At 67.0% G+C, this 56,352-nt stretch carries 54 protein-coding genes and 1 tRNA gene (2 of these 55 only partly in view); 22 read left to right on the top strand and 33 right to left on the bottom strand.

From position 1 onward, the window contains the following. Positions 1-636: the 3' end of a dihydrolipoyl dehydrogenase gene (gene lpdA / locus IPU70_RS13895; protein WP_207468011.1), read on the top strand. The gene continues 762 nt to the left of window position 1, outside the view; 636 of the gene's 1,398 nt are visible here — the last part of the coding sequence; the start codon falls outside the window, past its left edge; its stop codon occupies positions 634-636. Between the two features lie 62 nt (positions 637-698). On the opposite strand, the gene IPU70_RS13890 is transcribed toward lpdA, so the two are convergent. The 7 genes from IPU70_RS13890 to IPU70_RS13860 all read right to left on the bottom strand — a co-directional run bounded on the left by IPU70_RS13890 (position 699) and on the right by IPU70_RS13860 (position 6,203). Beyond that, the gene (locus IPU70_RS13890) at positions 699-1,580 is read right to left on the bottom strand and encodes a LysR family transcriptional regulator (RefSeq protein ID WP_207468009.1); all 882 of its coding nucleotides are present in this window, start codon (positions 1,578-1,580) and stop codon (positions 699-701) included. A 363-nt stretch (positions 1,581-1,943) separates the two neighbouring features. After that, complete coding sequence (locus IPU70_RS13885; protein ID WP_013391361.1) at positions 1,944-2,684, bottom strand: 1-acyl-sn-glycerol-3-phosphate acyltransferase; 741 nt, start codon at positions 2,682-2,684, stop codon at positions 1,944-1,946. Then, positions 2,681-3,970: a dihydroorotase gene (locus IPU70_RS13880; RefSeq protein WP_207468007.1), complete on the bottom strand. Its 1,290-nt coding sequence runs from the start codon at positions 3,968-3,970 to the stop codon at positions 2,681-2,683. The genes IPU70_RS13885 and IPU70_RS13880 overlap by 4 nt, the downstream gene beginning before the upstream one ends. Then, positions 3,967-4,884, bottom strand: coding sequence for an aspartate carbamoyltransferase (locus IPU70_RS13875; protein WP_207468005.1), 918 nt, complete (start codon positions 4,882-4,884; stop codon positions 3,967-3,969). The genes IPU70_RS13880 and IPU70_RS13875 overlap by 4 nt, the downstream gene beginning before the upstream one ends. 21 nt (positions 4,885-4,905) lie before the next feature. Continuing rightward, on the bottom strand, positions 4,906-5,307 hold the full coding sequence (gene ruvX / locus IPU70_RS13870; protein ID WP_013391358.1) for a Holliday junction resolvase RuvX: 402 nt from the start codon (positions 5,305-5,307) through the stop codon (positions 4,906-4,908). Beyond that, on the bottom strand, positions 5,300-5,887 hold the full coding sequence (locus tag IPU70_RS13865) for a YqgE/AlgH family protein (RefSeq protein WP_013391357.1): 588 nt from the start codon (positions 5,885-5,887) through the stop codon (positions 5,300-5,302). Before IPU70_RS13865 ends, ruvX begins: the two co-directional genes overlap by 8 nt. Positions 5,888-6,038: 151 nt before the next feature. After that, on the bottom strand, positions 6,039-6,203 hold the full coding sequence (locus IPU70_RS13860; RefSeq protein WP_003814980.1) for a rubredoxin: 165 nt from the start codon (positions 6,201-6,203) through the stop codon (positions 6,039-6,041). A gap of 155 nt (positions 6,204-6,358) precedes the next feature. Between IPU70_RS13860 and IPU70_RS13855 the strand changes: the two genes are divergently transcribed. From IPU70_RS13855 to hemL, 3 genes are read left to right on the top strand one after another with little or no spacing between them, the layout of a single operon-like run. Further along, on the top strand, positions 6,359-7,168 hold the full coding sequence (locus IPU70_RS13855) for a bifunctional hydroxymethylpyrimidine kinase/phosphomethylpyrimidine kinase (protein WP_371818941.1): 810 nt from the start codon (positions 6,359-6,361) through the stop codon (positions 7,166-7,168). Next, positions 7,165-7,830 carry a thiamine phosphate synthase gene (gene thiE / locus IPU70_RS13850; RefSeq protein ID WP_207468002.1) on the top strand — a complete coding sequence of 222 codons (666 nt, stop codon included), beginning with the start codon at positions 7,165-7,167 and terminating at the stop codon, positions 7,828-7,830. The genes IPU70_RS13855 and thiE overlap by 4 nt, the downstream gene beginning before the upstream one ends. Before the next feature lie 5 nt (positions 7,831-7,835). Beyond that, complete coding sequence (gene hemL / locus IPU70_RS13845; RefSeq protein WP_207468001.1) at positions 7,836-9,113, top strand: glutamate-1-semialdehyde 2,1-aminomutase; 1,278 nt, start codon at positions 7,836-7,838, stop codon at positions 9,111-9,113. A gap of 33 nt (positions 9,114-9,146) precedes the next feature. On the opposite strand, the gene IPU70_RS13840 is transcribed toward hemL, so the two are convergent. Continuing rightward, positions 9,147-9,899 (bottom strand): lytic transglycosylase domain-containing protein, encoded by a 753-nt coding sequence (locus IPU70_RS13840; protein ID WP_207468000.1) that lies wholly within the window; start codon positions 9,897-9,899, stop codon positions 9,147-9,149. 260 nt (positions 9,900-10,159) lie between these two features. On the opposite strand from IPU70_RS13840, the gene IPU70_RS13835 reads away from it, so the two are divergent. Beyond that, positions 10,160-11,917, top strand: a complete 1,758-nt coding sequence (locus IPU70_RS13835; protein WP_207467999.1) for a DUF342 domain-containing protein — start codon at positions 10,160-10,162, stop codon at positions 11,915-11,917. An 18-nt stretch (positions 11,918-11,935) separates the two neighbouring features. Here the strand turns inward: IPU70_RS13835 and IPU70_RS13830 are convergent, their stop codons facing one another. From IPU70_RS13830 to IPU70_RS13805, 6 genes are read right to left on the bottom strand one after another with little or no spacing between them, the layout of a single operon-like run. Next, complete coding sequence (locus IPU70_RS13830; protein ID WP_207467998.1) at positions 11,936-12,742, bottom strand: SDR family oxidoreductase; 807 nt, start codon at positions 12,740-12,742, stop codon at positions 11,936-11,938. A 13-nt stretch (positions 12,743-12,755) separates the two neighbouring features. Continuing rightward, positions 12,756-13,367, bottom strand: coding sequence for a cysteine hydrolase (locus tag IPU70_RS13825; RefSeq protein WP_207467997.1), 612 nt, complete (start codon positions 13,365-13,367; stop codon positions 12,756-12,758). After that, positions 13,364-13,897: an aromatic-ring-hydroxylating dioxygenase subunit beta gene (locus IPU70_RS13820; protein ID WP_207467996.1), complete on the bottom strand. Its 534-nt coding sequence runs from the start codon at positions 13,895-13,897 to the stop codon at positions 13,364-13,366. The genes IPU70_RS13825 and IPU70_RS13820 overlap by 4 nt, the downstream gene beginning before the upstream one ends. Continuing rightward, positions 13,888-15,237: an aromatic ring-hydroxylating dioxygenase subunit alpha gene (locus IPU70_RS13815; RefSeq protein WP_207467995.1), complete on the bottom strand. Its 1,350-nt coding sequence runs from the start codon at positions 15,235-15,237 to the stop codon at positions 13,888-13,890. Before IPU70_RS13815 ends, IPU70_RS13820 begins: the two co-directional genes overlap by 10 nt. A gap of 9 nt (positions 15,238-15,246) precedes the next feature. Beyond that, complete coding sequence (locus IPU70_RS13810; RefSeq protein ID WP_207467993.1) at positions 15,247-16,491, bottom strand: dienelactone hydrolase family protein; 1,245 nt, start codon at positions 16,489-16,491, stop codon at positions 15,247-15,249. Between the two features lie 28 nt (positions 16,492-16,519). Continuing rightward, positions 16,520-17,698 (bottom strand): ABC transporter substrate-binding protein, encoded by a 1,179-nt coding sequence (locus IPU70_RS13805; RefSeq protein ID WP_207467991.1) that lies wholly within the window; start codon positions 17,696-17,698, stop codon positions 16,520-16,522. 280 nt (positions 17,699-17,978) lie between these two features. On the opposite strand from IPU70_RS13805, the gene IPU70_RS13800 reads away from it, so the two are divergent. Continuing rightward, complete coding sequence (locus IPU70_RS13800) at positions 17,979-18,965, top strand: AraC family transcriptional regulator (protein WP_207467989.1); 987 nt, start codon at positions 17,979-17,981, stop codon at positions 18,963-18,965. Between the two features lie 401 nt (positions 18,966-19,366). On the opposite strand, the gene IPU70_RS13795 is transcribed toward IPU70_RS13800, so the two are convergent. The 10 genes from IPU70_RS13795 to IPU70_RS13750 form a co-directional block, all read right to left on the bottom strand. Further along, complete coding sequence (locus IPU70_RS13795) at positions 19,367-19,774, bottom strand: RidA family protein (RefSeq protein ID WP_207467988.1); 408 nt, start codon at positions 19,772-19,774, stop codon at positions 19,367-19,369. Positions 19,775-19,816: 42 nt separating this feature from the next. Continuing rightward, positions 19,817-20,242, bottom strand: coding sequence for a thioesterase family protein (locus tag IPU70_RS13790; protein WP_013391343.1), 426 nt, complete (start codon positions 20,240-20,242; stop codon positions 19,817-19,819). 20 nt (positions 20,243-20,262) lie between these two features. After that, a complete protein-coding gene (locus tag IPU70_RS13785; RefSeq protein WP_207467986.1) occupies positions 20,263-21,903 on the bottom strand; it encodes an AMP-binding protein in 1,641 nt (546 codons plus the stop codon). 62 nt (positions 21,904-21,965) lie between these two features. Next, positions 21,966-23,135, bottom strand: a complete 1,170-nt coding sequence (locus IPU70_RS13780) for an acyl-CoA dehydrogenase family protein (protein WP_013391341.1) — start codon at positions 23,133-23,135, stop codon at positions 21,966-21,968. A gap of 2 nt (positions 23,136-23,137) precedes the next feature. Next, the gene (locus IPU70_RS13775) at positions 23,138-23,995 is read right to left on the bottom strand and encodes an enoyl-CoA hydratase family protein (RefSeq protein ID WP_088157824.1); all 858 of its coding nucleotides are present in this window, start codon (positions 23,993-23,995) and stop codon (positions 23,138-23,140) included. 41 nt (positions 23,996-24,036) lie between these two features. After that, positions 24,037-24,828, bottom strand: coding sequence for an SDR family NAD(P)-dependent oxidoreductase (locus IPU70_RS13770; protein WP_207467985.1), 792 nt, complete (start codon positions 24,826-24,828; stop codon positions 24,037-24,039). Further along, positions 24,825-27,176, bottom strand: a complete 2,352-nt coding sequence (locus tag IPU70_RS13765) for a bifunctional salicylyl-CoA 5-hydroxylase/oxidoreductase (protein WP_207467984.1) — start codon at positions 27,174-27,176, stop codon at positions 24,825-24,827. Before IPU70_RS13765 ends, IPU70_RS13770 begins: the two co-directional genes overlap by 4 nt. 688 nt (positions 27,177-27,864) lie before the next feature. Then, positions 27,865-29,733: a dihydroxy-acid dehydratase gene (gene ilvD, locus IPU70_RS13760; RefSeq protein ID WP_088143200.1), complete on the bottom strand. Its 1,869-nt coding sequence runs from the start codon at positions 29,731-29,733 to the stop codon at positions 27,865-27,867. 108 nt (positions 29,734-29,841) lie between these two features. Beyond that, positions 29,842-30,669, bottom strand: coding sequence for a helix-turn-helix domain-containing protein (locus IPU70_RS13755; protein WP_207467983.1), 828 nt, complete (start codon positions 30,667-30,669; stop codon positions 29,842-29,844). 62 nt (positions 30,670-30,731) lie between these two features. Beyond that, positions 30,732-31,622, bottom strand: coding sequence for a LysR family transcriptional regulator (locus tag IPU70_RS13750; protein ID WP_207467982.1), 891 nt, complete (start codon positions 31,620-31,622; stop codon positions 30,732-30,734). A 114-nt stretch (positions 31,623-31,736) separates the two neighbouring features. Here IPU70_RS13750 and IPU70_RS13745 point away from each other — a divergent pair, with 114 nt between their 5' ends. Next, complete coding sequence (locus tag IPU70_RS13745) at positions 31,737-32,282, top strand: GNAT family N-acetyltransferase (protein WP_207467981.1); 546 nt, start codon at positions 31,737-31,739, stop codon at positions 32,280-32,282. Continuing rightward, complete coding sequence (locus tag IPU70_RS13740; protein ID WP_207467980.1) at positions 32,279-33,469, top strand: MFS transporter; 1,191 nt, start codon at positions 32,279-32,281, stop codon at positions 33,467-33,469. Before IPU70_RS13745 ends, IPU70_RS13740 begins: the two co-directional genes overlap by 4 nt. A gap of 70 nt (positions 33,470-33,539) precedes the next feature. Here IPU70_RS13740 and queC read toward each other — a convergent pair whose 3' ends face one another. After that, a complete protein-coding gene (gene queC, locus IPU70_RS13735) occupies positions 33,540-34,259 on the bottom strand; it encodes a 7-cyano-7-deazaguanine synthase QueC (RefSeq protein ID WP_207467979.1) in 720 nt (239 codons plus the stop codon). Positions 34,260-34,481: 222 nt separating this feature from the next. On the opposite strand from queC, the gene ppc reads away from it, so the two are divergent. The 7 genes from ppc to IPU70_RS13700 all read left to right on the top strand — a co-directional run bounded on the left by ppc (position 34,482) and on the right by IPU70_RS13700 (position 45,038). Beyond that, complete coding sequence (gene ppc / locus IPU70_RS13730) at positions 34,482-37,331, top strand: phosphoenolpyruvate carboxylase (protein ID WP_207467977.1); 2,850 nt, start codon at positions 34,482-34,484, stop codon at positions 37,329-37,331. 97 nt (positions 37,332-37,428) lie between these two features. Further along, the gene (locus IPU70_RS13725) at positions 37,429-37,950 is read left to right on the top strand and encodes a sigma-70 family RNA polymerase sigma factor (RefSeq protein WP_013396537.1); all 522 of its coding nucleotides are present in this window, start codon (positions 37,429-37,431) and stop codon (positions 37,948-37,950) included. A 6-nt stretch (positions 37,951-37,956) separates the two neighbouring features. Continuing rightward, positions 37,957-38,958, top strand: coding sequence for a FecR domain-containing protein (locus IPU70_RS13720; protein ID WP_207467976.1), 1,002 nt, complete (start codon positions 37,957-37,959; stop codon positions 38,956-38,958). Positions 38,959-39,156: 198 nt separating this feature from the next. Beyond that, positions 39,157-41,538: a TonB-dependent siderophore receptor gene (locus IPU70_RS13715; RefSeq protein ID WP_242702490.1), complete on the top strand. Its 2,382-nt coding sequence runs from the start codon at positions 39,157-39,159 to the stop codon at positions 41,536-41,538. A gap of 280 nt (positions 41,539-41,818) precedes the next feature. Beyond that, the gene (locus IPU70_RS13710) at positions 41,819-42,754 is read left to right on the top strand and encodes a 3-hydroxyacyl-CoA dehydrogenase family protein (RefSeq protein WP_207467974.1); all 936 of its coding nucleotides are present in this window, start codon (positions 41,819-41,821) and stop codon (positions 42,752-42,754) included. Between the two features lie 177 nt (positions 42,755-42,931). Next, positions 42,932-44,272, top strand: coding sequence for a short-chain fatty acid transporter (locus IPU70_RS13705; protein WP_013396541.1), 1,341 nt, complete (start codon positions 42,932-42,934; stop codon positions 44,270-44,272). A gap of 37 nt (positions 44,273-44,309) precedes the next feature. Next, the gene (locus IPU70_RS13700; RefSeq protein WP_207467972.1) at positions 44,310-45,038 is read left to right on the top strand and encodes an SDR family NAD(P)-dependent oxidoreductase; all 729 of its coding nucleotides are present in this window, start codon (positions 44,310-44,312) and stop codon (positions 45,036-45,038) included. A 47-nt stretch (positions 45,039-45,085) separates the two neighbouring features. Here the strand turns inward: IPU70_RS13700 and IPU70_RS13695 are convergent, their stop codons facing one another. Next, on the bottom strand, positions 45,086-45,868 hold the full coding sequence (locus IPU70_RS13695) for an IclR family transcriptional regulator (RefSeq protein ID WP_207467970.1): 783 nt from the start codon (positions 45,866-45,868) through the stop codon (positions 45,086-45,088). Positions 45,869-46,013: 145 nt separating this feature from the next. Here IPU70_RS13695 and IPU70_RS13690 point away from each other — a divergent pair, with 145 nt between their 5' ends. The 6 genes from IPU70_RS13690 to IPU70_RS13665 are packed head-to-tail and all read left to right on the top strand — an operon-like array spanning position 46,014 to position 49,826. Beyond that, positions 46,014-46,703 carry a 3-oxoacid CoA-transferase subunit A gene (locus IPU70_RS13690; RefSeq protein ID WP_013396544.1) on the top strand — a complete coding sequence of 230 codons (690 nt, stop codon included), beginning with the start codon at positions 46,014-46,016 and terminating at the stop codon, positions 46,701-46,703. Next, positions 46,700-47,344 (top strand): 3-oxoacid CoA-transferase subunit B, encoded by a 645-nt coding sequence (locus IPU70_RS13685; protein ID WP_207467969.1) that lies wholly within the window; start codon positions 46,700-46,702, stop codon positions 47,342-47,344. The genes IPU70_RS13690 and IPU70_RS13685 overlap by 4 nt, the downstream gene beginning before the upstream one ends. Before the next feature lie 52 nt (positions 47,345-47,396). Further along, positions 47,397-47,672, top strand: a complete 276-nt coding sequence (gene catC / locus IPU70_RS13680) for a muconolactone Delta-isomerase (RefSeq protein ID WP_043546701.1) — start codon at positions 47,397-47,399, stop codon at positions 47,670-47,672. Between the two features lie 12 nt (positions 47,673-47,684). Continuing rightward, a complete protein-coding gene (locus IPU70_RS13675) occupies positions 47,685-47,981 on the top strand; it encodes a YciI family protein (RefSeq protein ID WP_207467968.1) in 297 nt (98 codons plus the stop codon). Between the two features lie 19 nt (positions 47,982-48,000). Then, a complete protein-coding gene (gene pcaD / locus IPU70_RS13670) occupies positions 48,001-48,780 on the top strand; it encodes a 3-oxoadipate enol-lactonase (RefSeq protein WP_207467967.1) in 780 nt (259 codons plus the stop codon). Between the two features lie 5 nt (positions 48,781-48,785). Then, a complete protein-coding gene (locus IPU70_RS13665) occupies positions 48,786-49,826 on the top strand; it encodes a cyclase family protein (RefSeq protein ID WP_207467966.1) in 1,041 nt (346 codons plus the stop codon). A 65-nt stretch (positions 49,827-49,891) separates the two neighbouring features. Here the strand turns inward: IPU70_RS13665 and IPU70_RS13660 are convergent, their stop codons facing one another. From IPU70_RS13660 to hemA, 5 genes are all read right to left on the bottom strand, one after another. Then, positions 49,892-50,455 (bottom strand): UbiX family flavin prenyltransferase, encoded by a 564-nt coding sequence (locus tag IPU70_RS13660; RefSeq protein WP_207467965.1) that lies wholly within the window; start codon positions 50,453-50,455, stop codon positions 49,892-49,894. 7 nt (positions 50,456-50,462) lie between these two features. After that, the gene (gene grxD, locus IPU70_RS13655) at positions 50,463-50,789 is read right to left on the bottom strand and encodes a Grx4 family monothiol glutaredoxin (protein ID WP_041654416.1); all 327 of its coding nucleotides are present in this window, start codon (positions 50,787-50,789) and stop codon (positions 50,463-50,465) included. 94 nt (positions 50,790-50,883) lie between these two features. After that, positions 50,884-51,708 carry a peptide chain release factor N(5)-glutamine methyltransferase gene (prmC, locus tag IPU70_RS13650; protein WP_207467964.1) on the bottom strand — a complete coding sequence of 275 codons (825 nt, stop codon included), beginning with the start codon at positions 51,706-51,708 and terminating at the stop codon, positions 50,884-50,886. Between the two features lie 8 nt (positions 51,709-51,716). Beyond that, positions 51,717-52,799, bottom strand: coding sequence for a peptide chain release factor 1 (gene prfA, locus IPU70_RS13645; RefSeq protein WP_013396553.1), 1,083 nt, complete (start codon positions 52,797-52,799; stop codon positions 51,717-51,719). 90 nt (positions 52,800-52,889) lie between these two features. After that, entirely contained in the window at positions 52,890-54,164 is a 1,275-nt protein-coding gene (gene hemA / locus IPU70_RS13640; protein ID WP_013396554.1) for a glutamyl-tRNA reductase, read from the bottom strand. A 303-nt stretch (positions 54,165-54,467) separates the two neighbouring features. Here hemA and IPU70_RS13635 point away from each other — a divergent pair. Next, positions 54,468-54,543: transfer RNA gene (locus IPU70_RS13635), tRNA-Phe, on the top strand. Positions 54,544-54,651: 108 nt separating this feature from the next. On the opposite strand, the gene IPU70_RS13630 is transcribed toward IPU70_RS13635, so the two are convergent. Continuing rightward, positions 54,652-55,284, bottom strand: a complete 633-nt coding sequence (locus IPU70_RS13630) for an isochorismatase family protein (protein ID WP_207467963.1) — start codon at positions 55,282-55,284, stop codon at positions 54,652-54,654. A gap of 33 nt (positions 55,285-55,317) precedes the next feature. After that, a protein-coding gene (locus IPU70_RS13625) for a tripartite tricarboxylate transporter substrate binding protein (RefSeq protein WP_242702489.1) crosses the window boundary here: on the bottom strand, positions 55,318-56,352 show its 3' portion. It continues 27 nt past the right edge of the window; only the last 1,035 of its 1,062 coding nucleotides appear in the window; its start codon lies off the right edge, out of view — the gene reads right to left on this strand; the stop codon is at positions 55,318-55,320.

The following is a 56,352-nucleotide window of genomic DNA, read 5'->3' as shown; positions in this document are numbered from 1 at the left end:
AGCGAACTGGAAGTGGACCGTGTCATCGTCGCCGCCGGCATCATCGGCAACGTCGAGAACCTGGGCCTGGAACAGACCCGCGTCAAAGTGGAGAAGACCCATATCGTCACCGACGGTATGTGCCGCACGGGCGAACCTGGCGTCTACGCCATTGGCGACGTGGCCGGCGCGCCGTGGCTTGCGCACAAGGCCAGCCACGAGGCCGTGCTGTGCGTGGAAGCCATCGCCGGCAAGCCCGCGCATCCCATCGATCCGCTGCGCATTCCGGCCTGCACCTATTCCTATCCGCAGGTCGCCAGCATCGGCATGAGCGAAGCCCGCGCCCGCGAATACGCCGCCAAGACCGGCGGTGACATCCGCGTGGGCAAATTCACCTTCGCCGGCAACGGCAAGGCGATCGCCATGGGCGAGGACCAGGGGCTGGTGAAGACGGTGTTCGACGCGAAAAGCGGCGAACTGCTGGGCGCGCACATCATCCACCCCGAAGCGTCCGAGCTGATCACCGGCTATGGCGTGGCGGCATCGCTGGAAGCGACCGAGGAAGACCTGATGCACACGGTGTTCGCGCACCCGACCCTGTCGGAAACGCTGCACGAATCGGTGCTGTCGGCCTTCGGCCGCGCCTTGCACGCCTAGGACCTGCCTGCCCGGGGCCAGCTTGCGCAGGTCCCAGGCGCAAACCGCAACGCAGCGCGGACTCAGATCCGCGCCGCCAGGAAGTCCAGGAAACAGGCGATGCGCCGCGACAGCTGCGTGTTGCGGTAATACACCGCGTGCATGGGCTGCAGGTAGTCCGTGTGCGCGGCTTCCATCAGTTTCACCAGCCGGCCAGCCTTGACGTCCTCGCGCACCACGAAGTCGGAAAGGCAGGCGATGCCCACGCCGCGCACCGCCAGCTGCCGCTGCGTTTCGCCGCTGGAAGTCGCCAGCGTCGGCATCGCCAGATAGCTGGATCCGCCGGCGTGGCGCAAGGGCCAGACGTTCAGGCTTTCGGGCTGGGTGAAGCCCAGCACCTCATGCGCGGCCAGATCCTCCACCGTCTCCGGCGCGCCGCGCCGGGCTACGTAGTCCGGACTGGCCATCACCCAGCGCGGCGACGGCCGCAGCGGACGCGCATGCAAGGTGGAGTCCGTCAGCGGCCCCATGCGCAGCGCCACATCGGTGCGGTGCTCCATGAGGTCGACGATGCGGTCGTTGCTGGTGAGCTCGAGCGTGATCGCCGGATACTCGCGCCGGAACTCCGCCACCAGCGGCACCACGCAATGCAACATGACTGGCACCGACGCATCCACCCGCAAGCGGCCCGCGGGGCGCTGATGCACCATGCGCATGCAGTCCTCGGCTTCGTCCAGCGACGCGACGATGTGCCTGGCCTTGGGAAGAAAATGCTTGCCCTCTTCGGTCAGCTCCATGCGCCGGGTGGTCCGGTTGAGCAGGGTGACGCCGAGCTCTTCTTCAAGCCGCGACAGGCCCCGGCTGACGCCCGACGCCGTATGCCCCAGCAGCTCGGCGGCGGCGCTGAGGGATCCGGCGTCCACGACGCCGAGGAAGAGGCGTAGCGCGTCAGAATTCAGGGACATGCTGGCTCCTTGATTTGTGAGTCGATTGTATAGACACACCCCGCGCCCCACACAACGTATGCTGCGCGTGGCCGCCCGCGCGGCCACGCGCGGCGGGCCACGCAAAACTCGCCCCCAACCACGGCTCCAGCAACGCAGCAAGCCAAGACGACAGCAGTCCGTCGTCGCGGGCGGCGTGGCGGCTCGCAACCTCGATGCGCCCGAGGGAATCTGAAGGAAAGGCCGCAGGCCTTGACGAAGATGACAACGGGGGAGTCCGGAGCGAACGCTCCGGACCGCAATCGTGGGCGCGAGCCGCCACGCCGCCCGCGACGACGGACGACCTACGAAGCGCTACAGCTACAACTGCAGCTATAGCTATAGCTACAGCACGCTCAAAATCGCATCCCGCGCCTGATGGGACAGCTCCAGCCGCGTAGGCAGGCTGCCATCCGGATGCCGCGCCGCCAGCGGCGGCAAGAACACCACTTCGACGGCCAACCCCGTCACCCCCAGCACCCGCCAGAGATTCGCCACCAAGGACTCTTCCCCCACGAACGCCGCATAGCCGCTGCGCTTGCCATGCTGCAAAAATCGCAAGGCCACGGGCTGGATCTCGATGGCAGCCGAACGCGCCGGTTCGAACAGGCTGGCATGGAACGGCAGCAACTCGAAACCCTCGGTCGTCGTGCCTTCCGGGAACAGCCCCACCGCATCGCCCTGCTTGAAACGGGCCTGCATGGATTCGCCCATCGCATGCACCGCGTGGCGCTGACCGCGTTCGATGAACAGCGTGCCGGCGCCGGCCACCAGCCAACCGATGACCGGCCAGCTGCGGATCTCGCTCTTGGCGACAAAGGACGTGGCGCGCGCCGAGTTCAGTACGAAGATGTCGATCCAGGACACGTGGTTGGCCACCAGCAACACCGGACCGGTCAGGCGCGGCTCGCCCTTGAGGACGACCCGCAGGCCACAGAACGCCATCAGGCAGCGCGACCAGCGGCGGTTCAGCCAGGCGCGCGACTTGGGGCCGATCAAGGGATACACCAGGCCCACGCACAAGAGGCCAAAGAGAATCCAGGGCACCACGAGGAACAGCCTAAGGACAAAGCGCAGCAGCTTCAAACCGGAGTCTCCCAGGCCAGGCTGCCACCTACCACGGTGGCGCGTACACGGCCGGGCAGCATCATACCCGCGAACGGGGTGTGGCCGCTGCGGCTTTGCAGGGCGCCTGGCATCACCAGCCATTCGGCCTCCAGGTCGGCCAGGCAGAGGTCTGCTGGCGCGCCCACGCCCAACTGGCCGGCCAATGCGGCCTGCGGCGCAATCTTGCCCAGCACCGCGGCGGGGCCGCAAGTGACACGCGCCAGCGCGTCGGCCAGCGGCCGGCGGCAATCGCGCGACCACTTCAAGGCCAGGGACAACAGCAGTTCCAGCCCCGTGGCGCCGGGTGTGGCCACCGGGAACGGCACGGCTTTGGCGGCGTCATCGACCAGGGTGTGATCGGAGCACAGCGCATCGACCGTGCCGTCCGCCAGCGCCGCCTGGATCGCGTCGCGGTCGCGCTGGCCGCGCAGCGGCGGGTTCAGGCGGAAGTCCGTATTGAAGAAGCCGATGTCCACGTCGGTCAGATGCAGGCTGTGGGCGGACACGTCGGCCGTGACCGGCAGGCCCTCGCGCCTGGCGGCGCGCAACAGTTCCAGCCCGGCAGCCGTGGACAGCCTCGTCAGGTGCACGCGCGCCCCGGTGGCGCGCTGCAGTTCGAAAATGGTGTGCAGCGCCACGGTTTCGGCCTGCGCCGGCAGCCCTTCCAGGCCGAGGCGTTCGGCATAGGCGCCGCTGGCGACAACCGCGCCGCGCGCCAACCAGGGATCTTGGGGCCGCAGCCACAGCGCGTGGCCCATGCCGCTGGCGTAGCGCATCGCGCCCCAGAGCACGCGCGTGTCGGCGATGCCCTGCTCGCCCGGCGCAAAAGCCAGACAGCCGGCCTCGGCCAGCAAGCCCATCTCCGCCAGCGTTTCGCCCGCCAGCCCCACCGTCATCGCGCCCAACGGATGGATCCGGCATTGCCCCGGCTCGGCATGGCGCATCAGCGCCTCGGCCTTGCCGGGTTCATCCAGCGGCGCGGCAGGATCCGGCGGCAGCACCAGCCGGGTGACGCCACCGGCCAGGGCCGCGCGCAGCTCGGAAGGCGCGAACGCCGCCGCGCCGGGCTGCGATACCCGCGCGGACAAGTCGATCAGGCCCGGCAGCAGCGCCAGCCCGCTTGCGTCCAGTGCACGGTCCGCGTGAAAGCCGTCGGGCTCGCGGCCCACGGCGACGACGTGGCCGTCAGCAACGTAGAGGTCGTGCTGCCCGTCCACCGCGTTGGCGGGATCGATCAGCCGGCCATTGGCGATATGCAGCCTCATGGCGCGTCTCCGGTCAGCAGGTCCAGGGCGGCCATGCGCAAATGCCGTTCGATATCCGCCAGTTGCGCCTCGATGGGCGTCAGGCTGGCCGACACGTCGCCGTCGGTTTCGATGCCCGGCGTCAGCGCGCCGGCGGGCAGCAGCAGCGCGTCGGAGCGGGCGGCGGCCAGCGCATCCGGCGTCAAACCGTAGGTATGCGCGTATTCGCGAGCGGACGGCAGCAGCGCGCCGCTGATCCCTTCCACGCGCAAGGGCAGCACGATGACGACATCCGCGTCCTGCAAGCCTTCCCGCAGCGAGGCGCAGGCGCGCACGCCGAGCTGCGGCAGGCCGTCGGGCAACAGGGTGCGCGGCGCCGCCGCGCGGACTTCTGGCACGCCCAGCGTGGTCATGGCATGGATGATGGAACGCGCCACGCGCGAATGGCGGATATCGCCCACCAGCGTCACGGCCAGGTTAGTCAGATCCTGGCGGGCGTCGAGCATGGCCTGCACCAGCGCCAACGCCGGCAAGGGGTCGGCGTGGCAGCCGTCGCCCGCGTTGAGGATGCGCAGACCCGGCGCCGCATGCGCGGCCGCGCAATGCGCCGCGCCGCTGGCGCCATGGCGCAGCACCAGCAAGCCCGGGGCCAGCCGGGCAACGGTTTCGGCCAGCGCGTCGCCGGCCTGCGGGTCCAGCGTCACCGCCGGCAGCGACAGGCGCTGCGCGGCGGCGGCAAAGGCGTCGCGGTCCTGCGCGGCCTCATCGGGCAGGCACAAGAACACCGGCATGGCGGACGACCGGCAGGCGGGCGCCTCGCCCGCCGCCAAGCCGCGCGCAGCGTCCAGCAGCCGCTCGACATGCCGGCGGGGCAGCCCTTCGGTGGTCAGCAGGTGTATCAGTTCGCCGCGGCGATCGAGTTGCGGATTGAGCATAGGCAGGCCGGACCGCGCGCCTCAGGACGCAGGCAGGGTGTCCAGGTATCGTTGCAGGATGACGGCCGCCGCCATCGCGTCGTCGGCGGCATGGGTGCCCAGCAGACGCTGCGCCTCCATGCTGGAGCCGCGTTCGTCGACCAGTTCGACGGCCAGGCCGAAGCGGCCGTGCAGTTGATTGGCGAAGCGGCGGCAGCGCGCCGTGGCCGGCTGTTCGCCGCCCTCGGCGTCCAGCGCCAGCCCCACCACGACGCGGTGGGGCTGCCACTCTTGCAACAGCGCCGCGATGCGGCCGAAGCGCGCCTCGCGGACTTCGCTGAAAATGATTTCCAGCGGACGCGCCTGGCGCGTCAGCGTATTGCCGATGGCGATGCCGATCTTCTTCTCGCCGAAATCGAAGGCCAGCAGGGTCTCTTCAGGCATGGCCGGCATCGCCCGCCAGCATCACCGGGTCGATGCCCAGCAGCTTCAGCGCGGCCGGATAGCGTTCCTCGGGGGGCACGTCGAAGATGATGCTGTCGTCGGCGCCGACGCTGAGCCAGGCATTCTGCGCCATCTCGCTTTCGAGCTGGCCCGCGCCCCAGCCGGCGTAACCCAGCGTGACCAGCATGCGGGCCGGGCCCTTGCCGTCGGCCACGGCCTGCAGCACGTCGCGCGAGGTGGTCAGCGCCATGTCGCCCAGCTTGATGCTGGAGCTGTAGTCGCCAGCCGGCGCGTGCAACACGAACCCGCGGTCGGTCTGCACCGGACCGCCAAAGAAGACCAGGGTGTCCTTCACCGGACCGATCTCGAGCGTCAGGTCGATGCGCTCGAACAGGGTGCCCAGCGTCAGGTCGGTGGGCCGGTTGATGACCAGGCCCAGCGCGCCACGTTCGGTGTGCTCGCAGACATAAATGACCGAGCCCGCCAAGCTGCCCTCGACCATGCCCGGCATGGCGATCAGGAACTGGTTGGCGAAGTTGGCCGCCTCTGTCGTGGCGTCTTCGTGGTGTTTTTCCGTCATGGCAACCCCTACATGGGTAATCTGAAAGAACCGTGGGGAGGCCACGCGTACCCGGCAAGCGTCATGCCTGGGGCAGTCCGTCCCACGGTTGCGAAGGATGGGGCGTAGCCCCATCTTACGAGCCTTGGCGGAATAAGTCGGCGCTACGGCCTCAGATTTCCATCAGTTCGAAGTCCTCTTTGCGGGCGCCGCATTCAGGACAGACCCAGTTCGGCGGCACGTCTTCCCAGCGGGTGCCGGGTGCAATGCCTTCGTCGGGCAGGCCGGCCTCTTCGTCGTAGACCCAGCCGCAAATCAAACACATCCAAGTACGCATAGTTCTCTCTTACATCAATTCCAGGCCCTTGCCCGGCGTCAGGGCAAAGGTGAGGGGCTTCCATTAGAATGGGGACAATCTTACCGAAACCCAATAGGGGTTCCCCTGATTCACCGCAAATGAGTCCGGGCGCCCCCTACTCTAGCGCTGTCCACGTGGCCCCCGTTACTCCCCCTCTCGTTTTGGTCTTCGGTCCGCTCGACCCCTCGGGTTCCGACGGTTTGCCGGCAGACGCCGTCACCTGCGCCAGCCTGGGCTGCCATGGCTTGGCGGCCGTGACCGCGCTGACCGTGCGGGACACCGCCGGCATCGAAGAAATCCATCCCGTTACACCCGACCTGCTGGACGACCAGGCGCGCTGCCTGCTCGAGGACATGTCCGTACAGGCCATCAAGGTGGGCGGACTATACACCGCGGAAACTGCCAGCGTCGCGGCGCAGGTCGCCGCCGATTACAGCCAGGTGCCGCTGGTCCTGCATCTGGGCCAGCGCGCCCAGCCGCCGGCCGACGCCGCCGACGAGGACGAAGCCGACGACCTGTTGGCCGCCACCCTCGAACTGGTGCTGCCGCAAACCGACCTGCTGGTCATCGAGCACCTGCGTCTGGCGCAGTGGCATGCCGACGGTGACATCGATATCGGGGACGCACCGACGCCGATGCATGCCCTGGTCGCGGCTGGCGCGGAATGGGTGCTGGTCCTGGGCAGCCCGCAGCGGCCCGGCCACTACGCCAACATGCTGCTCGGCCCGAACGGCCAGATCGCCATCCTGCCGTGGCAGGCGCCTCCGGACCGCAACGGCGACGCCGGCGGCGTGGCTGCCACCGCCATCGCCGCCCTGCTGGCGCGCGGCCTGGAAATGCCGGAAGCCGTGCGCCAGGGCTTGGCGCATGCCGATACCGCGGTCGCCGCCAGCTTCCTGCCGGGCATGGGCCGGCGCATCCCCAACCGGATTCCCGCCCGATGAAAGCGCTGCGTTTCCCCTCCGGCCTGTACGGCGTCACCCCCGAATGGGACGATACCGACCGCCTGCTGCTGGCGGTGCGCCAGGCCGCCGACGGCGGCATGCGTTCGCTGCAGTTGCGCCGCAAGAATGTGCCCGACGCGGTGCGCGCCGCACAGGCCCGCGCGCTGGCGCCGCTATGCCGCGAGCTCGGCGTGCTCTTCCTGATCAATGACGACTGGCGCCTGGCGCTGGAGGTGGGCGCCGACGGCGCACACGTCGGCCGCGACGACGAAAGCCTGGCCCGCATCCGCGCCGAAGCCGGCCCCGACTTGATCCTGGGCGGTTCCAGCTATGACGACCTGGGCCGCGCGCAGGAACTGCTGGCCGCGGGCGCGGACTACATCGCCTTCGGCGCCATGTACGCCTCCACCGTCAAGCCCGACACCGTGCGCGCGCCGCTCTCGGTCCTGACCGAAGCCCGCCGCCTGGCCGACGATTGCGACGCTCCGCGTCCCGCGGTGGTCGCCATCGGCGGCATCACACCCGACAACGCGCCCCTGGTGGCGCAGGCCGGCGCCGACGCCATCGCCGTCATCACCGCGCTTTTCGAGGCGCCCAGCATCCGGGCCGCCGCGGCCGCCTGCTCCGCGCCCTACTCCGTCAACTCCAACCGCAAGCCTTGAACGCCATGTCCAGTAACGCTCAGCTTTTCGAACGCGCCTGCCTCAGCATCCCCGGCGGCGTCAATTCGCCCGTGCGCGCCTTCCGCTCCGTGGGCGGCACGCCGCGCTTCATCAAGCGCGCGCAGGGCCCGTACGTGTGGGACGCGGAAGACAAGCAGTACATCGATTACGTCGGCTCCTGGGGCCCCGCCATTCTCGGCCACTCGCATCCGGAAGTGGTGCGCGCAGTGCAGGAAGCGGCCGTCAACGGCCTGTCCTTCGGCGCTCCGACCGAAGCGGAAATCGAACTGGCCGAAGTGCTGATCTCGCGCCTGCCCTCGCTGGAACAGGTGCGCCTGGTCAGCTCGGGCACGGAAGCGACCATGACGGCCATCCGCCTGGCCCGCGGCGCCACCGGCCGCGCCAAGATCGTGAAGTTCGAAGGCTGCTACCACGGCCATTCCGACAGCCTGCTGGTCAAGGCCGGCTCGGGACTGCTGACCTTCGGCAACCCCAGCTCGGCCGGCGTGCCGCCGGAATTCGTCTCGCACACGCTGACCCTGGAATACAACAACCTGGACGCCGTGCGCGAAGCCTTCGCCCAGCACGGCGCCGACATCGCCTGCATCATCGTCGAGCCGGTCGCCGGCAACATGAACCTGATCAAGCCGGCCCCGGGCTTCCTGGAAGGCCTGCGCGACGTCTGCACGCAGCACGGCGCGCTGCTGATCTTCGACGAAGTGATGACCGGTTTCCGTGTCGGTCCGCAAGGCGTGCAGGGCCTGACCGGGGTTCAGCCCGACATCACCACGCTGGCCAAGGTGATCGGCGGCGGCATGCCGGTGGGCGCCTTTGGCGGCAGCGCCGACATCATGAAGAACATCGCGCCGCTGGGCGGCGTCTACCAGGCCGGTACGCTGTCGGGCAACCCGGTGGCCGTGGCCGCGGGCCTGGCCACGATGCGCCTGATCGGCGCTCCCGGCTTCTACGACAAGCTGACGGCTCAGACCGCCAAGCTGGCCCAGGGCCTGCAGGAACGCGCCCGCGCCGCAGGACTGGCCTTCTCGGCCGATTCGGTGGGGGGCATGTTCGGCATCTACTTCAGCGACCAGGTGCCAACCTCGTTCGCCGAGGTCTCGGCCTGCGACACGGCGGCGTTCAATCGCTTCTTCCACGCCATGCTGGACCACGGCGTACACTTCGCGCCGTCCGCCTTCGAAGCGGGCTTCGTTTCGGCCACGCACGACGACGCGGTGATCAAGTCCACGCTGGATATCGCCGAAAAGGTCTTCGCGTCGATGTAGCGACGCCGGGGAGCCGGCCCGCGGCCGCTCCCCTCACGGGGCCTTGTAGTGCTCGTACAAGGCCGTCACATCCCGGACGTATGCCTGGGTTTCCGCATAGGGCGGCACGGCGTCGTACTTGCGCACCGCCCCTTCCCCTGCGTTGTAGGCCGCCAGCGCCAGATCCAGCCGGCCTGGATACTGGTCGATCAGCCGGCGCAAATGGCGCGAACCCGCGTTCACATTGGTCGCCGGATCCACCAGCGCCGTCTCCACGTCCGTCACCGACAACAGCGGCGCAGCCGTGGCCGGCATCAGCTGCATCAGGCCCAACGCCCCCTTGGGCGAGCGCGCATCGCTGCGGAACCCCGATTCGATCGCGATCACCGCTGTTATCAACGCCTGGTCCACGCCAGACTCGCGGGCCGCGCGCGCAATCAGCCCGTCGTGTGCCTGCGGCACCTTGAGGTCGCCCCAGCGCTGCGCGCGCGTCGCGGACGTCAACGTCACCAGGCGGGCGCCGTCGCCGGACTTGGGCTCGCATTCCAGACAGACCTTCATGCTGTTGCCGCGCCAAGCGGTCCTGGCCTGCGCCCGCTTGTAATACTTGGCGTAGCCCGTGGGTACCTTCATGGACCGCCAGACGCCGTAAGGATCCTTGTAGCGATAGATGTCGGCCGCCTGGACCGGACTGACGGGCGCCAGCGCCAGCACGCCCCCTACGACGGCCGCCAGCGCCGCCATGCCGCCGGCGCGCGCCAGAAGGGCGCGCAGGGCGGGCAGGACGGGACGGGGATGGCGGTGCATGGGATCGGGCTCCGTAATCGAGTTCCTATGCTGCTGCGGCAACGCCGTTTTGTCGCTAGTACCGACGCCCTAATCCTGGCCGGACGGTTGCCATCCCGGGAGAAAACTGGGGCAAACAGGGCCAGAACTAGGGCATGCGGCGGAATTTGCCCCACCTACTTTCCAGTAGCCTGATGCCCTTGCGCTAGAATATGACTTAATATTTCTTATGATTACCAAATAATTTCACCTGGCGGACAACGTCGGGCTGGAGAGGCAAGATGGACGCAGAAAACACGCTCCAGCTGACGCTGGACGCCACGACCAACGTCCTGACGGCGGTCTACACGCCGCCTGCGCGTCCCGATGCGGCGGATTCCGCCACTGCGCCCGCCTCGCCAGCCGCCGCGGCCGAGATCGACGGCACCGCCGCCCTCGATGCCGACACCAGCATCGCTGTCGCCGACGATGACGCCGAGCCGCGTCCCCACGCCAATGCCGGCCTGCCCAGTTGGGACAGCCTGGCGGCCGCAGCAGTCGCTCAAGGCTGGGGCGCCGAAGCGCTCGACAGCCAGGCCGTCCTGACCTTCATCGAACTGTGCCGCCACGCCACTGAAACCGTGCAGGCCCCGGTCGGCCAAGTCATCGACGGCTCGCTTGAACTGGAGCTGGACGCCGCGCGCATGTCCGCCCTGCTGACCCTGCTCCCGCCCAAGGGCGGCAAGCCTGTCACCCTGGAAGCCGTGCGCCAGGTGCTGGCCGAGCGCGGCATCGTCCACGGCATCCTGGAACAGGAACTGATCGACGCCGTTACACAGGGCCGCCGCGAAACCACGCAGATCGCCCGCGGCACGCCGCCCACCCGGGGCACGCCGACGCGCTTCGAAAGCCTGCTGGACCGCCTCAAGCCGCGCGGCCAGGACATCGACGAACTGGCCCAGGTGGACTACCGCGACCTGGGCAGCCTGCTGCTGGTAACGCCCGGCATGCCCCTGATGCGGCGCACGCCGCCCCTGCCCGGCGTGGACGGCGCCACCGTGCTGGGCGAACCGATCCTGCCCGACGAACTGCCCGACACGCCGTTCGCCAGCGACCTGGCCGGCGCCGTCGTCGATCCCGAGGATCCGCTGCTGCTGCGCGCCGCCATCGCCGGCACGCCCACCCTGGTCAGCCACGGCGTGCAGGTCAACCCCATGGTCGAGGTGGACGCCGTCAACCTCAGCACCGGCAACATCCATTTCGAAGGCTCGTTGCTAGTGCGCGGCGACATCGCCGCCACCATGGAAGTCCACGTGACAGGCGACGTGGTCGTCAACGGCACCATGGAGGCGGCGCTGGTCGAGGCCGGCGGCAACGTGACGGTCAAGGGCGGCATCATCGGCCTGGCCGAAGCCCTGCAGGACGCCGCCGCCGCCGCCCGCACCGCCCGCATCGTCTGTGGCGGCGCGCTGCGCGCCAAGTTCATCGAGAACGCCGTCATCAGCGCGGGCAAGGACGTCGACGTGGAACGCGAGGTCCGCCAGAGCAGCATCGCGACCGGCGGCAGCGTCAATGTCGGCCCTCCCAACACCCAGCAAAGCGCCATCACCGGCGGCCAGACCCGCGCCATGCAGGCGGTGCGCGCCGGCACCATAGGCTCGCCCTCGGGCATTCCGACGCTGGTGCAAGCCGGCCTGGACCCGCACGCGGACATCAAGCGCGCGGCGCTGGCGCGCAAGCGCCAGAAGATGCACGAGGAAAAATCCAAGCTGGAACAGCTGCTGATGTTCCTGAAGGCCAATCCCCAGCGCGCCCCGGGCGACGTGGCCGATCGCGCCCGCAACACCCACGTCAAGCTGAGTCAGGATCTGCTGACGCTGGACGCGGAGGAGGCCCAGTTGGTACTGGACCTGCAGCCGCTGGCCAGCGCCACCATCCGGGCAAGCCGCCGCTTCTGCAGCGGCGTGACGATTCAGGTGGGCAACAAGGTGCAGGAATTCCTGGAAGACCAGATCGGCGGCAAGGCCGCCGTGGAAGAAGGGCAGATCGTCATCCGCTGACGCCGCCCGCCGGCGCCCTCAGGGCGCCAGTTCCTTGAACCAGGCGCGCGGCGAGATGCCGCGGTCCGGCCCCAGGATGGAAAAGCCGCCGTCCACGGGTATATCCACTCCCGTCATCCACGACGCCGCGTCGGAGCAGGCAAAGCACACGGCCGCGGCGATCTCCTCGCCCGACCCTACCCGCCCCAGCGGATGGAAATGCGCCCCCACCGCGTCCGCCACAGGGCGCGAACCGCCCGACAACTGCTCCACCGACGGCGACCAGGTCCAGGCGGGCGACACCGCCAGCACCCGCACGCCAGCCGGCGCCAACTCCACCGCGAAGTTCTTGGTGATCTGCAGCAGCGCCGCCTTGGACGCCGGATAAAGCGCGCGACCGGCCGCGCCGAACTTGCCGCCCGTGCTGCCCATGTTCACCACCACCCCGCCGCGCCGCAGCAAGGGCGCGGCCAACTGCGTGAAAATGGCGGCCGACACCAGGTTGGTGTCCAGCGTGCTGTGCCATTCCTCGCGCGACGAAGCCAGGCCCCGGTCCGTGTACTGGCAAGCGTTGTTGACCAGGATGTCCAACCGGCCGAAGCGCGCCACGGCCGCGTCGATGCAGCGCTGTATCTGGCGGTCCTGTCCGATGTCGGTTTCGCAGTACAGCGCGCGGCCGTCCAGTTCCTCTTCAAGCGCGCACCCAGCCTCCGCATTGCGCCCGACCAGCACCACGTTGGCGCCGGCCGCGGCCAGCCCGCGCGCGATGTCCGCGCCCAGCCCCTGGGTGCTGCCGGTGACGATGGCGGTCTTGCCGGCCAGCCCGGGAAAGCCTGTGAAATCCATGATGAATCCTCGATCAATGCGGCGCGGCGGCCCAGCGCACAGCTTCCGCCACCGGCCCGGTTTGCGCAATCAGGCGCATGCTGGCCAGCGACGCGTCGTGCACCGCCGGGTCGGCGGAAGCACAGGCGTCCTGCGCCACCATGACCTCGAATCCAATGTCGGCGGCGTGCCGCACCGTGCCTTCCACCACCGAATGCGTGGCGACTCCCGCCACCACAAGCCGGCGCGCGCCCAAGAGCCGCAGCGTCTCTTCCAGCGGCGTGCCGTAGAAGGCGCTGATGCGGGTGTGCTTCACCACGAACTCGCGCGTGCTGCCGGCCAGCGGCTGCAACCCCTCATAGAAGGCGCTGCCCCACTGCCCCTCCGGCACCGCGCCGATGGCGGCCACGTTGCGGAAGATGGGACAGTTGGCCATCAGGTCGGCGTAGTCCGGGCGAAAGGCGATGCGCACGTGCACGATGGGCAGATCGTGGGCCCGCGCCCCGGCCAGCAGGGCCGCGGCGTTGTCCAGCAGGCGCTGGCGCGCCCCGCTGTCCGCGTCCAGGCCGACGCGGATCTTGCCCTCGGGGTGCAGCACGTCGTTCTGGAAGTGCAGCGCCAGCACCGCGGCGTCGGCCGCCGTCACACGAACACCTCGAACACGTCGTGCACGTCGTCGCAATTGACCAGGTCCACCCGCTTCATGCGAATGCGCCAGCTGTCGCCCTCGGCGGCCAGCTTGTGGGTGTAGCGGCCCGCCAGCTGGCGCGGCTGGCGCTTGCGCCATTCCGTCATCTGGAAGGTCGAGTGCACCACCAGGTTGCCGCCGGCGTCCACGCCCTCGATCTCCACCGCGCCCACCAGCCGCGCGCTACGCGTCGGCGGCTGCTGCGACCAGTTGCGCGGATGCTCCAGCCGGCGGATGCGCACGTCGCGCAGCATGCGGTCTTCCCAGAACAGCGAGATATGGTCGTACGGGCTTTGCTGGCCCGGCACGCGCGGCATCCAGTACATGCCGTCCGGCGCCCACAGCGCCTGCCAATCATCGTAGCGGCGCTCGTCCAGCAAGCGCGCCTCGCGGTAGAGGAACTGCGCGATGCGGTGGTAGGCGTCGGCCGGCACCTCGGCCGGCGACAGGCCTTCAGTGCTCACGTCGAAATCAAGGTCTAGCAGCATGAGCGGTCTCCGGTGGCGGCGGCCGCTTCCGTGGCGGCTGGGCCGGCTTCCATATAGGTCTTCCAGGCGTCGAACTGGTTGCGCATGGGCAATTCGCTGGTGCCGTTGACCGACACCATGCCGTCGGCGTCGCTGCGGTCGCTGCCGTGGTAGCGGTGCATGCTGACCCATTCGCCGCCGCGCGTGGCGTTGCCTTCCTGGCAACGGTTGTAGAGCTCGATATCGTCCGGCATGACGTTGGACGAGGGCGAATTGATGACGTTGGCGTACAGCATGGCGCGCTTGAACACGCCGTCCGGCGCGCCCTTGCAGCGGAAGGTCTGGATCTCGATCATGGTGCGGTCCACGGCGATCGGCCGGATCACGCGGAACTGCTGGAACACCGTGTGGGGCGAGCCGCTGCCGTAGATCACCGTGTTGTGCCGGTTCATGCCCAGGATCTCGCGGGCGCGCGTCTCGCCATAGGCGGCGGTCAACGTTTCGAAATGCGCGCGCGACACCGGGTCGCGCTCGGCCGCGCCCGGATTGAAAATGCCTTCCATGTAGCCATGGCCGTTGGCGTAGGCGCGCAGCTCCAGCTTTTCCCAGAACTCGTAGGGTTCGCCGTTGCCGTCCATGATGTGCAGCTCCAGCGGCATCTCGCCCATTTCCTTGGCCTCGTCGCGGGCCGCGGCATAGGAAGATTCGTGCGTGACACGGGCGTGCATGGTGTCGTGCAGGTTCTCGTAGAACACCTTCCAGTTCGAGCGCTGCATCACGCGGAAGATGCCGCCAGCCACCTCCACTTCGCCCACCGGCGAACGGTCGCAGAGGTTGTCGATCGACGAACGCACGCCGCCCAGGAAGTCCTCCAGCGCCGGCCCTTCCTTGGCCTGGCTGGCGAACACGAAGCCGCGGTAGCTTTCCACCCGCGCCACCCGGCGCATCGAAAAGGACGGATCGGCGGGATCGTAAGCCGTACCCTCCAGCCCCTGCTTCAACGGCACGCCCAGATGGCTGCCGTCCAGCTTGAAGGTCCAGGCATGGTAGGGGCAGCGGAAGAACTTGCCGACACAGCCTTCGCCATCGGCCACCACCTTGGCGCCCTTGTGCGGGCAGCGGTTGTACAGCACGTGCACGCGGCCGTCGGTGGCGCGCACCATCAGCACGTCCTGGTCGCCCAGGCGCGTGGTGTGATAGTCGCCCGCCTTCGGCACCTGGCTTTCATGGCCCACGTAGATCCAGGCGCGGCCGTAGATCCGCTGCATTTCCAGATCGAAGATAGCGGGGTCGGTATAGACGCCGCGGTGCACGCTGTCGCCGCGCACCATCGCGGCCAATTGCTCTTCGGTGTATGACATGTCGGGCTCCTACTTGTTCTCGCTTTCTTTCCAGCGCGTCATCAGCGTGTTCGACGGCAGAGTCTCATCCAGCAGCTTGGCGGCGGTCTCGCGGCCCGCCACCGGCAAGCCCTTGGGGTCCAGCAGGCCCACCTGCACCAGCACGCTGGCCTGGTCCCAATAGATGTGCTCGTGATAGAGCTTGTCGCCGCGGAACTTGACGATGGCGATCAACGGGATCTCCACGTACTTGCCCGTGGGCTTCACCCCCGGCAGCAGCCAATCGATCTCGGTGGTGTGCGTGAAGCAGAACAGCAACTCGTCCACGATCTGCGTGGCGCCCACCGTACGCGACAGCGGCACCAGGCGCGTGTCCGGCGGATTGCTGTTGACGAAGTGGTGCTGGTAGAAGCGGCTCAGTTCCTTATGGCCCACGCCCCCTGTCATGGTGGGGATATGGTTCACATAGGGCTCGGCCACCATGGTGGCCATCGTCGCCGCCACGTCACGCGTGCCGAATTCGTATTCGCAGTGCTTATCCCACAGATACGAATAGTCGAACTCCGGCCCGATGGCGCGCTGCAAGGCCGCCATGCTGCGCTGATGCGCCATCAGCGCAGAAGGCTTGTCGTAGTGGTCTCCGCCCGTGCGCGCAAACGCGTGATCCATGCCCGGATAGATGTAGATCTGTACTCCAGGCTTATTTCCCAGCGCCTCCAGGATGCGCTGGCGCGCTTCCGGCGGACAGAAACCGTCCTGCTCGGCGATGTGCAGCACCAGCCGGCCGCGCAATTCCGATGCCTCGTCCAGGCTGTTCTCGATGCCCACGCCGTAGTAGCCGATAGCCACGTCCACATCGGTGCGGCAGGCAGCCAGATAGGCCAGCTTGCCGCCCAGGCAATAGCCCAGCACGCCCACCCCCCCCTGCCTCTCGGGCAGCCCGCGCAGCGCAGCGATGGTGGACGCGATGTCCTGCAAGCCCAGCTCCACGTCAAAGCCCTGGTAGAGCTCAAAGGCGCGCGGCATGTCGGCCGGGCCGTCGGTCAGCTGGATGCCCGGCTGCTGGCGCCAGAACAGGTCCGGCACCAGCACCACATAGCCTTCCTCGGCCAACAGCTGCGCCGCGCGGCGCATGAAGTCGTTCACGCCGAAGATCTCCTGGCACAGCACCAGGCCCGGGCCATGCCCGGACGCCGGCACGGCCAGATAGGCGCCAAAGGACTTGCCGTCATGCGAGGCCACCGTCACTTCGCGCGTCGTAATGTTCTGGGTCATACGTATCTCCTTATTGGGGATGTCCGCCCTACTTCATCTGGCAGGCTGCGGCGAAAGGGTCCTGGTACTGGGTCAGCACCGTGCCCGACAGCTTATTGGACAGCTTGCCCCCCGCCCCCGCCTCGACGACGCGCAGGTAATAGTTCTGCACCGGATACTGGTTGCGGTTGAACTTGAAATCACCCCGCACCGACTTGAAATCCGCGCGCCGCAGCGCCGGACGCAGCGCGTCCGCCTCCAGCTTGCCGCCGGTCTGGCGCACCGCGCTATCCAGCAGCATGGCCGCGTCATAGCCCTGCGAGGCATACAGCGTGGGGCTGCGGTTATAGGTCTTCTTGAAGTCCTCGACGAACTTGCGGTTGGCCGGGTTGTCCAGCTCCAGCGCCCATTGCGAGGTATTGCGCATGCCCTCGATGGGCGCACCCACCGCCGCGATCGTGTCCTCGTCGCCCGAGAAACCCGGCGCCAGCAGCGCGATCTCCTTGGACAGGCCGGCGCCATTGAACTGCTTGATGAAGTTCACGCCCATGCCGCCCGGCAGGAAGAAGAACACCGCATCCGGCTTGCTGGCGCGCAGCCGCGTGATCTCCACGCCATAGTCCAGCTGCCCGAGTTGGGTGTAGATCTCTTCCGACAGCCCGCCCTTGTACAAGCGCTTGAAGCCATTGAGCGACTCCCGCCCGCCCGGATAGTCCGGCGCGATCAGCGCCACGCTCTTGTAGCCCTGGTCGCTGGCATACTTGCCCATCGCGGCCGGGATATCCTCGTTCTGCCACGCGACCGCGAAGAAATTCGGATTACAGCCCGCGCCCGCATAGTTTTCCGGCCCGGTATTGGTACTCAAGTAGATGGTCCCCGACTGCAGGATGGCGGGCATCACCGGCAGCAGCACGTTCGAGAACACGATGCCCGTCATCACATCCACCCGGTCGCGCTTCAACAGCCGCTCCACCGCCTGACGGCCGGCGTCCGCCTTCTGCTGGTCGTCCGCCACCACCACTTCCGCCGGCAACCCGCCCAGCTTGCCGCCCGTATGCTGCAGCGCCAGATTGAAGCCGTCGCGGATCTCATTGCCCAGCGCCGCGCCCGGCCCCGACAAGGTGGTCAACAAGCCCACCTTGACCTTGTCCGCCGCCGTGGCGCCCGCCGCCGCCGTCATGCACACCAGCGCAGCCAGCGCGCGCCGGCTCCATAGATTTCGATTCATGAGCCACCCCGTTATCCCCGCCAGGCCACGCCGGCGGAAAGCTGACAGAACCCGTCTGCCGTCGGACTACGCATGCTGCCGAACAACGCCGCCAGCTTACGCGCCGCGGCGCCGCCCTCCAACCAACACGCGAAGGGCCTGCCGGCTAGATTAGGCCGCCCCAGGGCAGCCCTCTATCCGGATTCCGTCAGCCTTATCCGGGAATCACTTAATTCCAAGTGCTTGACGTTTAAATTACCCTCGGCAGTAACACGGGAGCGTTCCCGTCCCGGAGGCATCCATGCACGGCTGGTCCCGACTCACGCTAGCGCCCCTGCTCAAACGGCGCGTCTTCAGCTCCACCCAGCAGGACGAGACGCGCACCCTGGTCTCCGAAGCCCTCAAAGAACACCGCCTCACCTGGAAAGGTGGCCGCGTCGATGCCGAACTGAACCGCGGCCGCTTCGGCTCGCTCACGGTCTGTACGCTGCGCTACGGCGCCGAAGTCCACATCGAACCCGACCGCCTGCAGGACTTCATGCTGGTCCAGGTCCCCCTGCGCGGCCGCGCCTGTATCGAATGCGGCAACGACCGCGTCGACGCCGACCCCGACTGCGCCGCCGTCATCGCCCCCAACCGCCCCCTGAAGCTGCACTGGGAAGCCGGCTGCGAACAACTGCTGCTCAAGATCCCCCGCGGCAAACTCGAAGCCATCGGCCTGCGCGCCTTCGGCGAGGCCGCCACCCGCCCGCTAGACTTCAGCCCCGCCCTGCGCCTGGACAACCCCGTCGGCGCCGTCTGGCGCAGCATGGTCGAAAGCCTGATCCACCTGCTGCCCACCCTGGACGACGGCGCCCCGCGCCCGCCCGCGGCCTGGCTCGAACACCTGGAAGACACGCTGGTGCTGCACCTGCTCTACAACCAGCCCAACAGCTGGCAAGCGCACGCCGGCATCGCCCCCGCCGTCCCGCGCCGCCTGAGCGCCGCCGAAACCTATATGCGCGACCACCTCGCCGCCGCCCTCACCCTGACCGACATCGCCCGCCACGCCGGCGCCAGCGCCAGCGCGCTGACGCGCTTGTTCCAGGAGCACCGCAACACCACGCCCATGAACGCGCTGCGCGCGCTGCGGCTGGACGAGGCCAGGAACCGGTTAAGGACGGGCACAGGCGCCAGCGTCACGGAAGTGGCGTTGGGCGTGGGGTTCGGGCATTTGGGACGGTTCTCGGAGTACTACCGCGAACGTTTCGGGGAATTGCCGCGCGAGACACGGCGGGTGAAGGGGTGACTACATCGACCAGGCACGAGGCAACTCAAGCCCCACAAGGCCGCCCGCGCGGCCGGCATGGGGCGGGCGCCCCAAGATCTTCAGCGCTACGCTGACGCCGAACAGAACCCTACGCACACCGTCTGTCCCAGCTGACGTCAACAGCGACTGAACGAGCCCGTCGCGGCGGTGGCCTGGGGTGCGCGGGGCGTCGATAAGCCCGAGGGAATCCGTAGGAGTCGCCGAAGGCGAGGACGAGGATGACGACGGGGCAGTCCGGAGCGAAGGCTCCGGACCGCAATCGCAGCCCCGCGCACCCCAGGCCACCGTCGCGGCGGGCGTCTCAAGAACGCCATGACCGCAAAAAAAGCACCGAAGGTCAGCAATCAAGCTGACCCTCGGCGCCCAGGAGCAACCGGCAATTACTGCGCCGGCACCACAGCAGTAACCTCGATCTCAACCTTGGCCCGATCCTCAACCAGATCCGCCACTTCCACCGCCGTCATCGCCGGAAAATGCCGGCCGATGTACTCCCGGTAGTGCTTGCCGATAGCCGGATATGCCGCCACGTACTCGTCCTTATCCGTCACGTACCACGTCATCCGGACGATATGCTCAGGCTTCGCGCCGCCCTCGGCCAGAATCGCGACGATGTTCGCCAGCGTCTGCCGCACCTGATCGGCCAGATCGTCCGACTCGAACTGCTGCTGGCCATTCCACCCCACCTGCCCGCCCACGAACACGAGCTTGCTGCCCACCTGCATCTCGGTGAGCACGCCATTCGAATAGCCCCGGGGCGCCATCCAATCCGGCGGTTGCAGAATCTTCATAACGTCATCCTATATTTAAGAAAAGCAAACGATCCCCGCCGCTTACGCCGCGGGAACCAGATAAGCCTGCATGCGTTCCCGCAGATCCGCAGGCAGCGGCATGGACTTCATCGTCCGCAAATCCACCGTCACGATCGTCAGCGTCGCCGACAACCGCAACTGGCCATCCGGCCCCTCGAAACGCACCAGCGCCTTGAACGACGCGCCGCCAATGCGCTGCACTTCCAGCACCTGGCGCAAACGCTCGTGCCAGCGGCTGGGCGCGCTGAAATCGCACTGCACCGACGCCATCGGCGTACCGATGTGCCGCTCCACGTGCAGCGCATGAAACGGCAACCCCATGCCCTTGTCGAACCACTCCTCGACAAAGTCATTGATCATTTCGAAATAGCGAGGGTAGAAAACAATGCCCGCCGGATCGCAATGACGGAAGCGGACTTCGACCTGGCTGATGAAAGGGGCTGCCATGGAATTTCCTTGTTGCCGGTTCAGGCCATCTTGCGCAGCGCAAACCGCTGCAGCTTGCCGGTTTCGGTGCGCGGCAGCGCCTCGACAAACTCGATGGCACGGGGATACTTGTAGGGCGCGATATTGGCCTTCACGAACTGCTGCAGCGCCACGACCAGCTCATTGCCGGCCTCATAGCCCGGTTTCAGCACCACGAACGCCTTCACCACCTGCCCGCGCTCGTCGTCCGCCGCGCCCACCACGCCGCACTCCGCCACGGCTTCGTGACGCAACAGCGCGTCCTCGACCTCAGGTCCAGCGATGTTGTAGCCCGCCGAAACGATCATGTCGTCATTGCGCGCCTGATAAAAGAGGTAGCCATCGTCGTCCTGCAGGAAGGTATCCCCCGGCAGGTTCCAACCCTGCTGCACGAAACGCAGCTGGCGCTCGTCCGCCAGATAGCGGCAGCCGGTCGGACCCTTGATCGCCAGCCGGCCCACCGTGCCATTCGGCACCGGCTTCATCTCGTCATCCACGATCTGCGCCACATAACCCGGCACCACGCGGCCGATGGCCCCCGCCCTGACCGACTCTGGCGGGCTCGACACGAACACATGGATCATTTCCGTGCCGCCGATGCCGTCGATCATCTCAATGCCGCTGGCCTGCTTCCATAGCTGGCGCGTCGCGTCCGGCAGCGCCTCGCCCGCCGACACGCTCTTCTGCAGCGACGACAGGTCGAACTTGCCGACCAGCGCCGCCATCTGGCGGTAGAACGTCGGCGCCGTGAACACGATGGTGGCGCGGAAATCCTGGATCAGCTGCAGCAGGCTTTCCGGCGACAGCTTCTCGGCCAGCACCGTGCTGGCGCCCACCCGCAGCGGGAAGCACAGCAGTCCTCCCAGGCCGAAGGTGAAAGCCAACGGTGGCGTGCCGCAGAAAATATCGTCCGGACCCGGCTTGATCACATGCTTGGGGAACAGGTCGCACATCGCCAGCACGTCGCGGTGGAAGTGCATGCAGCCCTTGGGCGCGCCGGTCGTGCCACTGGTGAAGGCGATCAGGCAGACATCGTCGGCCGCCGTATCGCAAGCCTTGAAATCGTCCGGCTTGGCCGCGGCCAACGCGTCCAGCGCATCCGGCGCCTTATCGTTGAAGTACATGACCTTCGTCAGGCCCGGGCAATGATGCTCATGGCTGGGCTGCGTGCAGAACTCCGCCTCGTCCTTCAGGCGGGCATCGCACAGCACCGCCTGGATCTGCGCCTTGTCGATGATCTGCTTGAGCTCCTTGGCGCGCAGCAGCGGCATCGTCGGCACGGTGACCAAGCCCGCCTTGATCGCCGCCAACCAGGACGCGGCCATCATCGGATTGTTCGGCCCGCGCAGCAGCAGGCGGTTGCCCGGCACCAGGCCCATGTCCTCGGCCAGCACGCGCGCAATTCGATTGGTCAACGCGGCCAACTCACGATAAGTCATCGTGGCCGGCTTGCCATCCTGGCTCCAGCGCAGCGCAATGCGGTCGCCATGGCCGCGCTCGACCATGGCGTCCACCAGTTCGACCGCACAATTGAAGCGCTGCGGATAGACCACGTCGGGGCCATCGAGCAGAAACTCTGGCCATTGTTCGCCCGGGGGCAGATTGTCCCGGGCGAAAGTGTCGATGTGGGCGGATGCTTCCATGGAATTCCCCTTGCTATTGCGGTGTTTTTGCTGTGCCGGGACGACGGAGCTCGATGGCTGCCTTACGCCTTCAGCAGTTCACGGGCAATGATCAACTTCTGCACTTCGGTCGCGCCTTCGTAAATCCGCAGCGCGCGTATTTCCCTGTAAAGCTTTTCCACCGGCATCCCCGACACCACGCCCGCGCCGCCAAACATCTGCAACGCGCGGTCGATCACGGTCTGCGCCGATTCGGTGGCCGTCATCTTGGCCATTGCCGCTTCCCGCGTAGTGCGCTGCTTCAGCACATCGCGCATCCAGGCCGCGCGGTAGGTCAGCAGCGCCGAAGCGTCTATGGCGGTCGCCATGTCGCCCAACGCGGCCTGCGTCAGTTGCAGGTCCGACAAGGTCTGGCCGAACATGCGGCGCGACTTGGAGCGCGCCAGCCCTTCGTCCAGCGCCCGGCGCGCGAAACCCAGCGCCGCCGCCGCCACCGAGGCACGGAAAATGTCCAGCGTCATCATGGCCAGCTTGAAACCCTGGCCCGCGTCGCCCAGCCGGTGCGACACCGGAATGCGGCAGTTGTCGAACGTGATGGTGGCCAGCGGATGCGGCGCGATCAGCTCGATGCGTTCGCTGACCTCGAAGCCCGGCGTATCGGCATCCACCACGAAAGCGCTGATGCCGCGCGCGCCGGGGGCTTCGCCCGTGCGTGCGAACACGCAATAGAAGTCCGCGATGCCGCCGTTGGAAATCCAGGTCTTGGCGCCGTTCAGCACGTAATGGTCGCCGTCCAGCTTGGCCTCGCAGGCCATCGCGGCCACGTCCGAGCCCGCGTCGGGTTCCGACAGCGCGAAGGCCGCGATGGCTTCGCCACGGGCCACGCGCGGCAGGTAACGCTGGCGCAGCTCGTCCGAGCCCATCAGCGAAATGGCGCCGCTGCCCAGGCCCTGCATCGCAAAGGCGAAATCGGCCAGCCCTTCGTGGCGCGCCAGGGTTTCGCGCAGGATGCAGACGGCGCGGGAATCCACTTCCGGCAGCGCGCCGCCCCAGGCGCCGCCAGGGCCGCCCGCGACCGCATAGCGCAGCCAGCCTGCCTCGCCCATGGCGCGCACCAGTTTCTTGCAGGCGCCGTCGGCGTCATGGTGGTCCACGTCCCCCAGGGACGCCTCGCACCAGGCGTCAACCTCGTGCGCCAGCTTGCGGTGCGCATCGTCGAAAAACGGCCAATCCAGCCAGCTTGCGTCGCGCATGCTCAGTCCCCTTGGAAAACGGGTTTTTGCTTGGCCACGAAGGCATCGTAGGCACGGCGGAAATCACGCGTCTGCATGCAGATGGCCTGGGCCTCGGCTTCGGCCTCGATGGCCTCGTCCACGCCCATGTTCCATTCCTGATGCAACAGCTTCTTGGTGACGCCGTGGGCGAAGGTCGGCCCCGCGGCCAATTGCGCGGCCAGCGTCTGCGCGGCGTCAGCCAGCGCGCCGGGTTCATGCAGGGCGTTGAAGAAGCCCCAGCTGGCGCCCTCTTCCGCCGTCATGGCGCGGCCCGTGTAGAGCAGTTCGGAAGCGCGGCCCTGGCCGATCATGCGCGGCAGCAGGGTGCAAGCGCCCATGTCCGCGCCGGCCAGACCCACGCGCGTGAACAGGAAGGCAGTCCGCGCAGCGGGCGTGCCCAGTCTCATGTCCGAAGCCAGCGCCACCATCGCGCCGGCGCCTGCGCAGATGCCGTCGACCGCCGCCACGATGGGCTGCGGGCAGGCGCGCATGGCCTTGACCAGGTCGCCCGTCATGCGGGTGAAGTCCAGCAGCTCGGGCATGCTCATCTTGGTCAGCGGCCCGATGATCTCGTGCACATCGCCGCCCGAGCAGAAGTTGCCGCCCGCGCCCGTCACCACCACGACCTTGATGTCGGTGGCGTACACCAGCGCGCGGAACAGATCACGCAGTTCGGCGTACGAGTCGAACGTCAGCGGGTTCTTGCGCTCGGGGCGGTTCAGCGTGACCGTGCCGATCTTGCCGTCGGCCGACACCTGCCACAGAAACGTCTTGGCCTGGTAGCCGGCAAACGGACGCTTGTGGTGCTTCATGGTGTGCTCTTCGGGCTGGGTGCTCATGGTGTCTCCGTTCGTGAATTGGGGTGGATGGGGCGCCGGCTTCAGCCGGTCATCACTTCGCCGCCGTCGACGGCGATGGCCTGGCCGTTGACCGAGGCCGAGGCCGGCAAGGCCAGCCAGGCGACCGTTTCGGCCACTTCCTCGGGCTGCACCAGGCGGCCCTGGGGGTTGCGTTCAGCCAGCTTGGCGCGGGCGGCGTCCGCGGTCATGCCGGTCTTGTCGACGATATTCGAGACCGCGCCGCGCACAATGTCGGTTTCCGTGTAGCCGGGGCAGACGGCATTGACCGTGACACCCTTTTGCGCGGTTTCCAGCGCCAGCGAGCGGGTCAGACCGATCACGCCGTGCTTGGCAGCGCAGTAGGCGCTGACGTAGCCGTAGCCGATCAAACCCGCCGTGCTGGCCACGTTGATTACCCGGCCCCATTTTTCCTGCAGCATGCCGGGCAAGGCGGCCTGGATGCAATGGAAAGTGCCCGTCAGGTTGACGTCCAGCATCGACTGCCACAGCGCCGCGTCGGTGCGGTCAAAGCGCTCGCTCACTGCCTGGCCGGCGTTGTTCACCAGCACCAGCACCGGACCGAACTCGGCCTCGGCCTGGGCGAAGGCCGCCCGTACCGAAGCTTCGTTGGCGATGTCGGCGCTGACGGCCTGCACCTGGCCCAGGCTGGCCAGGCTGTCGGCCGCGGCGTCTAGCGCCGCGCCATCGCGGCCCAGCAGCGTGACGCGCGCGCCGCGCTGCAAGAGCGCCCGGGCGCAGGCCAGCCCGATGCCGCGGGCGCCGCCCGTCACCAGGGCGTGGCGTCCGGCCAGCGGGAGCGGAGTTGCGTTCATTTGATGTCCAGTTGCGCCATGGCGGCGGCGCGTTCGAAGTTGGTTTCCAGTTGGCGTTTGCCGGCGAAGTACTGGCTCGGCCACGAAACATCACGGTAGCCCACCCGCGCCGCTTCGCGTAGCGTCCAAGAGGCGTCAGCCAAATGGGGACGCGCCAGGGCGCAGAGGTCGGCGCGGCCCGAGGCGATGATGCCGTTGGCGTGGTCGGCCTCGAAGATGGCGCCCACCGCGATGGTCGGGATGCCGGCCTCGTTGCGCACGCGATCGGCAAACGGGGTCTGGAACATGCGGCCGTAGACCGGCTTCTCTTCCTTGCTGACCTGGCCGGACGAGCAGTCGATCATGTCGGCGCCGGCGTCCTTGAAGTGGCGCGCGATCGCCACCGCGTCATCGGCGGTGATGCCGCCTTCGACCCAGTCGCTGGCGGAAATCCGCACCGACATGGGCTTGGTCTCGGGCCAGACGGCGCGGACCGCGTGGAACACTTCCAGCGGAAAGCGCAGGCGGTTCTCCAGGCTGCCGCCGTATTCGTCGGTGCGCTGGTTGGTCAGCGGCGAGATGAAGCTGGACAGCAGATAGCCGTGGGCGCAGTGCAGCTCCAGCCAATCGAAACCCGCCTGCTCGGCGCGACGCGCGGCGGCCACGAAGTTGTCACGCACGTCGTCCATGTCGGCACGCGTCATGGCTTGCGGCGTCTGCGACACGCCTTCGATGTACGGCAGGGCCGACGCCGACATCAACGGCCAGTTGCCCTCGGCCAGCGGATGATCGATCTTCTGCCAACCCAGCTGGGTGGACCCCTTGCGGCCGGCGTGGCCCAGTTGCAGGCCAATGCGGGCATCGCTGTTGCCATGAACAAAGCCGACGATGCGGGCGAACGCGTCGCGCTGTTCGTCATTCCACAGACCCGGGCAGCCCGGGGTGATGCGGCCGTCCGGCGACACGCAGGTCATCTCGACCATGACCAGGCCGGCGCCGCCCATGGCGCGCGCGCCCAGGTGCACCAGATGGAAGTCGCCAGGCACGCCATCGGTGCAGGAATACATGGCCATCGGCGACACCATGATGCGGTTCTTCAGCCGCACGCCGCGCGCCTGGTAAGGCGTCAGCATGGGAATCGCGGGCCGCTGGCCCGGCGCGGAGGCGGCGCCGGCGCGTTCCGCGATCCAGCGCTCAAAGCCTTCCAGCCAGGCCGGATCGCGCAGCCGCAGATTTTCGTGCGAAATCCGCTGCGAGCGGGTCAACAGCGAATAGGCGAACTGCTCGGGTTCCAGGTCGGCATAACGCTCGACGTTCTCGAACCATTCGGTGGAGTTGCGGGCGGCGTTCTGGATCTTCAGCACTTCGACGCTGCGCACTTCCTCGTAGTGCTTCAGGCCAGCTTCCACGCTGCCTTCGGCACCGCTCAGGCAGCGCGCCAGCTCGATGGAATCCTCCAGCGCCAGCTTGGTGCCGGAGCCGATCGAGAAGTGCGCGGTGTGGGCGGCATCGCCCATCAACACCACTGGCACGCGGCGTTCGCCGCGGGCGGTATCCAGCGTGTTCCAGTGCACCCAGGTGTTGCAGATGACGCGCGGGAAACGGATCCAGATGGCCGAGCCGCGCAAGTGCGTGGCGTTGCTGATCAGCGGGTTGCCATCCAGCCAGGGCGCGAACAGCTTTTCGCAGTAGGCAATGCCTTCTTCCTGGCTCATCTGTTCGATACCGGCCGCCTGCCAGGTTTCCTCGGGCGTCTCCACGATGAAGGTGGACATGCCGTCTTCGTAGCGATAGGCGTGCGCCTGGAACCAGCCGTGCTCGGTCTGCACGAAAGCGAAGGTGAAGGCGTCGAACACCTTCTTGGTGCCCAGCCACACGAAACGGCAGCGGCGCTGGTCGATGTCCGGATGGAAAGTGTCCGCATAACGCGTGCGGACCTGGCTGTTGATGCCGTCCGAGGCGATCACCAGATCGGCGTCGTACTCGCGGGCAATGGCCTGATCGTCCTGCACGAAGTTCTCGAACACCAGCTTCACGCCCACATCCTCGCAACGCGCCTGCAGGATGTTCAGCAGCTTCTTGCGGCCAATGCCGATGAAGCCGTGGCCGCCGCTGCGGATGCTGCGGCCCTTGAAGTTGATGTCGATGTCGTCCCAGTGGTTGAAGGCGTCACCGATGGTCTGGGCGGAAACCGGATCGGCCTCGCGCAGGTTCTGCATGGTGGCGTCGGAGAACACCACGCCCCAGCCGAAGGTGTCGTAAGGGCGGTTGCGCTCGATCACGGTGACTTCGTTGGCGGGGTCCTGCAGCTTCATGAGCAGACCGAAATACAGGCCGGCGGGGCCGCCGCCGATGCAGACTATTTTCATTGCCGTAACGCTCCGTGGTAAGCGACTACCGCTCTGAATTCCTGGAGCTGGGGCCGCAGATATTTAAACCTGGATAGTTTAGGCTTGAAATATATACCTGAAGGTGGCGAGGTGCAAATGGGGAAAGTATCTAGATAGTCTGCGAATTTGAAATGGGGACGAACTAGAAGCTTTGGGAACGGAATCCCGGCCTCGTGGCCAGCGTCCCTGAGCCAGTCCAGGTGCCTGGAACCCATTCCCAGGAGACCACCCGCACCCCGCTCACCGCATGCGCAAGCGAACACAATCGCAATCCAAGAAATCACGTATGTCATTTCCGGCCGCCCGCGCGGCCGAAAATGACGGGCAACCCAAGCCCCCCCCTTGAACACAGATCCAGCAGCGCATCAAACCAAGAAGCACGTAGCCCGTCGGCGCGGGCGCCTGGGTGGCGAGCAACCTCGATGCGCCCGAGGGAATCTGAAGGAGCCGCCGCAGGCGGTGACGAAGATGACGACGGGGCAGTCCGGAGCGAACGCTCCGGACCGCAATCGTGGGCGCTCGCCACCCAGGCGCCCGCGCCGACGGGCGGCCTACGAAGCACCACGGCCCCAGCACCGGCCACGAGCACTAGTGCTAGCACTCATCAGACACAAAAAAAAAGCGGCGCATAAAAGCGCCGCCCTTCTCACCCCTCAGCAAGCAAAACTCAGCGCTTACCTTTCTGCTTCAGCTGCGACAAATCCCGCACGGCCCCGCGATCCGCCGACGTCGCCAACGCCGCATAAGCCTGCAGCGCCTGCGACACGACACGCTCGCGACCCACCGGCTCCCAGCCATCAGCACGAGCATCCATCGCCGCCCGACGGCGCGCCAGTTCCTCGTCCGACACGGCCAGATGCATCTTGCGGTTCGGGATATCGATCTCGATCACATCGCCTTCTTCCACCAGGCCGATCGTGCCGCCTTCCGCCGCTTCCGGCGAAGCATGGCCGATCACCAGGCCCGACGAACCACCCGAAAAGCGGCCATCGGTAAACAGCGCGCAAGTCTTGCCCAGCCCCTTGGACTTCAGGTACGACGTCGGATACAGCATTTCCTGCATGCCCGGGCCGCCCTTCGGGCCTTCGTAGCGGATCACCACCACGTCGCCCGCCACGATCTTGTCGCCCAGAATGCCTTCCACGGCATCATCCTGGCTTTCGAAAACGCGCGCGCGGCCAGTGAAGACCCATTGCGACTCGTCCACGCCGGCCGTCTTCACGATGCAACCCTTCTCAGCCAGGTTGCCGTACAGCACGGCCAGGCCGCCGTCCTTCGAATAAGCGTCTTCCTTGCTGCGGATGCAGCCCGTCTTGCGATCGGTGTCCAGCGTCAGGAAGGTTGCGTCCTGGCTGAAGGCCACCGTGGTCGGGATGCCGCCCGGGGCCGCGCGGTAGAACTTCTGCGCTTCCTCGCCCGCGCCGCCAGCCACGTCCCATTGCTTGATCGCATTGCCCAGCGTGCCGCTGTGCACGTTGCCGCAAGACAGGTCCAGCAGGTCCGCGCGCGCCAGTTCACCCAGGATGCCCAGGATGCCGCCGGCGCGGTGCACGTCTTCGATGTGGTATTTGTCGGTGGCGGGCGCCGCCTTGCACAGGCACGGCACCTTGCGCGAAATGCGGTCGATGTCGGCCATGGTGAAATCCACGCCCGCTTCCTGCGCCGCGGCCAGCAGATGCAACACCGTGTTGGTCGAACCGCCCATGGCCACGTCCAGCGCCATGGCGTTCTGGAACGCGCTCTTGGTGGCGATGCTGCGCGGCAAGACCGACTCGTCTTCTTCCTGGTAATAGCGGCGGCACAGGTCCACCACCAGGCGGCCGGCCTGCTCGAACAGGCCCTTGCGCCAGGCGTGCGTGGCGACGATGGTGCCGTTGCCCGGCAAGGCCAGGCCGATGGCTTCGGTCAGACAGTTCATCGAGTTGGCGGTGAACATGCCGGAACAGGAGCCGCAGGTCGGGCAGGCGCTGCGCTCGACTTCGGCCACTTCGGCATCCGACACCTTGGGGTCGGCGGCCTTGATCATGGCGTCGATCAGGTCGATCTTGGCGATGACCTTGCCGTCGGTGGGCGACTTGACCTTGCCCGCTTCCATCGGACCGCCCGACACGAACACCACCGGGATGTTCAGGCGCATGGCGGCCATCAGCATCCCCGGGGTGATCTTGTCGCAGTTCGAGATGCAGACCATGGCGTCGGCGCAATGCGCGTTGACCATGTATTCGACCGAGTCGGCGATCAGTTCGCGCGAGGGCAGCGAATACAGCATGCCGCCGTGGCCCATGGCGATGCCGTCGTCCACGGCGATGGTGTTGAATTCCTTGGCGACGCCACCCGCGGCTTCGATTTCCTTGGCGACCAGCGCGCCCAGGTCGCGCAGGTGCACGTGGCCCGGCACGAACTGCGTGAACGAGTTCACTACCGCGATGATCGGCTTGCCGAAGTCGTCGTCCTTCATGCCTGTGGCGCGCCACAGGGCGCGGGCGCCGGCCATATTGCGGCCGTGGGTCGATGTGCGGGAGCGGTAGTGCGGCATGGTTTGTCTCGGGCTGTAGCTGTTAGCGTAGGCGGCAAAACGTTAAATAATACGCTGGTTCCGGCCGCGTACGCCCGCCGGCCGCCCCCGGGGACACCGCGGCGGCCATCAGGCGGACGCCATGCCGCGGGCCGCGAAGGCGCTGGGCGGCTCGCCCACGGCCTTGCGGAACATCGCCGCGAAGGCGCTGGGGCTTTCGTAACCCAGGTCCAGCGCCACCTCCAGCACGCGCTCGCCACGCGCCAGCCGCTCCATCGCCGCCAAGAGCCGCGCCTGCTGGCGCCACCGGCCGAAGGTCATGCCGGTGTGCCGCAGGAACAGGCGGTGCACGGTCTTCGGGTCCACCCCCAGCGCGCGCGCCCAGTCGGCCGCGCCATCCTGGCGTTCCGGATGGCGCACGATGGCGCGACAGATGCGGGCCAGGCGGGGCTCGGATGGCTGCGGCAGATGCAGGGGCAGCACCGGCTCCTGGCGCAGCTCGTCCAGCAGCAACATCATCAGCCGGCCGTCGCGCGTGTCGGGCGCCCAGTCCAGCGGCACTTCGGCCGCCGCCACCATCAGTTCGCGCAGCAGCGGCGATATCGACAGCACGCAGCAGCCGGAAGGCAGGTGCGCGGCCGCGCCCGGTTCGACGAACACGGTGCGCATGCGCGGCTCGCCGCTCATGCGCAAGCCGTGCGAGACCCAGGCCGGCACCCAGACGCCGCGCGTGGGCGGCACCACCCAGATGCCGGCATCGGTGTCCACCACCATCACGCCGGAAATCGCGTAAAGCAGCTGGGCGCGGCGGTGCCGGTGGCGGCGGACGCGGTGGCCGTCTTCGTAATCCACCGCCAGTCCGGCCACGGGCCGGCGCGAGGATTCATAGGGAAACAGGTCCAGGTCCGCGGGCTTGTAGGGCGTGCGGGCGCGGGACGTGGGGTCGGGCTTGTCCATTTTGCGACGATTGCGATTGAAATGGCGTGGGATGGTCTGGCCAGTGTACCCAGGCCCGGGATTCAGCCACGCAATGCCAGCAATGATTCCTGCAAGTGCCGCAGGCCCCGGCTGAGGGGCTTGTCCCGCCGCAGCACGATGGCCAGGCTGCGCGACAGCCGTGGCGTGAGCGACCGTACTTCCAGCGCTTGGCGCCGGCCCGCGCCCGACACCGCCAGCCTGGGCAGGATGGCGCAGCCCAAGCCGGCGGCGACGATCTCCTTCATGGCCTCGGTGCTGCCCAGCTCCATCACGGGCTTGGCGGCCACGCCGGCTTCCTCGAACCAGTCGTCCACCAGACGGCGAGTGCGCGCGCCCGGTTCGAACAGCACCAGCGGCAACTGCGCCAGCGCCTGCGGCGTGGCCGCAGCGGGAATGGCGGCCGCATCGCGGGCAGGAAAGATCGCCACGAACTCGTCCTCCAGCACGGGAGTGACCTGGAACATGCGTCCCGGCGCGGGCAAGGTGACCAGGCCGATGTCCAGGGTGTTGTTCTCCAGCCCGCGCAGCATGTCGGCCGTGTTGCCGGTGCTGGCCACGATGTCCAGGGCCGGAAAGCGGCGCCGCAGGTCAGCCAGGATCGGCGGCAGCAGATAGGTGCAGGCGGTGGCGCCGGTGCCCAGCCGCACCCGGCCGGACACCTGGGACGCATGCGCGGTCATGGCAAGTTCCGCCTGCGTCAGCGCGGCATCGATGACGCGCACATGCGCCAGCAATACCAGGCCAGCCGCGGTCGCGCTGGCACGGCGGCCGATACGCTCCACCAGCTTCAGGCCGAAGCGCCGCTCCAGTTGGCGGATCTGCAGGCTGACGGCAGGCTGGGTCACGCCGCCCCGTTCCGCGGCGGCGGAAAAACTGCCCAGTTCGATCACCAGCGCAAAGGTGCGCAGATGGTCCAGGTTGAGGCCGCGCATTGCTTTATCCAAAGTTTCACTTATGAAAATCATAATAGACCAAAGCTTTATTAATAAATAAGCATGCGCGACACTGGCGGCTTGTTTCTTCACTCCCATTGCCACGGCCTGCTCATGTCGTCCCCCGCCCCCACCGTCCTCATCCGCGACAGCGCGGAAGCCGATCTTCCCGCGATCAAGACCATCTACGCCCACCACGTGCAACACGGCGCGGCCTCGTTCGAATTGGACCCGCCGTCCATCCAGGACATGCGCCAGCGCCGCGCCGCCGTGCTGGAAAAGGACATGCCCTATCTGGTGGCCGAGATCAACGGCGAAGTGGTGGGCTACGCCTACGTCACCCCGTACCGCCCGCGCCCGGCCTACCGGCACACGGTGGAGGATTCGGTGTACGTGAAGGCGGGTCGCTCCGGAATGGGCATAGGCGGCAAGCTGCTGGCCGCGCTGATCGAACGCTGCACCGCCGCCGGCTGGCGCCAGATGCTGGCCGTGGTGGGCGACAGCCGCAACGCCGCGTCCCTGGCCCTGCACGCCAGCCAGGGCTTCCATCCCGCCGGCACCTTGCGTTCGGTGGGACACAAGCATGGCGAATGGCGCGATACGGTGCTGATGCAGCGCGCGCTGGGCGAGGGCGACGCCACGCCGCCGCAACGACCGTGATCGCGCCGCGCGCCATCGTCTGCCTGGGGCTGACGCAACTGGTCGGCTGGGGCGTGCTGTATTACCTGATCGGCGCCCTGGGGCCGGCCATCGCCGCCGACCTGGGCTGGAACGCCGCCACGGTCTACGGCGGGTTTTCAGCGGCCATCGTGGTGATGGCCATGGTGTCGCCGCTGGCCGGCGTGGCCGTGGACCGCTGGGGCGGACATCGCGTCATGCCCGTGGGCGCGGTGCTGGGTGCGCTGGGCTGCGCCGGCCTGTCGATGGCGCACGGCATCCCCCTGTACTTCCTGGCCTGGGCCGTGCTGGGCGTGGGCATGCGGCTATGCCTGTACGACGCGGCTTTCGCCTCGCTGGCGCGCGCGGCCGGCCCCTCGGCGCGCCGGCCCATGTCGCAGATCACGCTATTCGGCGGGCTGGCGTCCACGGTGATGTGGCCGGTGGGACACGCGCTGTCGGAATGGCTGGGCTGGCGCGGCGCGGTGCTGGCCTATGCTGGCCTGGCGCTGGCCACGGTGCCGCTGTACCTGGCGCTGCCGCGCGAACGCTACACCGCAGCAGCAGGCGGCAAGGACCCGATTTCCGCCGGCCTCACGCGCAACGCCGCCGAGCGCCGGCTGGCGGGCGCACTGTACGCGCTGATCGCGATGCTGACCAACTTCCTGGCGGCGGGCAATGCGGCCCATCTGATTTCGCTGTTGTCGGGCCTGGGCCTGGCCGCGGCCGCCGCGGTCAGCGTGGCGGCGCTGTGGGGCGTCGGCCAGTTCGCGGCGCGCCTGGCCGACGTGGCGCTGGGCTCGCGCCTGCATCCGCTGACGCTGACGCTGGCGGTGTGCGCGATCTTGCCGCTTTGCTTCCTGCTTGCGCTGCTATCCGGCGGCAACCTCTACGCCACCGCTGCCTATGCGCTGCTTTATGGCGCCTGCAACGGCCTATTGACCATTACCCGCGGCACCTTGCCGCTGGCGCTGTTCGACTTCCGCAGCTATGGCACGCTGGTCGGCTCGCTGCTCATCCCCAGCTTCCTGCTCACAGCCGCCTCGCCGGTGGCCTATGCCTACATCGTGGACAGCCATGGCGCGCGCGGCGCGATGGCGCTGTCGTTGGTTCTGGCCGCGGCGATCTGCGCGGCGGCGTTCGCGCTGCGGTGGAAGTTCATACGAAGGACGCGCGCGGCATTCGCCTGAAGCGCCTGCCGCGCGATCCGCTCCCGGTATCCGCCGCGCCACGGCGCGCGGTGCCCGGAGCCGCCGAGTCCTAGCCTTCGGCGGCGCAAGCCACCACCCATTTTTCCCAGCCGATCTTCCTGAGCTTGCAGGCGGGGCATTCGCCGCAGCCATAGCCCCAGTCATGGCGCGCCCCGCGTTCGCCCAGGTAGCAGGTATGGCTTTCCTCGACGATGGTCTCCACCAGCGCGTCGCCGCCCAATTGATGCGCCAGCGCCCAGGTTTCGGACTTGTCGATCCACATCAGCGGCGTCTCGATCGTGACCCTGGACCCCAGGCCCAGGCCCAGCGCCACCTGCTGCGCCTTGATGGTGTCGTCGCGGCAATCGGGATAGCCGGAGAAATCGGTTTCGCACATGCCGCCCACCAGCACGTCCAGCTGGCGGCGATAGCCCAGCGCGGCGGCCAGGGTCAGGAACAGCAGGTTGCGGCCGGGCACGAAGGTATTGGGCAGGCCGTTGGCCTGCATCTCGATGGCGCGGTCGCTGGTCATGGCGGTGTCGCCGACCTGGCCCAGCACCTTCAGGTCCAGCAGATGGTCCTCGCCCAGGCGCGGCGCCCAGTCGGGAAAGTTGTTGCGGATGTCGCGCAGCACGTTCAGGCGCGCGGACAGTTCAATGTGGTGCCGCTGGCCATAATCGAACGCCACGGTCTCCACATGGGCATAGCGCTCCAGCGCCCAGGCGAGGCAGGTGGTGGAATCCTGGCCGCCCGAAAACAGCACGAGCGCGCGACGTTGATGATTTTGCATAAAAGGGGGCTTCTGGAAAGACGAAGGGACGGCAGGCTTGTACGGACAGGGAACAGCCAGCCTTTAGTGTAAACATGCTGCTGGCGGACTTTAAAGCGCCCCGGGCGGTGGCCGTCAAAAGTCTGCGTAAAATCTTCCTGATTCTTTTTTCCGGTTTTCCTGCAACGCCTCTTCTTTCCCGCCTCTTCCCCTCTCTCAGCAGCCTCGACGGATCCCCGCCAGATGAATGCCATGCGCCCGCAGTCCGACTCAGCAGAACCCTTGCGTCACGATATCCGGCTGTTAGGCCGATTACTGGGCACCGTCATCGAGGAATGCGAGGGCAAACGCGTCTTCGACACCATCGAAACCCTGCGCCGCACGGCCGTGAAATTCCGTCGCGAAGGCAACGACGCCGACGGCAAACTGCTGGAACAACGCGTCAAGCGCCTGCAAGGCAGCGACCCCAACTCGGTGGCGCGCGCCTTCAGCTACTTCCTGCACCTTTCCAATATCGCTGAAGACCGCGACCAGAACCGCCGTCAGCGCGCCCGCGCCATCGCCAGCGACGCGCCGGAGCGCGGCAGCCTGCGCGAAGCCGTGCAGACCCTGGGCCGCCAGGGCGTGGGCGTGGCGCGCATCCGCCGCCTGCTGGCCGAGGCCTGCGTGATGCCGGTGCTGACCGCGCACCCCACCGAAGTGCAGCGCAAGAGCACGCTGGACGTGCATCGCGAGATCGCCGCCGCGCTAATCCAGCGCGAGGGCACCCTCACCCCGGACGAGCTGGCGGACCTGGACGCGTCCCTGCTGGGCCGCGTGGCCACGCTGTGGCAGACCCGCATGCTGCGCTACACGCGCCTGACCGTCGCCGACGAAATCGAGAACGCGCTGTCGTACTACCGCAGCACCTTCCTGCAAGTCATACCCCGCGTGTACGGCGACCTGTCCAAGCTGCTGAGCCGCGAATCCGCCAAGCCGTTCGCCGCGCCGCCCGCGCCGCTGGAGCCGTTCCTGCGAATGGGCAGCTGGATCGGCGGCGACCGCGACGGCAACCCCAACGTCGACGCCAGCACCCTCGAGCGCGCGCTGCTGCGCCAGGCCACCGTGCTGTTCGAACACTATCTGCAAGAGGTCCACGCGCTGGGCGCGGAACTGTCCGTCACCACCTTGCTGATCGGCGTGGACGCCGAACTGCTGGCGCTGGCCGAGGCCAGCGGCGACGACTCGCCCCACCGCCGCGACGAACCGTACCGCCGCGCGCTGGTCGGCGTGTACGCGCGCCTGGCCGCCACCGCGCAGCGCTTGACGGGCCAGAACCTGGCACGGCGCAGCACCGTTGCCGCCAGCGCCTACGAACGGCCGGAAGAACTGTCCGCCGACCTGGCCGTGATCGCCGCCTCGCTGGCCGCCCACCACGGCGCCCCCATCGGCAAGCTGCGCCTGGCCGGACTGCAACAGGCGGTGGAAGTGTTCGGCTTCCATCTGGCCACGGTGGACCTGCGCCAGAGTTCCGACGTGCACGAGCGCGCGCTGGCCGAGCTGTTCGCCCTCGCCGGCACCCAGCGCAACGGCAAGCCGCTGGACTACCTGGCGCTGACCGAAGAGGAACGCGTCGAACTGCTGCGCGCCGAACTGGCGCAGGCGCGTCCGCTGGCCTCGCCCTGGATCGCCTACAGCGAGGACACCACGCGCGAACTGGCCGTGCTGCGCGCCGCCGCCGCCGGCCGCGCGCGCTACGGCAAGCAGGCCGTGCGCCAGACCATCGTGTCGCACACCGAAACGCTGAGCGACCTGCTGGAAGTGATGGTGCTGCAGAAGGAAGCCGGCCTCATCGCCCCCGCCGGCCAGGACATCCAGCCCGAGGACGGCCTGATGGTCGTGCCGCTGTTCGAGACCATCCCCGACTTGGAGCGCGGCGCCGACATCATGGCCGCCTGGCTGGACCTGCCCGAAATCCGCCAGCGCGTGAAGCTGGCGCAGAACGGCGCGCAGGAAGTCATGCTGGGCTATTCCGACAGCAACAAGGACGGCGGCTTCCTCACGTCCAACTGGTCGCTCTACCAGGCCGAACGCGCGCTGGTCGACGTGTTCTCGACCCGTAACGTGCGCCTGCGCCTGTTCCATGGACGCGGCGGTTCGGTGGGCCGCGGCGGCGGCTCCAGCTTCGATGCCATCCTGGCGCAGCCCCCCGGCACCGTGGCCGGCCAGATCCGCCTGACCGAGCAGGGCGAAGTCATCCAGAGCAAGTACAAGGACGCCGAGGTCGGCCGCTGGCACCTGGAACTCCTGGTCGCCGCCGTGCTGGAATCCAGCCTGGCGCCGCGCGCCGAGGCTACCAGCGCCGAAGACGCGCACATGGCCCAGCACGGCCCCGCCATGTCGTTCATGTCGGAGACCGCGCAGCGCACCTACCGCGGCCTGGTCTACGACACCCCGCGCTTCGCCGACTACTTCTTCGCCGCCACGCCCATCAGCGAAATCGCCGGCCTGAACATCGGCTCGCGCCCCGCCTCGCGCAAGAAGGGCCAGCACATCGAAGACCTGCGCGCCATCCCCTGGGGCTTTTCCTGGGCGCAATGCCGCCTGATGCTGACCGGCTGGTACGGCATGGGCTCGGCCATCGAGGCCTATCTGGAAACCGGCGCACCCGATGCGCCCCGCTCGCGCCGCGGCCGCCTGGCCCAGCTGCGCGAAATGGCGCGCGACTGGCCCGCGTTCCGCACGCTGCTGTCCAACATGGAAATGGTGCTGGCCAAGTCCGACCTGGCGATTGCCGCGCGCTACGCGCAACTGGTGCCGCAGCGCGGCTTGCGTGAACGCATCTTCGGCGCCATCAGCGCCGAGCATGGCCGCACGCTCGCCATGCTCAAGCTGCTGACCCAGCGCGAATTGCTGGCCGACAACCCCACGCTGCAGGCCTCGCTGCGCGAGCGCTTCGCCTACATCGATCCGCTCAACTACCTGCAGATCGACCTGATCCGGCGCCACCGCGCGGCGCAGAAGCATCCCGAAGCCGAGGTCGACAAGCGCGTGCAGCGCGCCATTCACCTGACCATCAACGGGATTGCGGCGGGGTTGCGCAACTCGGGTTAGCGCATTGCTGGCACAATGGTGCGCGGTATAGAATGAGTCTGATTCTCATCTTTCACCCGCGCCATTTTTGCCGCCTCGGGGCGCTGCAGGAACCCGCATGTCGACCAACCAATCCGCAGCGCAGCAGGGCATCGAAGGCCTGTATGCCGATCATCACAGCTGGCTGAGAAGCTGGCTGCGCCGCAGGCTGGGCAATGCGTTCGACGCGGCGGATCTGGCGCACGATACGTATCTGCGCATCCTGCATACTGGCCGGCTGCCCGAGCCGCACCAGTCCCGCCAACACCTGGCGCAGGTCGCCAACGGCCTGGTGATCGACCTCTACCGCCGCCGCCAGCTCGAGGCCGCCTATCTGGAAACCCTGGCCCATCTGCCGCGGGCGTTTGCGCCATCGGAGGAGGCCCGCGCACTGGCGGTCCAGGCGCTGGTCGAGATCGACGCCGTGCTGCAAAGCCTGCCGGCCAAGGTTCGCGAAGCACTGCTCTTGCGCAAGCTGGATGGCCTGAGCTACCGCGATATCGCGGCTCGGCTGGGCGTGTCGGTATCGTCGGTGGAAAAGTACGTGGCATCCGCGCTCGTGGCCTGCTACCTGGCCCAGCACGCGGCTCCTGGCGGCTGACCGCGCATGCCCGCCTCGCCCGCCATTCCGCCGACGCCGCAGGCGCCCAATCGCGCCATCGACCCTTGCATCGTGCAGCAGGCGGCCGAATGGATGGCGCGCCTGTGGTCGGACGACCCGAACCCCGCGGACCAAGCCGCATGCACCCGCTGGCGCGCGCAGCACGCGGACCATGAACTGGCCTGGCAACGGCTGCAGGCGTTCGAAGACAAGCTTGGCAGCATATCGCCGCAGGCCGCAAGCCACGCCTTGCGGCAGCGGCCGGCCAGCGCCTCACGGCGCCGCGCGGTTGGCCTGCTAGGGCTGGGCGCGACGATCGCGGGCATGGGCTATGTCTTGCGCGGCACCGACTCGTGGCAGGCCGCCACGGCCGACTACCGCAGCGGCACAGGGGAAATACGGACGATTACCCTGCCGGACGGCTCCAGCGTAACGCTGTCGACCGCCACCGCGATCGACCTGAGATTCTCCGAGAACGAACGCCTGGTGGTGCTGCGCGCCGGAGAGATATTGATTGCAACCGCGCCGGATCCCGCCGCCATGCCCCGGCCGTTCCGGGTGCGCAGCCGGCACGGTTCCATCCAGGCGCTGGGAACCCGGTTTTCGGTCAGAGACGATGCCGAAACGTCCCGCGTGGCTGTATTCGAAGGCGCCGTGGAAATCCGTCCCGGCAGCGCGCCGGACCTGGCGGTCCTGCTTCAGGCCGGCCAGGGCTCGCGCTTTTCCGCGATCGGGGCCGCCGCTCCCAGGCCTGCGGCGGAAAGCGCGGCAGCCTGGAGTCGCGGAATACTGGTGGCCGACGCCATGCGCCTGGACGAATTCCTGGCCGAACTGGCGCGCTATCGGCCTGGCCTGCTGCGCTGCGATCCCGACATTGCGGGCCTGCTCGTCAGCGGCGTCTTTTCCGTGCGTGACACGGACCGGGCGTTGGACAACCTGACCCGGGCTCTTCCGGTGGCAGTGACCTACCGGACGCGATATTGGGTGACGGTGCAGGCCGCTGAATGATGGCCAGCCGGCAGCGGCCGTTACAACTTTTCTCAGGCGGCGATTGCGGATCCGGCCTTCTTGCTCGGGATACAGGGTGAACCCCCTACTTCTCCAGCACGAACCGCAAGGCATCGCCTCATGTCCAGTCATCCTCATTCCACGTCGCGTGCCTACGCGTCAATAGTGCCAACGCCGCGCCCCGCAACTCTCCGTCTGATGCGTCTGGCGCTGTCGTTCAGCGCAGCGCTCTGCTTCATCCCGGCCGCCCCCGCCACCGCGCAGGCTCAGAGCGCCGAGGCCAGGCGCAGCTACGACATTCCCGGCGGCCCGCTGAGCCAGGTGCTCAATGCCTATGCCAGTGCAGCCGGCGTCGAGCTGAGCATGGACGCCACCTTGCTGCATGGCAAGCACAGCAACGGCCTGTCCGGCAGCTATTCGGTGCGCGAAGGCTACGCCGAACTGTTGCGCGGCCAGGGCCTGCAGGCCCTGAGGGAAAGCAACGGCAGCTACACCTTGCGCCCCGCGCCAGTGTCGCACCAGGACGCCACTACGCTCGACGCGGTGACCGTCACCGCGCAGGCCGCGGAAACCGCCACCGGCCCGCTGCATGGCTACGCAGCCCGGCTCAGCACGGCCGGCACCCGTACCGACACGCCCGTCATCGAAACGCCGCAATCCATCTCGGTCGTGGGCGCGGAAGAAATCGACACCCTGAAGTCGCAGAGCATTCAGGATGCGCTGGGCTACGTGGCGGGCGTCAGCCGCGCCGAAGGCATGGACCGCACATCCGACAGCCTGTTCCTGCGAGGCTTCCGCAGCAATCTGGGCAACTACTATCGCGACGGCATGCTGTACACCGTGAACATCTACAACGGACGGCAAGAGGTGTACGGGCTGGAGCGCATCGAGTTCCTCAAGGGCGCATCGTCCGTCCTTTACGGTTCGGCATCGCCAGGCGGCATCATCAATACGGTAAGCAAGCGCCCCACCATCGAGCCGCTGCGCGAACTGAACGTGGAAGCGGGCAACTACAGCCGCAAGCAGATATCCGGCGACTTCGGCGGGGCGCTGGACGAGGAAGGCAAATGGTCATACCGCCTGACCGCCCTGCTGCGCGACAGCGATACGTTCATTGACCACGTGCCCGACGACAGGACCTATATCGCGCCTGCAATCACCTGGCAGCCCAGCGCCGCCACCTCGCTGACATTGCTTGCGGAGTACCAGAAGGACCATACCGTCTACGTCTATGGCCTGCCGGCGCAGGGCACGGTGCTCCCCAACGTCAACGGCAAGATCCCCCGCAACCGCTTTACCGGTGAGCCTGGCTTCGATAAATTCAACATGGAGCGCTATTCGATCGGCTATCTGTTCGAACATGCCTTCAACAGCCAGCTGAAACTGCGCAACAGCGCGCGCTACTTCCATGCGGACAGCACCTATCACTCCACCGACATCTGGCAACTCGCGCCCGACCAGCGCCGGACCGCCGACCGAGGGGCAATGCCGCGCTGGGACCGTTCCTCCGCGCTGATCTCCGATACGTCCTTGCAATACGAAGTGGGCAGCGGCATGGTGCGCCACACCTTGCTGGCGGGCATCGATTACTCGCTGCCCAAGCACGAAACCGAACGCTACATCCGCAGCAACAACAATATCGACCTCTACGATCCCGGCTACGGCGCGCCATTGGGCCCCGCCGCGCCCTTCCCCGGATCTTCCTCCATCACCGACATGAAGCGCCTGGGCATCTACGTTCAGGACCAGATCAAGATCGCCGACAAATGGGTGGTCCTGCTGGGCGGGCGCCAGGATTGGGTCACGGTCGACGAGCGCAACTTCTTCACCGACGAAAAAATTGCGGACGGCGAAAAAAGCAAGGCCTTCACCGGCCGCGCCGGCCTGGTCTACCTGGCCGACAACGGGCTGGCGCCGTTCCTGAGCTACAGCGAGTCGTTCGAGCCGACCAACGGCCAGGACCGCCAGGGCAGCCGCTTCCAGCCCACCACCGGCCAGCAATACGAAGCCGGCCTGCGCTACCAGCCCGCGGGCTCGGACACCATGCTCTCGGCAGCGGTCTACCAACTGACCCGCAAGAACATGACCACGACCGATCCCCTGAACACGTCCTACCAGATACAGGCCGGCGAGGCGCGAACCCGCGGCCTGGAACTGGAAGCGCGCACCCGCATCGGCCGCAATGCCAACCTGATCGCGGCCTACGCCTATACCGACGCGCGCACGCTCAAAGCCAGCCCCTTGCAGCCCGACGAGGAAGGCAAGCGCCTGAACTCGGTCCCCTACAACCAGTTCTCGCTATGGGGCGACTACGGCTTCGGCGACTTCGGCCTGCCGGGCCTGAGAATCGGCGCAGGGATACGCTATGTAGGCAGCACGCGCGGCATGGCACACGGCATGCCAGTGGAGGTGCCGTCCTTCACGCTGTTCGACGCCATGATCAGCTACGCGACGGGCCCGTGGAAGTTCGCCCTGAACGCGTCCAACCTGACCGACAAGACCTATATTGGCAGTTGCACCTACGGCTGCTTCTACGGCGAACCCCGCCGAGTGATAGGCACCGCCACCTACCGCTGGTAAAGCCCGGCCGGCCCCCGCTCGCACCAGAGCACGGGCCGGCGCCCCTGCCACCTCTCCGTCCACCAGCCGGACACCCAAAATCCCCCATTTGTCCGCCCCCCGCGACTTTTAGTACTATCTCTTTCAGAAATTCTATATACGCACAAATGTTCGCATGTAGAACAAAACGATTTTTCTGGCCAGGCGCACAGGAAGGCACTCCGGAAGAGACAGAAAGCATCCTGGTTCCGCACGTGCCGCCCGCAAGCCCGGCGTGTCAGTCAGCACCGAGCGAACCCTCATGGATACTCCCCTCAAAAATCTCGCCATCGTCGGCGCAGGCGCCATGGGCAGCGGCATCGCCGCGCTGTTCGCCTCGAAGGGATTGAATGTCGTCCTGATCGACCCTATGGAAGGCGCGCTGGAGCGCGCACTGCAGACGATAGACCGCCAGTTGAACGTCTACGCCCCTGGCCAGGTCCAGGAAGCGATGCAGCGCATACAAGTCGCGCCCGGACTGGAAGCGGCCTGCAACAGCGATCTGGTCATCGAAGCCGTGCCGGAAAACCTGGAGCTCAAGCGCGGCATCTTCGCCAAGCTGGATTCCCTGTGTCCGGCGCACACCCTCTTCGCCACCAACACCTCCGGCCTGTCCATCAACGCCATCGCCAGCGCGGTGGTGCGCCGCGACCGCTTCGTGGGCACCCATTTCTTCACGCCTGCGGACGTGATTCCGCTGGTGGAAGTCGTGCGCAACGACGGCACTTCTGAAGACACCGTCGCCCGGGTCATGGCCACGTTGCGTTATGCCGGCAAGCGCCCGGTGCTGGTGCGCCAGGACATCCCCGGCTTCATCGCCAACCGCATTCAGCACGCCCTGGCCCGCGAGGCCATCTCGCTGTTGGAGAAAGGCGTGGCCAGCGCGGAAGACATCGACGAAGTGGTCAAGTGGAGCCTGGGCATCCGCCTGGCCTTGTCGGGTCCGCTGGAACAGCGCGACATGAACGGCATCGACGTGCACTACGCGATCGCCAGCTATCTCTACAAAGACCTGGAAAACCGCACGGAACCCTCCGAACTCCTGAAGAGCAAGGTCGAAAGCGGCCAGATCGGCGCCAAGAGCGGCCAGGGTTTCTACACCTGGAGCCCCGAGCGCCGCGAACGCGTGCTGCGCGAAAAAAGCGCCGCGCTGGGCGAACTGGCCGCGTGGCTCAACGGCAAGGCCGGCGGCTCCTGACGGTTCCGCACGCAAGCATTCACTACATAAGGCGCGGGGCTTCCCGCCACCAGCGCCAACGGGCCACAAGCCCAACCACACAAAGAAAGCAATCGTCCCACCCGCCCCCGCCGATACCCGGCGCCGGGCGGCGCAAGACGCGAAAAAACAGCCTGACCGGAGTTTGTAGGAAGCATCATGAATAAACTGGCTTCATTCTTTACCGAGCTGATGCGCAAGTATCTGCCCGATCCCTTCGTCTTCGCGATCGCGCTGACCCTGCTCACCGTGCTGCTGGCCATGGGCGTCGAAGGCAAGGGCATCGGCGACATCACCCGCGCCTGGGGCAACGGCTTCTGGAGCCTCTTGGCCTTCACGACCCAGATGGCCGTGATCCTGGCAATGGGCTATGTGCTGGCCACCGCGCCGCTCACCGACCGCCTGCTCAACCGCATCGTCAGCCACGTGCACAAGCCGCATACCGCCATCATCGTGGCGACGCTGGTCGGCGGCATCGGCAGCTACCTGAACTGGGGCTTCGGCCTGGTCATCGGTGGCATTGTCGCCAAGAAGCTGGCGCTCAAGGTCAAGGGCGTGCACTACCCGCTGATCATCGCTGCCGCTTACAGCGGCTTCACCATGTACGGCCTGGGCCTGTCGGCCAGCATCCCCGTGCTGGTGGCGACGCCCAACCACCCCACCGCCAAGCAGATGGGCACCATCCCGCTGTCGGAAACCATTTTCTCGGTGCCCATGCTGATCACCAGCCTGGTCATCATCGTGACGCTGCCGCTGCTCAACGCCTGGCTGCACCCGAAGAAGGGCGAGAAGATCGTTGAAGTGGACCCGGCCATCGACCGCGACGCCAACACGTCCAACGCCGCCGAAGACATGCTGGAAAAGGGCACCATCGCCTCCAAGCTGAACAACAGCCGCATCCTGAGCCTGCTGATCGGCGCGCTGGGCATCGCCTACGTCACCTTCCACTTCATGGACGGCGGCTCGCTGGACCTGAACCTGATCAACTTCATCATCCTGTTCCTGGGCATCATCCTGCTGGGCACGCCGGCGGCCTACGTGGCCAAGCTGACCGAAGGCATCAAGACGATCTCCGGCATCATCCTGCAATACCCCTTCTACGCCGGCATCATGGCCATCATGGCCGCCTCCGGCCTGGTCACCACGATCTCGCAAGTGTTCGTCGACGTGGCCACGCCCGAATCGCTGCCGTTCTGGGGCCTGATCAGTTCGTTCGTCATCAACTTCTTCGCGCCGTCCGCCGGCGGCCACTGGGTCATCCAGGGTCCGTTCATGATCGACGCCGCCAAGGAAATCGGCAGCGCGCTGAACCAGACCACCATGGCCGTGATGCTGGGCAACGCCTGGAACGACCTGGTGCAGCCTTTCTGGATCCTGCCGGCGCTGGCGCTGTCCAAGCTCAAGCTGCGCGACGTGATGGGCTATACCGTCATCATGATGCTGTGGGTCGGCGTGATCCACATCACCGCCGTGCTGCTGTGGGGCTACTTGACGCATTGAGCCCCGTACGCGCTGACTTTGGAAAAAGGGAACTGATATGAGCAAACCTACTGCGTATCTCGTGACCGGCGGCAGCGCCGGGATCGGAGCGGCGATCATCCGCATGCTGCTGGATGCGGGCCATAAGGTCGTCAACATCGACTACAAGCTGCCCGAAAATCCGCCTGCGGGGCTGGTGTCATATCAGGCCGACCTGACCGACGAAGCGCGCACCAAGGAAGTCGCCCGCGAAGTGACCGAGGCCTACAGCATCGTGGGCCTGGTCAACAACGCCGGCGCCACCCGCCCCGGCACGGCCGACACGGCCACGCTGGCGGACCTGGACTATGTGGTGAACCTGCATCTGCGCACCGCGTTGATCCTGGTGCAGGCCGCGCTGCCCGCCATGCGCGAGGCCGGCTTCGGCCGCATCGTGAACATGTCGTCGCGCGCCGCGCTGGGCAAGCCGGACCGCGTGGTCTATTCGGCCACCAAGGCCGGCCTGGTGGGCCTGACCCGCACGCTGGCCATGGAGCTGGGCGGCGACGGCATCACCGTCAACGCCATCGGTCCCGGCCCCATCGCCACTGATCTGTTCACCAAGAGCAATCCTGCTGGCGCGCCGCAGACTGAACGCATCATCAACAGCATCGTGGTCAAGCGCCTGGGCACGCCCGAGGACGTGGCGCGCGCCGCGATGTTCTTCCTGTCTCCGGACAACGGCTTCGTCACCGGACAGATGCTGTATGTCTGCGGCGGCACGACGTTGGGCGTCGCGCCGATCTGAGGCCAGCCATGCGCACGCCTGCCGCCCTTTTCGCCCCCCTGCCGCGCCTAACGGCGCAGCAGGGCGTGGTTGATCTGGTCGGCCGCGCGGCGCAGCGGCGGCAGGAACGCCGCCAGCATTTCCTCGCGCGTGAAGCGATTGGCATGGCCGCTGACATTCATCGCGGCGATCACGCGGCCGCTGCGGTCCATGATGGGCACGGCCACCGACTGCAGCCCCGGCTCCAGTTCCTGCGCGACGCAAGCGTAGCCGTCGGCGCGCACCCCGGCCAGCACGCGCTTGAGTTCGACGATATCCGTGATGGTGTGCGGCGTGTAGGACTGGATCTGGCTCAACGCCAACGCCCGGTCCAGCTCCGGCTCCGTCAGCCCCGCCAGCAGCACGCGGCCCATCGACGTCACCCAGGCCGGCAGGCGGCTGCCCACGGCCAGGTTGATGGTCATGACCTTATGCGTGGACAGGCGCAGGATGTAGACGATGTCCGCGCCCTCCAGAACCGACACGGAACACGACTCCCGCGTCTGCTCGGCCACTTCTTCCATGTACGGCAGCGCCAGGTTCCACAGCGGCGTGCCGGACAGATAGGCGTAGCCGAGTTCCAGGATGCGCGGCGTCAGCGAGAACTTGCGGTCGTCGACGGTGACGTAGCCCAGGTGCTCCAGCGTCAGCAGGATGCGGCGCGCGCCGGCGCGGGTCAGCCCTGTCACCGCGGCGACCTCGGACAAGGTCATCTGCGAACGGTCGGGGCCGAAGGCCCGGATCACGGACAAGCCGCGCGCGAAGGACTGCACGTAGCTGTCGCTGGGTTGCTGGGTATCTTGCTCGGCCATCCGTCTACCGCAAAAAGAGTAAATGGAGATGACGCCGCGCCGGCTCGCCTTGACGCCCGGTTCATCCCCATGAAACGATGTTCTTCAGAAGAACGAAAGTTCTAATTAAGAACAAATTATGACACGCCACCTATGAGCAAACATCATGATTTCTAAGCTTGTTGCAAGCGCGGCGGCCGCCCTGGCGGACGTACCCGACGGCGCCACCGTCATGATCGGCGGCTTCGGCACTGCCGGCCAGCCCATGGAACTGATCGACGCCCTGCTCGAGCAGGGCGCCAAGGACCTGGTCATCATCAACAACAACGCCGGCAACGGCACCACCGGCCTGGCCGCCCTGCTGGGCGCCAACCGCGTGCGCAAGATCATCTGCTCATTCCCGCGCCAGGTGGACTCGCAGATCTTCGACGGCCTGTACCGCAGCGGCAAGATCGAACTGGAACTCGTGCCCCAGGGCAATCTGGCCGAACGCATCCGCGCCGCCGGCGCCGGCATCGGCGCGTTCTTCACTCCCACCGGCTACGGCACGCCGCTGGCCGACGGCAAGGAAATCCGCGAGATCAACGGCCGCCAGTACGTGCTGGAATATCCGCTGCACGCCGACTATGCGCTCATCAAGGCCGAGCGCGGCGACCGCTGGGGCAATCTGGTCTACCGCAAGACCGCCCGCAACTTCGGCCCCATCATGGCCAGCGCCGCGCGCGTAGCCGTGGCGCAAGTGCGCGAAGTGGTCGAACTGGGCGAGCTGGACCCCGAAACCGTCGTGACCCCCGGCATCTTCGTGAAACGCGTCGTGCAGATCGCAGCCACCCCGGCCGCCAAGGAGCAGCAATGAGCACCAAACTGACCCGCGACCAGATCGCCGCCCGCGTGGCGCAGGACATTCCCGAAGGCGCCTACGTGAACCTGGGCATCGGCCTGCCCACGCTCGTCGCCAACCATCTGCCGGCCGACCGCGAAGTCATCCTGCATACCGAAAACGGCATGCTGGGCATGGGTCCCGCCCCCGCCAAGGGCGAAGAAGACTACGACCTGATCAACGCCGGCAAGCAGCCCGTGACCGAGCTGCCCGGCTGCTCGTTCTTCCATCACGCCGACTCGTTCGCGATGATGCGCGGCGGCCACCTGGACATCTGCGTGCTGGGCGCCTTCCAGGTGTCGCAACACGGCGACCTGGCCAACTGGCACACCGGCGCGCCCGACGCGATTCCCGCCGTGGGCGGCGCGATGGACCTGGCCATTGGCGCCAAGGACGTCTTCGTGATGATGGAACTGCAGACCCGCGAAGGCCAGAGCAAACTGGTCGAAGCCTGCACCTATCCGCTGACCGGCGTGCGTTGCGTGTCGCGCGTCTACACCGACGTGGCGGTGTTCGACATCCGCGCTGACGGCGTGACCGTCACCGACATGTTCGGCGACACCACCGCCGACGAGCTGCTGCGCCTGACGGGCCTGCCGCTGAAGTTTTCCCGCTGAGTTTTGTGCGCGCTCCGGCAGGGCCGGAGCGGCTTTACAGGAGAGAGTCATCATGTTGTTCATGGTTCAAATGCAGGTCAATCTTCCCGTCGACATGCCCGCCGACCGCGCCGACAAGCTGAAGGCCGACGAAAAGGCCCTGGCGCAGCAGCTGCAGCGCGACGGCAAGTGGAAGAACCTGTGGCGCGTGGCCGGCCGCTACGCCAACGTCAGCATCTTCGACGTCGAAAGCAACGATGAACTGCACACGCTGCTGTCGTCGCTGCCGCTGTTCCCTTACATGGATATCAACGTCACGGCGCTGGCGCGCCACCCCTCGGCGATCTGACAGGAGCAGTCCATGCCCTACATCATCGAAACCTTCGACAAGCCCGACCACCAGGAAGTGCGCCAGCAGCATCGCGCCGCACACCTGGAATACCTGGACGCGAACAAGCAGCTGCTGCTGGCCTGCGGCGCCAAACTGCAGGACGACGGCAAGGACGCCGGCGGCGGCCTGTACATCGTGGCGCTGGAAACGCGCGACGCCGCGCAGCAGTTCATCGATGCCGATCCGTTCTCCCAGGCCGGCCTGTTCGAGCGCGTGACCATCACGCGCTGGCGCAAGGCCTACCTCGACGGCGTCTGCCATCTGTAATCGCAAGGAATAAACCCACATGTCTTACGCCGATCTCAGCCAGGCACGGCTGTACTACGTCATCGATGGCCCCGCGGACGCGCCGGTGCTGGTGCTCTCCAACTCGCTGGGCACCTGCTCCGACATGTGGGCCCGCCAGATTCCCGAACTGAGCAAGCACTTCCGCGTGCTGCGCTACGACACCCGCGGCCACGGCAAATCGTCCATCCCCGAAGGCGAATACAGCTTCGAGCAGCTGGGCAACGACGTCGCCGAACTGCTGGCGCACCTGAACATCAAGCGCGCGCACTTCTGCGGCCTGTCGATGGGCGGCCCCACCGGCCTGTGGCTGGCACTGGCGCGTCCCGAGCTGCTGGACAAGCTGATCCTGTGCAACACCGCCGCGCGCATCGGCTCGGCCGAAGGCTGGAGCGCCCGCATCGCCGCGGTCGCCGAACAGACCCTGGAAAAGATGGCGCCCACGCTGGTCGAGCGCTGGCTCACCGACAGCTACCGCGCCGCCGAGCCCGGACTGACCCAGGTGCTGGTCGACATGCTGCGCCGCACGCCGGACGCCGGCTATTCGGGCAACTGCGCCGCGCTGCGCGACGCCGACTTCCGCGAACAGGTGACTTCCGTCAAGGCGCCCACGCTGGTCATCAGCAGCACGCACGATCTGGCCGCCACGCCGGCCCAAGGCCAAGAGCTGGCCGCAGCCATACCTGGCGCGCGCTACTTTGAAATGAACACCTCCCACATCTCGAACTGGGAGCAACCGGAAGTCTTCACCCGCACGGTCGTCGACTTCCTGAAGGGGTAAACGGCATGCAGCGCTGGAAAAACCGGCCCGAAGGCTCCAACTGGGGCGACTTCGGACCCGACGACCAACTCGGCCGCCTGAACCTCATCACCGAAGAACAGGTCCTGAAAGGCGCGCGCGAAATCCGCGCCGGCAAGACCTTCTGCCTGTCGCTGCCGCTGGACCTGCCCGGCGGCAACGTGCTCAACCCGCGTCGCCATCCGCCGCAGCTGAGCCCCACGCGCCTCGCGGACACGCCGTACCTGAACTTCCCGCTGCGCAACGTCAACCCGGACGCGGTCGACGTGCTGAGCGATGACCAGGTGCTGCTGTCGATGCAGTATTCGACGCAATGGGACGCGCTGGCCCACGTGGGCGCCTTGTTCGACGCCGACGGCGACGGCAAGCCCGAACTGCGCTACTACAACGGCTACCAGGCCGGCGTGGACGTCATCGGCCCGGCCGACGGCGACCATACGGGCTGCGGCTGCAACAGCGGCGGCCCGTCCGCCGCGTTGAAGCTGGGGGTGGAAAACCTGGCACAGAAAGGCATGCAGGGCCGCGGCGTGCTGGTGGACCTGTTCCGTCACTACGGCCCCGGCCGCACGCTGATCGGCCACGCGGAGCTGATGCATGTGCTGAATGCCGACGGCATCAGCGTCGAACCCGGCGACATGCTGGTGCTGCGCACCGGCTACGCCGAAGCGGTCGTCGCCATGAACGGCACGCCCGACGCCGCAACGCTGCACACCTACGGCGCCGCGCTGGACGGTACCGACCAGGCGCTGCTGCAATGGATCACCGACAGCGGCATCGCCGCCATCTGTGCCGACAACTACGCCGTGGAAGCCTACCCCGCGCGCGAGAAGACCGGCCCGCGCGCCATGCTGCCGCTGCACCACCATTGCCTGTTCAAGCTGGGACTGCCGCTGGCGGAACTCTGGTATCTGAAGGACCTGGCGGACTGGCTGCACGCCAACGGCCGGCATCACTTCATGCTGACCGCCCCGCCCCTGCGCTTGCCGCACGCGATCGGGTCGCCGGTCACGCCGATCGCGACGGTGTGATTTCTGCACACCGCGCAAATGAAAAGAGCTCCAGACTTGGAGCTCTTTCTTTTGCGCGACGATCACTACTTCATGCCTTCCCAATGCGGGCCAGGCACCACGATATCGAACATCTCCAGCACGCGCGCCACGGTATGGTCCACCATCTCTTCGATGGAAGCGGGCCGGTGGTAGAACGCGGGCAGCGGCGGAAACACGATGCCGCCCATTTCGGTCACGGCCGTCATGTTGCGCAGATGCGCCAGGTTGAACGGCGTCTCGCGCACCATCAGCACCAGACGCCGGCGTTCCTTGAGGGTGACGTCGGCGGCGCGGGTGATGAGGTTATCCGACAGACCATGGGCCACTGCTGCCAGCGTGCGCATGGAGCATGGCACGATCACCATGCCCGCGGTCTGGAACGCGCCGCTGGCCAGGGTGGCGCCCACGTCGCGCACGCTGTGCACGTGGTCCGCCAGGGCATAGACATCATGGCGGCCGACGTCCAGTTCGTGCTTGATGTTCAGCACGCCGGACGCCGACACCACCAGATGCGTTTCGACATCGTCCACGCCGCGCAATGCCTGCAGCATGCGCACCGCGTAAAGGGCGCCCGTGGCGCCCGTGATGCCGATGACCAGTCGCCGCATGGGCTGATCAGGCCGTTGCGCCGGATTGATCCAGCAGCGTCTTCAGTTCACCGGATTCGTTCATCTCGTTCATGATGTCCGAGCCGCCGATGAATTCGCCAGCCACGTACAGCTGCGGAATCGTGGGCCAGCTGGAGAATTCCTTGATGCCCTGGCGGACTTCGTCGTCCTCCAGCACATTGACGGTAACCAGCTTCTTCACGCCACAGCCCTTCAGGATCTGAATGGCCTTGCCGGAAAAGCCGCATTGCGGGAATTGGGCGGTGCCCTTCATGAACAGCACGACGGGGTGCTGGGTCACGGTTTCGCGGATGAATTCTTGAACGTCGCTCATGGTGGTCTCTTGGACAGGCATAACGGAATACGCCAATTATAGGTACAGCGGGGAAATCCGCCCGGATACCCCGGGCGCCCCACCGGGAATGCGGTCAGGCGGGCAGCCGGCCGCCGGAAATGCGCTCGATGCCGGCCAGGTCCTTGCGGCTGTGCACGTCCTGGAATCCGGCCGCGGCCAGCAGGTCGCGCACGGCTTGCGCCTGGTCCCAGCCGTGCTCCAGCCACAGGGCGCCGCCCCTTTTCAGGTGGCGGCCGGCACCCTGGACGATGCGGGCCAGGTCTTCCAGCCCGCCCGCGCCGTCGGTCAGCGCCCCCCGCGGCTCGAAACGCACGTCGCCCTGGTCCAGGTGCGGGTCGTCGCAGGCCACGTAGGGCGGATTGGACACGATCAGGTCGAAACCCTCGCCTGCAGGCACGGCGTCATACCAGCTGCCTTCGACCAGGCGCACGGACGCGGCCAGGTCCCAGGCGTTGGCGGCGGCGACCGCCAGCGCGGCCGCGCTCACGTCGGACGCCATCACCCGCGCGTCGCGGCGCGCCAGTGCTATGGAAATGGCGATGGCGCCGCTGCCGGTGCCCAGGTCCAGCACCGCGGGCGCAGCCTGGCCGGCCAGGCATTCCAGCGCGGTTTCCACCAGCACCTCGGTATCCGGGCGTGGAATCAGCACGTCCGGGGTCACGCGGAAACGGTGACCCATGAATTCGCGGTGGCCCAGCAGGTAGGCCATGGGCTCCCCGGCCAGGCGCCGCTGGGCCAGGGCCTCGTAGGCCGTGGCCGTTTCAGGCAGCAAGGAGTCCGTATCATGCGCCAGCAGCCAGGCGCGCGGCTTGGCCAGCACGTGCTCCAGCAGCATGCGCACCTCCAGGCGGGGCAGGCGCGTGTCGAGCAGCAGGCTTTTCAGCTGGGGCGGCGTCATGGCCGGGCTCAGATGTCGTCGCCCAGGGCCGCCAGCTGCTCGGCCTGGTGTTCGGCGATGAGCGCGCCGGTCAACTCTTCCAGATCGCCTTCCATGATCTGCTGCAGTTTGTACAGCGTCAGGTTGATGCGGTGGTCGGTCACGCGGCCCTGCGGGAAGTTGTAGGTGCGGATGCGCTCGGAGCGGTCGCCCGAGCCGATCAGGCTTTTGCGTTCGGCGGCTTCCTTGCTCTGCCTTTCGCGGGTTTCCTTGTCTTTCAGGCGCGCGGCCAGCACCTGCATGGCCTTGTCCTTGTTGCGGTGCTGGGAGCGGTCGTCCTGGCATTCCACCACCAGGCCGGTCGGCAAGTGGGTGATGCGCACCGCCGAATCGGTCTTGTTGATGTGCTGGCCGCCCGCGCCGCTGGCGCGGAAGGTGTCGATGCGCAGATCATTGGGGTTGATGACGATTTCCGACATCTCGTCCGCTTCGGCCATGATGGCCACCGTGCACGCGGAGGTGTGGATGCGGCCCTGCGCCTCGGTGGCGGGCACGCGCTGCACGCGGTGCGCGCCGGACTCGAACTTCAGACGGCCATAGGCGCCGTCGCCGTCGATGCGCGCGATCACTTCCTTGTAGCCGCCCAGCTCGGAAGCGCTCTCGGACATCAGCTCCACGCGCCAGCCGCGCTGTTCGGCGTAGCGCGTGTACATGCGCAGCAGGTCGCCCGAGAACAGCGCGCTTTCGTCGCCGCCCGTGCCCGCGCGGATTTCCAGGAACAGGCTGCGCCCGTCGTTGGGGTCGCGCGGCAGCAGCAACAATTGCAGCGCGGCTTCCAGTTCTTCGAGCTTGGCGCGGCCGGACTTGATCTCGTCCTCGGCCATGGACTTCAGATCCGGGTCGGACAGCATTTCCTGGGCCGCGGCCAGATCATCCTCGGTGCGGGCGAAAGCGGTGAAGGCCTCGACCACCGGCTCCAGTTCGGCGCGTTCGCGCGAGAGCTTGCGGAAACGGTCCATGTCGGACGCGGTTTCCGGTTCGGCGAGCAGGGCATCGACCTCGATAAGGCGGTGACACAGGTGCTCCAGCCGGCTGCGCATGGAAGATTTCATGGGGAATGACCAAAAAGAAATGCGGGAAAGCGGATAGCGGGCGCCCAAAAGACGAACGCCCGCCAGGAGGCGGGACGTGGGGCAGAATCGCTAACGGCGGGAGTCGCGGCCGGGGAACAGGCGCGGCATCCAGGCAAGCAGCTGCTTGCGGTCGTCGCCTTCGCTGCGGTTCAGCGCCGCCAGCGGGCCGTGCAGGTACTTCTGCGTCAGGCCGTGGGCCAACTGCTCGAGCACGGCTTCCGGCGATTCGCCCCGCGCCAGCAGGCGGCGGGCGCGTTCCAGCTCGGCGCTGCGGACGTCTTCGGCGGCCTGGTGCAGGTCGCGGATGACGGGCACCACTTCGCGGGACTGCATCCAGTGCATGAAGCCCTGGACGCGGGTTTCGATGATGGCTTCGGCCTGCACCACGGCCGCGCGGCGCGCGTCCGTGCCGGTCTGCACCAGGCGGCCCAGGTCGTCCACCGAATACAGGTAGACGTCGTCCAGGCGGCCGACTTCGGGTTCGATGTCGCGCGGCACGGCCAGGTCGATCATGACCATGGGGCGATGCCGGCGCAGGCGCGTGGCCCGTTCCACCATCCCCAAACCGAGGATGGGCAGGGAGCTTGCCGTACAGGACACGATGACGTCGAACTCGGACAGGCGGTCCGTCAGGTCAGACAGCTTCATGGTGCTGGCCGCGAACCGGTTGGCCAGGACTTCGGCGCGTTCGGCCGTACGGTTGGCCACGACCATGCTGCGCGGACGCTGCGCGGCGAAGTGCGTGGCGCACAGTTCGATCATTTCGCCCGCGCCGATGAACAGCGTGCGGGCCTGGTCCAGATTGCCGAACACGCGCTCGGCCAGGCGCACCGCGGCGGCGGCCATGGACACCGACTGCGCGCCGATGGCGGTCTGCGACCGCACTTCCTTGGCCACCGAGAAGGTGCGCTGGAACATCTGGTGCAGCAAGGTGCCCAGCGAGCCGGCTTCGCCGGCGGCGCGCACGGCGTCCTTCATCTGGCCCACGATCTGGGTTTCGCCCAGCACCATGGAATCCAGGCCGCTGGCCACGCGGAAGGCGTGGCGCACGGCGTCGTCCTGATGGTGGCGGTAGAGATGCGGGCGCAGCGTGCCGGCGTCCAGGCGGTTGTAATCAGCCAGCCAGGCGGGCAGTTGGTCGGCCACATGGCCGTCGGCCGCGCAATAGATTTCGGTGCGGTTACAGGTGGACAGGATGGCGGCTTCGCGTACCGAGCCGCCGAACGCCGAGCGCAGGCCCTCGATTGCAGGCTTCACCAGATCGACGGGCATGGACACCCGCTCGCGGACCGAAACCGGCGCGGACGTGTGATTCAGACCGAAGGCAAGGACAGCTACCGACATGTGGGAAGGATGGCCGGGCCATCCGCGCGTGAGCGTTAAGTACTGCCACCAAGAACGAGGCGCTGCAAACAGAGGAAATTCAACCTGGGAGCAGCGTCAGACCGCTAATCATTATACCCCCGCGGGTTATCCCCAGGCCATTTCACCCCAGGGCCGCGACCCTGGGTCGCACCTTTCGTGCCATCCGCCCAACAATTTGGCCCAGGATTCATGCGGCGATCCGGCAGGGCAAGGCGATATCCAAGATATTCTCCCCCCGACTGGCGCAAGCCTCAAAAATTGTGTATAGTTGCGGACTTCGTTGGCCTGGTAGCTCAGTCGGTAGAGCAGAGGATTGAAAATCCTTGTGTCGGTGGTTCGATTCCGCCCCAGGCCACCAAAAAGATTCAAGCAACGAGCCCCGCCCCGTATCCACTACGGCGGGGCTTTTTGTTTTTGTCGCCGATATCGGTCCGTCGCCCGACATTCTGGCGGCAGTCGGAACTCCCTACGTCGCCCGATGCGCGCGGATGAATTCGAGTGCGGCCCGCTTGGACACCACATCCCCGTACTTGCTGTCGATATCGAAGAGATTGGCTTCATGCGGATCCGGATGGCGATCCCCCACCCCCTCCCGCACCACGATCACGTTCAGGCCATGCTGCACGCCATCCACCGCCGTCGCGCGCACGCAGCCGCTGGTGGAGCAGCCCAGCACGATCAGGGTGTCGACCCTGGAAGCCGTCAGCGTACTGGCAAGGCTGGTGCCGAAAAAACTGCTGGCGTACTGCTTGTGCAGGACGATCTCGCCGGGCACGGGTTCCAAGCCTTCACAAAACGCGTTGTAGGGCGCGCGTTTGAACAGTTCGAGGATAGGCGACTTGCGATACCAGGCGCCGGCGTCGGCCAGCGTGTCGGACTGGTGCGTGATCGTGGTGTGGATGACCATCATTCCAGCATCCCGCGCCGCGCGCAGGATCTCCGCGCTGTGCGCCACCGCGGCCACGACGCCGGCGCCAAACATCGGCGATTCTTCGAGCGTATAGGCTTGCACGAAGTCGATGAGTAGCAGCGCCGCCTTATCGCCAAACCCGACTCGATGCCCCCATACGCCCTTATAGTTTTCCGCTGCGCTGCTCATGCAAGACTCCAAGACAAAAGGATTTGGCGGCCGTCATTCGATCCGGGCGCCGGTCTGCTCGATGATTCCGGACCACATCTTCAGGTCGGTGTCGATCAGCTTGGAGAACTGAGCAGGCGTGGTATTCGCCGCTTCCGCGCCCTGGGCCTTCAAGTTGGCTTGAAACGTCTTGTCGGCAAGCACGCTCGAGGTTTCCCGGCGCAGCGTGGCGACCACGTCCGCCGGGGTGCCGGCCGGAGCAAACAGGCCATACCACGACATGGCCGCGACACCGGGCACCGTTTCGGCGATGGTCGGCACGTCCGGCAGCAACGATGAACGCTCGGACGACGCAACCGCGATCAGGCGCAGCTTGCCGGCATGGACGAAAGACATGACGCTGGGCCAGCTGGTGAAAGTCACCGACACCCGGCCAGACACCATGTCCGTATTGGCGGCGGAGGCGCCCTTGTAGGGAATGTGCATCATGTCGACGCCGGCGGCCCGCTTGAACATTTCGCCCAGCAGATGATCGAGCGTGCCATTGCCCGCGGACGCCATGTGCAGTTGACCAGGTTTGCTTTTGGCCAACGAGACGAGGTCCTGCACCGTCTTTACCGGCAGATCCGGATTGACGATCAAGACATAAGGCGCAGTCGCGACCAGACCGATGGGTTCAAAATCCTTCTTGGGATCGAATGGCACGGACTTGTATACGAATGGGCTGATGGTATAGCTGCTGCCCACGGTCAGCAGCAGGTTGTAGCCGTCCTGGCTGCCGCGCGCCGACACGCCGATACCGATATTGCCGCCCGCGCCCGACCGGTTCTCCACCACGAAGGTCTGATGCAGACGCTCGCCGATTTTTTGGGCAAAAGGCCGGGCGACCGCATCGTTGGCCCCTCCCGGTCCGTGCGGCACGATGACCGTGACGGCCTTCGACGGATAACCCTGCGCCCGGACGGCGCCAGGATGGGCAAGACCCAGGGCAAACATCAGCGCAAAAAAACTCAGTGTTTTTTTCATCTTGACCAGTTTGTTCGGGTTGAAGTGGAACTTCCATGCCGCGACTGAAACACCCAGGTTCAT

The sequence above is a fragment of the Achromobacter sp. SD115 genome (genome assembly GCF_017355315.1).
Taxonomy (GTDB): domain Bacteria; phylum Pseudomonadota; class Gammaproteobacteria; order Burkholderiales; family Burkholderiaceae_B; genus Achromobacter; species Achromobacter xylosoxidans_B.
The sequence above is the reverse complement of the archived record's forward strand: the minus strand, read 5'-3'. Positions and strand labels throughout refer to the sequence as shown.

Coding starts and splice junctions, on each gene's coding strand:
- IPU70_RS13890 (WP_207468009.1), bottom strand. CDS start 1,580: ATGTCCCTGAATTCTGACGCGCTACGCCTCTTCCTCGGCGTCGTGGAC.
- IPU70_RS13880 (WP_207468007.1), bottom strand. CDS start 3,970: ATGAGGCTGCATATCGCCAATGGCCGGCTGATCGATCCCGCCAACGCG.
- IPU70_RS13875 (WP_207468005.1), bottom strand. CDS start 4,884: ATGCTCAATCCGCAACTCGATCGCCGCGGCGAACTGATACACCTGCTG.
- ruvX (WP_013391358.1), bottom strand. CDS start 5,307: ATGCCTGAAGAGACCCTGCTGGCCTTCGATTTCGGCGAGAAGAAGATC.
- IPU70_RS13865 (WP_013391357.1), bottom strand. CDS start 5,887: ATGACGGAAAAACACCACGAAGACGCCACGACAGAGGCGGCCAACTTC.
- IPU70_RS13860 (WP_003814980.1), bottom strand. CDS start 6,203: ATGCGTACTTGGATGTGTTTGATTTGCGGCTGGGTCTACGACGAAGAG.
- thiE (WP_207468002.1), top strand. CDS start 7,165: ATGAAAGCGCTGCGTTTCCCCTCCGGCCTGTACGGCGTCACCCCCGAA.
- hemL (WP_207468001.1), top strand. CDS start 7,836: ATGTCCAGTAACGCTCAGCTTTTCGAACGCGCCTGCCTCAGCATCCCC.
- IPU70_RS13840 (WP_207468000.1), bottom strand. CDS start 9,899: ATGCACCGCCATCCCCGTCCCGTCCTGCCCGCCCTGCGCGCCCTTCTG.
- IPU70_RS13835 (WP_207467999.1), top strand. CDS start 10,160: ATGGACGCAGAAAACACGCTCCAGCTGACGCTGGACGCCACGACCAAC.
- IPU70_RS13830 (WP_207467998.1), bottom strand. CDS start 12,742: ATGGATTTCACAGGCTTTCCCGGGCTGGCCGGCAAGACCGCCATCGTC.
- IPU70_RS13820 (WP_207467996.1), bottom strand. CDS start 13,897: ATGCTGCTAGACCTTGATTTCGACGTGAGCACTGAAGGCCTGTCGCCG.
- IPU70_RS13815 (WP_207467995.1), bottom strand. CDS start 15,237: ATGTCATACACCGAAGAGCAATTGGCCGCGATGGTGCGCGGCGACAGC.
- IPU70_RS13810 (WP_207467993.1), bottom strand. CDS start 16,491: ATGACCCAGAACATTACGACGCGCGAAGTGACGGTGGCCTCGCATGAC.
- IPU70_RS13805 (WP_207467991.1), bottom strand. CDS start 17,698: ATGAATCGAAATCTATGGAGCCGGCGCGCGCTGGCTGCGCTGGTGTGC.
- IPU70_RS13800 (WP_207467989.1), top strand. CDS start 17,979: ATGCACGGCTGGTCCCGACTCACGCTAGCGCCCCTGCTCAAACGGCGC.
- IPU70_RS13795 (WP_207467988.1), bottom strand. CDS start 19,774: ATGAAGATTCTGCAACCGCCGGATTGGATGGCGCCCCGGGGCTATTCG.
- IPU70_RS13790 (WP_013391343.1), bottom strand. CDS start 20,242: ATGGCAGCCCCTTTCATCAGCCAGGTCGAAGTCCGCTTCCGTCATTGC.
- IPU70_RS13785 (WP_207467986.1), bottom strand. CDS start 21,903: ATGGAAGCATCCGCCCACATCGACACTTTCGCCCGGGACAATCTGCCC.
- IPU70_RS13780 (WP_013391341.1), bottom strand. CDS start 23,135: ATGCGCGACGCAAGCTGGCTGGATTGGCCGTTTTTCGACGATGCGCAC.
- IPU70_RS13775 (WP_088157824.1), bottom strand. CDS start 23,995: ATGAGCACCCAGCCCGAAGAGCACACCATGAAGCACCACAAGCGTCCG.
- IPU70_RS13770 (WP_207467985.1), bottom strand. CDS start 24,828: ATGAACGCAACTCCGCTCCCGCTGGCCGGACGCCACGCCCTGGTGACG.
- IPU70_RS13765 (WP_207467984.1), bottom strand. CDS start 27,176: ATGAAAATAGTCTGCATCGGCGGCGGCCCCGCCGGCCTGTATTTCGGT.
- ilvD (WP_088143200.1), bottom strand. CDS start 29,733: ATGCCGCACTACCGCTCCCGCACATCGACCCACGGCCGCAATATGGCC.
- IPU70_RS13755 (WP_207467983.1), bottom strand. CDS start 30,669: ATGGACAAGCCCGACCCCACGTCCCGCGCCCGCACGCCCTACAAGCCC.
- IPU70_RS13750 (WP_207467982.1), bottom strand. CDS start 31,622: ATGCGCGGCCTCAACCTGGACCATCTGCGCACCTTTGCGCTGGTGATC.
- IPU70_RS13745 (WP_207467981.1), top strand. CDS start 31,737: ATGTCGTCCCCCGCCCCCACCGTCCTCATCCGCGACAGCGCGGAAGCC.
- queC (WP_207467979.1), bottom strand. CDS start 34,259: ATGCAAAATCATCAACGTCGCGCGCTCGTGCTGTTTTCGGGCGGCCAG.
- ppc (WP_207467977.1), top strand. CDS start 34,482: ATGAATGCCATGCGCCCGCAGTCCGACTCAGCAGAACCCTTGCGTCAC.
- IPU70_RS13725 (WP_013396537.1), top strand. CDS start 37,429: ATGTCGACCAACCAATCCGCAGCGCAGCAGGGCATCGAAGGCCTGTAT.
- IPU70_RS13720 (WP_207467976.1), top strand. CDS start 37,957: ATGCCCGCCTCGCCCGCCATTCCGCCGACGCCGCAGGCGCCCAATCGC.
- IPU70_RS13715 (WP_242702490.1), top strand. CDS start 39,157: ATGCGTCTGGCGCTGTCGTTCAGCGCAGCGCTCTGCTTCATCCCGGCC.
- IPU70_RS13710 (WP_207467974.1), top strand. CDS start 41,819: ATGGATACTCCCCTCAAAAATCTCGCCATCGTCGGCGCAGGCGCCATG.
- IPU70_RS13705 (WP_013396541.1), top strand. CDS start 42,932: ATGAATAAACTGGCTTCATTCTTTACCGAGCTGATGCGCAAGTATCTG.
- IPU70_RS13700 (WP_207467972.1), top strand. CDS start 44,310: ATGAGCAAACCTACTGCGTATCTCGTGACCGGCGGCAGCGCCGGGATC.
- IPU70_RS13695 (WP_207467970.1), bottom strand. CDS start 45,868: ATGGCCGAGCAAGATACCCAGCAACCCAGCGACAGCTACGTGCAGTCC.
- IPU70_RS13690 (WP_013396544.1), top strand. CDS start 46,014: ATGATTTCTAAGCTTGTTGCAAGCGCGGCGGCCGCCCTGGCGGACGTA.
- IPU70_RS13685 (WP_207467969.1), top strand. CDS start 46,700: ATGAGCACCAAACTGACCCGCGACCAGATCGCCGCCCGCGTGGCGCAG.
- catC (WP_043546701.1), top strand. CDS start 47,397: ATGTTGTTCATGGTTCAAATGCAGGTCAATCTTCCCGTCGACATGCCC.
- IPU70_RS13675 (WP_207467968.1), top strand. CDS start 47,685: ATGCCCTACATCATCGAAACCTTCGACAAGCCCGACCACCAGGAAGTG.
- pcaD (WP_207467967.1), top strand. CDS start 48,001: ATGTCTTACGCCGATCTCAGCCAGGCACGGCTGTACTACGTCATCGAT.
- IPU70_RS13665 (WP_207467966.1), top strand. CDS start 48,786: ATGCAGCGCTGGAAAAACCGGCCCGAAGGCTCCAACTGGGGCGACTTC.
- IPU70_RS13660 (WP_207467965.1), bottom strand. CDS start 50,455: ATGCGGCGACTGGTCATCGGCATCACGGGCGCCACGGGCGCCCTTTAC.
- grxD (WP_041654416.1), bottom strand. CDS start 50,789: ATGAGCGACGTTCAAGAATTCATCCGCGAAACCGTGACCCAGCACCCC.
- prmC (WP_207467964.1), bottom strand. CDS start 51,708: ATGACGCCGCCCCAGCTGAAAAGCCTGCTGCTCGACACGCGCCTGCCC.
- prfA (WP_013396553.1), bottom strand. CDS start 52,799: ATGAAATCTTCCATGCGCAGCCGGCTGGAGCACCTGTGTCACCGCCTT.
- hemA (WP_013396554.1), bottom strand. CDS start 54,164: ATGTCGGTAGCTGTCCTTGCCTTCGGTCTGAATCACACGTCCGCGCCG.
- IPU70_RS13630 (WP_207467963.1), bottom strand. CDS start 55,284: ATGAGCAGCGCAGCGGAAAACTATAAGGGCGTATGGGGGCATCGAGTC.